Below are 57,671 nucleotides of genomic sequence, written 5' to 3'. Positions count from 1 at the left end.
TGCCAACATGCGTCACCGGCGGAAAGAAAGCCGCGATGCTCTCAAGGCCGTAGCGTCGCCAAGCCTGCATCACGAGCGGCAGGTGATGTTCAACGTAATAGCTTCGATCAAAACGGTCGCCTAATGCCCCCTTGTAGGTAACGTAGACGGTCGGCGATATAGCGTCCGACATGACAATCTCCTTTTTGCTAGTTTCTCCGCAGTTGTTCCTGACTCGAAATCTGGAACGCTATTTAGTTAGCCACGAGGGCGGCGCGATGTGGGACTGAGCGAAGTTTCGGGCAATCACTATTGTTCGGCAATCGAATATAATGAACTTCTGTCGTTCATTTTTGTGGGTGTGACGTATGGAGTGGAGCGATGTCCGGATCTTCCTTGCAATAGCGCGCACTGGAACGCTCGGTGCTGCTGCGCGGCTCTTGAACCTCAGTCACCCGACAATTGGGCGACGGCTTCGCGCGCTTGAAGATGCCACGGGACAGGTGCTCTTTCAGCGAACGGCGGAAGGCTTCGTGCTGACGGAGGAAGGCACAGGGATTCTGCCGCTCGCCGAGCAGATGGAGGACAGTGCGCTGACCATGGAGCGGCGGTTGGCTGGCGAACAGCAAAAGCTGGAAGGAACGCTCAGGGTGTCATCGGCCGACTGGTTTGGCGCCTATGTTCTGCCGGCTGTGATCACTGAATACTCGCGCGAGTATCCGCATGTTGAGATCGAGATTCTTACGGGCACGCGTCTATTCAACCTCGCGCAGCGTGAAGCGGACGTTGCCTTTCGTATTGTTCCATTCGAAGGGCCGGATATCGTGCAAAGACGGTTGACCCAAATGCAATATGGCGCCTACGTGACTCACGCAAGCGCCGATCCAATTGAAGGCGACGGCACGGGGAATCGTTTGATCGCAATGGATACGTCGACCGGTAGCTTTCCTGATATCGACTGGCTACAAAATCGTTTTCCAAACGCTGACGTCGTATTGCGTTCGAACAACCGCAACGTCCACGCCCAGATGTGTGGGAAAGGTTTGGGCATTGCTGTACTGCCGCGACCGGTTGGGGATCAGATTGATAGTATTCGTCGGCTCGACCTGAGTGAAGATCCACCGCCTCGCGAGATCTGGGTGGGCTACCACCGTGATCTCCGGCGGTTAAATCGTCTACGGGCGTTCGTGGATCTTGTAATCAAACATTTGGCCAGCTAGTCGATGAGATACAAGATCTCTGGCGCGCGAATTCACTCATTACCAACACAGGCGACAGTGCAGCATCCAGCGTGGGAGACGCTGATCCCGATTGCCCCTCGACCTGAAATACAGCCCATAGGCTTATGTTTGTTGACGCCGAACTCTTTGGACTTCGGTTTTCCGGTCGAGTAATAATTCGACGACGCGCCTGGAGTGTTCCGAATTCGTATCCAACCCAATTTTCTCGGTCGCAACCTTGTCGAGATAAGCCGCGATTAGCGCTGTATCCGTTCCCCCCTGCAACATTGCAAAGACCTCGGGCAAGTACCCCTGATATTCGTCACGTGCTGCCGGGCTGGTTGCGACACCAATCGGTTCTCGTCAAAAAAAGTGATTTCCAGAAGTGCCGTTACTAAGGACCCTAAGCGCAACTTCGCCACTGTAGGCCACAGCAGCATGGTGGCCATAACAATCGAGCAGGAAAGCGAGATTGTCCGCGACAGACTCACTGTCGTCAGGTTTTGATCGGATTCAGCTTGAGAGATCAACACGGGATACGTAAGCAGGCCGCAAGTGTCGCGATCTAGCCAACAGCGCCAGGCGGAGAGTTGGATCCGACCCACCGATCGCAGCGCGCAAATCTACCTACCGACTCGCGCTTATCGCCATTAAAAATCCAATATTTTCAGTGAGTTGTGTAATCGATTTCCGCAGCGGCACCGCTTGGCAAGCACTTTGCTTTGATCCTCATCGAGGAGTGGCCACACCCTCAAAACAAGCTCTGACATTCCTGACCGACTAATTACCTTTGGAGACTCGAAATGAACACGCTCGTAATCAAAGACCTCGCCGTAGCCGTTGAGATGGATCGTACTGCAATGAACGCCGTCAGCGGCGGCAGGTTGCCGCAGCAGATCGTCAACATCATCCAGGCAGTCTCCGACTATGCAAATGACGCTCCTACTCAGCACAGCTTTACTGGCAGTGGGACTTCTGTGACGTACTAACGGAAGTGCGGGGATTTCGTCGCTCACGGCCCCGCCAACGAGGGGCCTCTTTGAATTCGCTTCGGGTGACGCAGGCGTATAGCAACTAATCTCTCTGACTCAAAACCAATGGAGAAACCACTACTTCATCCATCGCCAGATTTTCTCATTCCAGCCGTTATGCTTGCCCAGGTCTCGCATCGCTTCCGCGACTCTAGACCCATCATTTAAACCTTGGGTTCAGCGCTCTGCGGGGATGACTTGCAGAAGCGGTTCGGGCGTCAGGGCGACCTCCCCTGTAAAGGGCCGGTCGTGAGCAAGGATGAGCAAGATGGTCGTTGCGAATACAGCGGAAAACAGACCGATTGCTACGGCAGATGCCAGGCGGTTTCCACAATGAACCAACGCGATCGCGAACAACAGGCAGATGCCGAGAAATATCAGGCATGCCCACTTGACACCGTTTACCTCGGTGCGGCTAATCAGAATCCGCTCGCGACGAGCTTCGAGTGCCTGTCGCAAGGATGCCACCACCTCGCGCTGCGCTGTCTGCTGTCCGGGTGTATTCACGGTTAGAGAAAGTGTGGACTGAAGTGCCTTGTTTAACGACGGAGGACTGATGTTGAGCGTGACGGCTCCCTTCGCCATCAGCGGCCATTCGGTAGTTGCCGTGTACTGGATATAGTCTCGTAGCAGCTTGCGTAATTCGACTTGTGATTCTTGCGGCAGAACGGCAGACATGACAACGATCGTGCGTAGCGCACCGGCTTCCGTGTTTACCGCGGCATTAGCGCGAGCCGTATCGTTCCAGACTTGTGCGGCAGTAAATGCGATGAAGAGACCAAAGATAATGCCGATTGGAGAAAGCAAGGCTGGGGAAATGGCCCCGTATGACCGGCCATGCTTGCTGCCAGCGAGCTTGGCGGTGATGACATGAAGCGCAGCGCCCGCGAGAAATGTCGCACCGAAGGCGATGAGAGTCATTAGCCATATTGGCAGGTTGTGCAACCATGTGCTCATCATTGGCTTGCTCCACGCGCGGCTTGAATTGACGGCTATACCCATTGGATGCAGATGAATCCACGCGGTCAACCAAACCACAGGAGTCAATCGACAGTCTGTACGCGCGACCACGCTCGGCCGCAAGAACCGGCTGGGCAGACATGTGCGCAATTTGAAGCGGTGGCCACTGCAAACGAAATGCAAGACGCAAAGATAGGTCAATTATGTCGAACCAAATTCAGCCTAATTTAAGACGTTCGACAAGGTGAATTGGATCGCCGACAATTCGCTAGCTTTTTGATCCGAGACCATTGAAATAATCTATAAAATGCATAAAAAATTTATTTCACGACCCTATGCGTGACGTTGTTCGCGGTCGCGACGTCTGCGGATGCCGGGTGAAATAAAATCAGAAACTACGTCGGCACGATCGGTAGCGTGCCGGTCCATTTGTCGTTACAAACCTACGATGACATAAATTGAAACGAGTCTGGTCAAAGGCGATTCGATGGCAGTTACTATTACGATGCCCATCGAGTTCCCATTCCATTACAAGGGAAACGCGAATCGAATGGAGAGATGCAGTTATGCGAAGCAGTAGAGCCGGTTTCGTTTGGTGATTCGCCTAAGCTATCTGGCGCTTCGCCTTCGCACCCTGCTCCTTGTCCTATTGCGTTAAAAATTAACGATAGAGGGGTATAGGGGAATGGCGGGACGGTAAGAACGTTTTACTAATAAAGTCCGCGCTGGCGTCATGTGTCGTCAACCGCGCAGTCCGATGCAGTTCCCCCAAGGGTCGCGCACCATACACATTTGCTTAGCTTCCTCAATACGGCCAGGTCCTCGATATAACGTACCGCCGACAGCGAGCAAATGCGCTAACGTTTCGTCGAAGTCCTCCACCGTCCAATAGACAACAGTGCCAGCTGCACCCGACGACAACTTTTCATCGGAAGGGACGATCTCAAGACTGACGCCGTTGAAGTCCAGACAGATAAAATCAAATTCGCCTAGCAGCCTCCTTTCCGAACCGCGAAAAGCTGACTGATACCAATCGAGTGCGGCCGGTACGTCCGGAACATAAATTAGCACTGCGCATATAGCTGAATTCATAAAAAACCGTCCCAGTGGTGAGGTCCACGACGACACCGAGATTGACCCAAAAGTAGGGGGGCGCTATCCCGCCAACAAGAGTCATTCCACGGACACGTCAAATTCGACAACAATCTGCGATCGAGCGAGTGTGCCGGTCGATGACCGCTTTGAACTTGCTCCCATCAATAGCGCCGAACGCACGTCGCCTCGATCTTCTTCAATGCCTCATCCTGCCCCCATCTAGTCTCTGCCTTGCCGGCTGAGTGAGACGAAGAGTGGATGGGTGGAAAAATCTATCTCAACATGAACGCGTGATCTCCGCTTCTCGATGGAATAGCCTGAACGCTTTTACAGGAAAAAAGCTGCACAACCGCTGACACAATATCAAGGCGAGTGCTGCGCAAAAAATAGACCCGAATTTCTTGACTTTTTCCGGATTGAACATATCTTTCATGTGTACCGTCTGAGTTCGCAATTCGACGCCGATCAGGTCAAAAGCCTGGCCTCGACTCCCACCGAATCCTGCGGAATGCACCCCCCCATTGCAGCAGGCTTTGTTGTACATTCGTACCTGTCCGCAGTTCTTGATAAAAGCCGCGTATAAAGTTTCCATTCAAAATTCGGGTGGAGGCGATGATTTTGCCAATTTTATTTATTGCACTTCATTTTAGCCATTAATGGCTAATGGTCCGCAATTGTAGTGCCAGAAATCTAAATAAAAAATAAAGTTATTATTCCGCTATCGTATTATTTTTCTGATCGAATAATTTATTCCGGAAAGTAAGTTTCGGAATAGGGATAGTTGTGTGCGTTAGGGTTGCAATCTAAGTAAATTATCCGTTACACGACCGTCTATTCTGGAATGCAAATGGACAAGCAGACGTTTCGGCGAGCCGCTGGTCTGTCGGAGGAGCTTGCCAGCCGCTGGTTCGATCTTCTGGTGGCCACCACGGATGAATTCGGCATCAGCACGCCCCAAAGGCAAGCGGCATTTATCGCGCAGATTCGTCACGAATCGGGTGGCTTCAGATATCTCTCCGAGTCATTTAACTACAAGCCCTCGGCGCTCGCGATTTTTTCTCGTGTGCCGGTGCATGAGCGCGGAAAGCTTGGACGCCAGCAGAGCGAGGCAGAAGTACCGCTTGTTCGCCAGCAGCAGATTGCCAACCTGGCTTACGGAGGACGGTACGGCAACGGCGACCCCGCGTCCGGAGATGGTTGGCGATACCGAGGACGTGGACTAAAGCAGATTACGTTTCGGGACAATTACGCCGCCTGTGGCAAAGCTCTCGGATTGGACCTCGTTGCTGAGCCTGACTTGCTGGCGACTGTCGACAAGCTCGCCGTCCGTTCCGCGGGCTGGTTCTGGAAAACGAACGGATGCAACGGCCCGGCAGATCGGGATGATTTCGCGGCTACAACGCGAATCATCAACGGCCCTGCTATGGACGGGCAGGAAAAGCGCGTCGCCTTCTGGAACGCTGCAAGGTCGGCGTTGCAGTTGGCGTGAGTCAAGGAGGGCCGTCACAGCCGATGGTCGTTGACCATCTGTTTGAGCAGACGACTCATCCTTGTCGTAAAAACGACATAAATAGTTCGTATACCGAAATAATAAATTAAGTCCCGCTTGACTTTGAAGTCAATGACAGGCGGCGCGAATTGGCCAGATATCAATACGAGAATCATGACTGCGCTACTTGACCAGACCACGGGTGCCGGGGCTGCTTCCGCTGAAAGCGTGCGCTTCACGGCCGACGACCGCGACAAGATCCAGGATTACGTGACCTATGCATCGAGCCTGCCAACCGTTCTGCAGCTCGTAAAGGTGTACGTAGGGTCTGAGACGGTAGGGGTCGCAGGGCTCGAACCGGCCGATTTGCGCAGCCTTTTTGAGCGCATTCACAGCAATGCCGATGAGTGGGAACCCGCGAAAGAGGCCATCCATCGGCAGACGACAGCACTAATGTTGATTGCCGACAGGATCGTCCCTTCGGGCGAATCGCTCATCAGAGCGATTCAGGCGATGCCAGCTTACGTCAGGGCCCGCACTACGATCGGAGATGCGTCGGGCGCACTACCACACATCGATATACCGGATGAGCGCTTCGGACCGGACGACCTCCAGAAGAGGGGCCTACTCGCCGGGCAGATGGCAAGCCTGCAGGCGATCAATCGCGAAAAGGTGGGCGACACCGAGCAGGCCATGCATCTATTGGCGAGCTTTCGTGCAGGCATCGAGGTCCTCGAACCGGTTGTGGCCGGGAAGCGACTCGCCGTCAAGCATTTGAATCCGGAAAGGATCGGCAACGAAATCACGGTAGAGCCGATGATCGCGGCCCTGCAGCGGGAGTATGAGCGCGCCGTGCAGACCGACAGCCGTAACGCGGCGAGCATTGCGGCTAAGAAAAGAGCACTCGACACTGCAATTCAGACGCTAAAGAGTCAAATAGACGTCTATCGCGACAAGCAGCGGGTGACCTACACAATGGGCCGCCTCTTCGTACATCTCACCCAACTTGGCACGGTAATGCTCGACGCCGAAATGGCCACCGGGCATCTCTGGCTTGCGTGGAGGGAGGCTGGCGCGGCTCTCGAAAGCGCCGCCGAGCAATTCGAAAGTATCGATAGCAACAGGAAACTTTTGACGTTTGTTGTCGAATTTCAAGTCATCGTCAACAACTGGAAGTTTGTCCAGGACAGAGCCACGGAACTTAGTGGCATCTTTTGATCGCCTTTTTTTACATAGGTTGTGGCGCTGCGATATTAGGGCGCCACGACCGTATCGACTGTAAATAAGAGTATCCCGTTGTTTCACTAAGGAGAACGGATTATGTCTCAACCGATGGTGGCACCCGAGAAGAAAATTAAACTAACCGATGTCGCAGCGACGGCGTTGAAGCTACTCACTGGCACGGAACAGGGCGTGGCAAGACCGGGCGGAATTTTCACCAAAGAAGACCTGATCAACATCAGTCTGTACGTCAGAAAAGCTAAAGGTCTGCCGGTAAAGGCGGACGAGGTTGAGGGCTACGTCGGTTACAAGTCGAGTGGAATAGCGGGCCTTGAGCCAGCGGACATCACGGACCTTTTCCAGCAGATCTCAAAACATGGCCTCGGCTGGGAGGGCGTCCATGAAGCAGTGTTCAACCAGAGCATCGAGCTAAAGGGATTCTCGAGAAAGTTCGTGACGACAGGTGAAGGCATTATTGGCGACATAAAGGAAATGCCAGTGCTAGAGAGGGCGAAGGGGACGTTGGGCGGTATTTCCGGCAACAAACCCGCGGACATCACCTATGGACCGGACGACAGGGCGATTGCCCAGTCCATCGGCGAAATCCTCGAATTGATGCGCATAGACGCCGGGAAGCAGCAGACGAAAACGGCCGCGGTAAAGCAAACGGTTAGCGACTACCGTCTCATCCTGGTTGGCGGCAAGCTCTCGACGGGAACCGACACGCCCGGACTGGAGCCCCAGGTCGCCAGAAAGCGGAAGACGATGGCGGACAACAAACTGGCGGAGACGATCAAGGCGGATGAGGACTCCGTGACGGAAAAAGAAGGGCGGATCGAGCAACTGAAGAAAGACTATGACAAATACGTCGGGTTGGCGTTTACGGGTGCCGCAGGCGGCATCATTGGACTGGCCATCACCGGAGGAATCTTTGGAGCCAAGGCCGAAGCCGCCCGTAAAGAAAAGAATGAACTGATCGAGGAAGTGCGGGCCTTGAAGGACAAGGTGTCCGGATCGAAGAAGCTCCAGAAAGCGATTGATACCCTCGCACTCGATTTCAGCGACATCGGCACCCGGATGCTCGACGCAGAGACTGCGATGGGACACCTCGAATACATGTGGGCCTCGATACTCAGTCTGATCGTGAACTCGCAAGAGGAGTGGAAGAACATCGAGGATGGAATGAAATTGGGCACGTTCGTCTCTTCCTTTCGGAGTGTGATCGATCCGTGGAAGACAGTCGGCGATTTGTCCGGCGACCTCGTGAAGGTCTTCGACGAAGCCAGGGCGGAATATAAAAAGCGGAGCGGGCTGTAAGTCCCGGTTGCGCAAAGTGCTCGACGGCTATTCCTTATCGCATCAACGGCGAGGTGCTTCATCATGTCAAATGTCACACCACTCGTGTCACCGACTACAGGTTATTCAGAGCCGGACTTCCATCTGATTGCACAGTCGACAAAGGATATTTCACGGCTTGCCGTTTTCCAGACAGACAAGTTGATGATCATCATGGATAAGGCGAAAAGGGCATCAGGTTACGCGCTCGACCTCGATAAGGCCATGGCCGAAGCGTTGGTGTCCGTATCGACGCAAGCTCAGAGCCTCGACTTCCGGGAGATATTCGGCCAGTTGGCTGAGATTGACGCAGAGATCGCGAAGGGCAAGCTCAGCCCCGCGGACATCAAGGAGTTGGAGGCGGCTCGCGAGGAACAGTCTGGGCTATTCGGGACCCGGATCAGCGGCATGAAGTCCAAGTTGCGCAACGGCGCGGCCCAGGTGATAGAGAAGGCGAATGAGGTTCGCGGCGTCGTACTCGCTGAGCGCACGAAGGAGCTATTGGCGCAGCAAGAGCAACGCCAACCTGAACTGAGTAATGCCGTTGTCGCAAAGAGAGCTAGCTGGAAAGCCATTGACGCAGACCGGGCGAAGATCATTGAGGCTCAGGATGTGATTCGGGCGCGCGGCATTGTCGATATTTACAAGGATTTCATTCCGAAAGACCTTGAGAAAATCGACCTCAAAAAGCCGGAGGCGGAGGCGATCCGTCTAGGTGTAGAAGTGCTCAAGAAGATCATGGGTGAGATCTCAGAGGGTTTCAAGTATTCAGACCTCGCCAATCAGCGCAAGGTATTCGACGCCAGAATCGAGACCCTCGATGTTGAAATTCAGGAACTCATCGCTGAACAACGGGCGAATGACATATTGATCAGCGATCTCTCGGCCGTCATGGCCATCGACGGAAAAAGAGACGCTCTACTCGGCGAAGCCAACAAGCTGCCGCTGGCTTTCTCCGGATTCGCGGATGAACTGGACAGGCTCAACGGTCCCGCGGTAACGGAGGCAAGTGCCAGCAAGTTGCTGGGTGCGATTGGAAACTACACGGCGAAATGTCTGAGTGCACGCAACAGTGTAATCGTCACCTGAATACGCCCGGCCGCGATTAGCGTTCTTACCTCCTCATTGCCAGCAAAGGAAAACACATGACAGCAGATCAGGAAAAGAAAATTCTGGAGACCCTCTACGACCGGATCTATGACGCATTGACATATGTTCCGGGCGGAGGCAAAGCGGGTGACTTCGACGAGGAAACGACGGTACTTCAAATGACGAAGAACTACGTGCTTAATCCCGCTGATTACACCAACGCCAGAAGCTCGATCAAACCAAATGGGGATCTGCGAACCGCTTTCGCGTTCTCGGATATGATGGATGCGATGCCCAACATGGCCGCCGAATGGTCGGATTCCGGAAGAAAGGTCTCTATTACGTATCAAACGATCGTGAGAGGCGCAAACGCCGATAACAGCGAAGACCTGGCGCAGAGGGTGGTCTATGACAAAGCCTACGCGTTTCTCAACGCACAGACGAAGATTCCAAACTTCGATGGACCGGACACCGTGACTTTTGGACCGTCGCCCATCGCACTTAGTTACGATCAGAATCAGACGGCCTATGTCAACGCCATCGGTGGGTATCGTCTGGCCTACAACGGCTATGATCTGGACAAAATCGAAGATCAAAGAAAGTTCCAGGCAGTAGCGCCGGGCTTGCAGAACACAATCGAACAGGCCTGGAACAAATGGGTACGGGAAGGAAAGCAGAACGTCGAAAGAGCCGAAGATGCGCTCAAAACGAGCATCAATAACGCAGTTGCCGCCGCAATCAGTCAGGCTCAGAGAGCCATGAACGAGCAGAACATGACGGCTTCCCAGGTGTCCGACTTGCAGCTCTGGTTCGCCAGCTATGCGATGCCTACGAACTGGTGCGATCCGACCTGCCAGGGCTCGCAATTGACCCTATCGAGCAAGTCGCTGGCGACCAACACTAGCGAGAAAGCGTCAGAGTATTCAAGCCACTCGGGGGGTATTTTCTGGTGGGGGAGAAAATCGAACGACGGAACGACCAAGACCGAGTCCGCAAGTATGAGCGACACCGAGTTCGAGTTGAGCGCGGAGCTGATCGTCGTGCGAATTCGACGTCCCTGGCTAAACACCATGCTGTTCAGCATGTCGAACTGGTCAATGAAGGGCAACGAGCCCCATACGATCTCCAATGGAACGAAGAAAGGTAATGCGAGTGGGCTTCTTCCGTTGATCCCAACCGCCTTTGTCGTGGCGAAAAACGTGGCGATCAAAATCAAATTGACAGAACAGGAGACCGCTCGCTTCGAATCCGAAGACTCTTCCAAGGAATCAACGGGCTGGGGCTGGGGGCCATTTGGCGGGGGAGGTCAGTTCAAGAAAAATCAGTCGAAGGGTGACACGTTCAAATCGACTTACTCGAACGGCGTCCTCAAGCTTCCGGGGCTACAGGTGGTTGCCTGGGTGAGTACCATCACGCCGGCATCTCCGCCCAATAAGGCTGCCTGACCATCCAAAGCGAGGGCAGCAATCATGGAGATGCTCGACTCAATCGCAGCCGCGCTTGGTAGCGCCGTGGGAGAGGCCGTCGCCCGACCGGACGGCGCGGCCGTGCCGGGCAGCCACGCTGCGCGGCCCATTCTTCAGCTCAACCGGTTTCCCGTCTCGATCGATACCGCTACGTTTCGGAAAGCGCTATCAGCGCGCGATCCCGGCGGCGATCAGAGGCCGTTGTTCGCGTTTCGCCAGCTAGTCGATCCAGTGCCGACATTTACGCGAAGTTACTCGGCGTCTGCTGGATCGACAGAGCAGATTTACGCGGAACTGCTTGACGGCGCATCGGTGAATGGCGAATCCGCGTTTCCGGCAGGCGTCTTGAGTAAGGCGAGAGCCGTCTTTGAGTCCGAGAAGTTTGCGAATCTGGACGGGAGTCATGGCATGTGGCGGCCGGTTTATGCAGTCCCGGAAGACTGGAGTACGGCCGGCCCGGAACGTTTCCGGAGCATCGACATCGACCTCGATGCGCTCGGCACTCCGCAGAGTGCGTTTGCAATGATCGGCGACGCCGAGCATGCGGCACTACGCATCGGTTCCAATGATGCTGACGGCGACACCAACACGGCAGCAGACCGGGTGCATTCCGTGCGCGTCGAGTACCTGCTGGTGGGATTGCGCAGACCATGGCTGGACCCGATGTTGTTCGAAACAAGCGAATGGTTCCTCTCAGGGCAAGACGCCGGCTTTTGTTCGACAGGAAAGCTGAGCGGCAATCGCGGGGTGTTGCCGCTGATACCAACCGGCTTGCTCCTCGGCAGAACTGTCGACGTCACGGCGGACTGGAGCGCTGCCGAGAGGTTGATGCTGAGCAAGGCCAACTCGGGGGGGGACCCTGTTTCGCTAGGGCCGTTCCTGCTATCCGCGTCCGGCGATGCGGGCTCGACGCTGCAAATAATCGGCTGGACCAGCGTTCTGGTGCCGTTCTCTCCGAAGATGACGAAGAACACGGCTGGCTCCGTTCTGGTCGACAACCGTGGTGGCTTTCTTGCGCGGTTTTCGGTCGAGTGGAATGAAGGTGCTGAGCGCCGTGTCAAGAAGACCGACAATTTTCGGGTTCTGGCTTCCGCAGAAATCGCCATACCGGTCAATGCCTCGAAGATTGTCGTGAAGATCGAAATCATGACCTTCCCCACGCCCTTCGAGACCTGGAAGTCCTTCGACTCGCTCTCGTTTGATAAGCCAGTGGTGAAGAAGTACGTGTTGTCGGGCACCACGTTCGATCCGATTCTCAAGGAAGCATGATCCGCTCAATGCGCGATAGGAGCATCTTTCATGGCTGCGAAACCGCTACTCTTGCCCGCCTTCAATGCGAAAAGACTCAAGGAAGGTTGGAACCGCATCGCTGAACTGAGCGATTTCTCTGCGTTCACCAATTTCGTCAATTACTCGGCGAACGAAAACCACGCCCGGTTCGGTTCCTATGTGATGAAACAGGTGAAGGAAGTCTATCTCGAGGTTCAGAAGCAGGCCGGCCCAGACGCACCCAACCAGGGGAAGATCGTCATTTTTCTCGATGAGGGTGTCGATCAGAAGTTCGTGTCGCTGTTCAAGACGACCGAAGATATCGTCCTCGTCTGGTCCTTTAACACACCCGTCGTAAACTTTCGGCGTACCAAAGGGATCGTCACGACCGAGGGTAATCCGGAACAGGAGGCCGACGTCATCATGACAGCGGTGACCCTGGGGTTTGCCGGGTCGTATATTGCGGACTCCGGCAATCCGATCCAGTTCGACATGGACCCGCTGGAAGCGTCGAAAGAGCCGGCGAAAGTGAAGCACTTCGAATCGGTGGTCGGCAAGATGGACAGTGCCGTCGCCGCCTATCTGACGAAAACCGGAAAACGTTCCGGCGAGGTCAAACCAGGACTGAGTCCCGGCTATAGCGACGGCGCCATCATCATGGGCGTCTATGCGATGGCTGGAAAGGATGCACCGCAGACGGTGTCTGCTCCCATCTTGTCGGAGAAGGGTAAAGCGCTTTGGGAAAGAATCCGGACGCTTTCCGTTGCGCAATATACCGGGCGAGGCGCCTATACGGGGTTCGTCGACAACAAGAATACCGAGGGCGACTCCGACCCTGTCGGGCCCCGTTCGTCTGCGCGTTTTCGTGCGCCCAAGCCCGGCCAGGCCGATTACGGTTCTCACCCGCGTTGGCTACCGCCGGCGGACAGCCCGCTTTGGGAAAACCGCAAGCGCGCTGGAGGCGACACTTTCGTGCCGTGGGGCCTGATTGGGGGAGAAAAGGCAGGCGTGTCGCGCAACGAAACCGGTAGCGGCGCGCTGAATGAAGCAGACTTCACCACGATTTCGATCAGCAATGTCGGCATGGCCTATGTCGAGGACGTCGCCGCCGATGACATCGCCGCCTATACGCACGGCATGATTCAAGCCATCTACAAGGCCTACCATCTCGGGCCTGGCTGCGAACCCTATGAGATCGCAGTGGGTGACATGACCAAGAAAATGGCCTCATGCCTGACCTGTACGCTCTTCATGAATGCGGCCGGCTATCCTCCCACGTCGATCCATCTGGGGCGAGGCGAGTCGTGGGCACCCCTCTACCGGCCCTACAACCCGAACGGCTCCGCCGGCGATCAAGAGGCTGCGGTTATCCGCGACCTCAATAACGCCTGGTACGCGAAGTGCCTCGAGTGGCTGCAGACCGGCCTCGTCATTCTCGACGATACACGCATCGCGGGTGACCATCAGGCGAGCCGCGAGGCGGTGAGCCGTTATCTCAACGCTAACCGGGCGGACCCCACGGTCGGGGGCGTGTTGATTCTCGACGCGGTAACCATTCATGCGGGCGAGTTGGACAGACTTAGCCGGACGTTGAAATAGCCAGTACTCCCAGAAGTCATTCCAGCTCGGATAGGAGATCACTCATGCCTGCGAAGCCATACAGCATCGCCGACTTTAATCGGCGTCGGGACAACGAGGGATGGACTCGCATCGCTGCGTATCCAGACTTTCAGAAGTTGACTAACTTCGTTAATTACTCCAGCAATCCGGAACACGTGAAGTTCGGCGCGCACGCCATGGCGCAGGTGAAGAAGTTCTACCCTGAGATTGAGCGGGAAGGGGGGCCGGGCGCACAGAAGCCAGGTCCGATCGCAATCTGGCTGGACATGGGTGCGACCCAGAACTTCGTCTCGCTTTACAGGCAATCCGAAGACCTCGTGCAAACCTGGTCGTGCCAGAAGGCGCCGGACAAGCCGGACGCTCCCGTTCTCGACGGGGCAGGATGTCTCACCAGGCTCGGCCTCATCGCGCTCGGCGCCCGCCAGAATGTCCGGCTGCCGTATCCCGGGCAGGAGGACAAGGCGTTCATGTGGAAAGCGCCATCTTTCCACCCGCTTCAGGTATTGGAAAACGCCTACCAGCGAGTAGTGCGCAAAGCGGGACATGATGCCGTCTCTGACCAGGTGCAGGCGCAAACCGAGACGCTTTCAAGATACTTTATTCAGGATCCTGGCACTCCGGAGCCTTTCAGATTCAAACCACTCGACGCGTTCGACGGCGAGCACCTGGCCGCGGTCAAGATGAATCACCTGATCGATTCTTTCTATCTGTTCCGGCTGCTCGTCAACTATCGCGTGGAGGCGAGCGAGGAGATCGGCGAAGACCTGCGTGCGGAGCTCAGTGGAGACCTGACCAAACTGCTCCACAACGGAGACCGGGTCAAAATGAAATGGCTTTCCGCCTGGTTGACGAAAAAAATCGGCGAACTGGGCGCCATAACGAACGCACTAAACAAAGACGGCAAGCAACGGGTCATCTTCTTTCTGAAGGGCGGTCGTGCGCTCAACTATTTCCTCGGCACACCCGAGAAAGGCGAGAATGACTGGGACACGCAAGTGGTCATCAACCCTTATTTGCCGCCTGAGGAGTGGTATGGCTGTCTCGCCGAGGTGCACGACGCCCTATTGCTCGCCCTGAAGACCTTCAAGGTGGAATTCACACAACTCGTTCAGGAAAATGCGCCGCTATTTGCGGAGTACCTTCAAAGCGCTGCGCCGCAGGAAGTCGACGATGAAGAGATCGACGAGCATGATGCGGGCGATGTCGACAGCCTCAAGGAGCATGCGAACTGCAAGGCAGAACTGATCGACATCGGCATCCCACGACGTGACTCGCCATCCGCTCTCGAGGAATGGACGCACCTGAGCGCCGCCGGCGCACTTCTGCAGTCGGAGGGTGTGATTTATCCGTATCGCGAGTATTACCTGAGTGAATACCTTATGATGGTCCGCGACGCTTTCACAAGCGACGAAGTGAGGAAGGCGCCTAAACGGATCACGCGGCTGGGTTTGATCCTGCAGAGCGATCGGGGCAGGGAAGAACCGTCGGCGGCGCAATTGAAACGCCTGGCGGCCCTGCCCAACACGGCGCGCTTACTCGCCGGTCTCGAGGACAAGGGCAAGCGTGAACTGTTCACCCTGATCGTCGCTCAGTTCGTCGAGGCCTACAACCTGCACCAGGATACGGAGCTCGCTGCGCATTTCGACAACGAATGTCTGGCGATGATCTCGAAGCGCCCGTCACTTCCGGCGGCACTCGATGTCTTGCTCGATGCAAGCCAGAAAGAAATCGCCTCGATCGTGGCAGTCGCCCATCATCTCTCGGTGCTAATGGATGAGCACTGGGCCAGCCGCAATCAGTTCTTCGAAGAGCGGTTGCCGTTCTTCGCCGATCTCGTCCAGAACCTGTCGAGACTGACTAACGCCGGACTTCGAAAAGCCGGAGCTCAGTTCGCGATCGCCGGCAGCTACGCCTCCCGACTGCACGCCAACCACCTGCGCATTCAGGTGGACGGCCTTGAGCCCATCCGGCGCTTTCTCATCAAGCTGCAGTGCACCCAGGGGAGCAATCGTATCGCGGTGATGGACGCGGTCCGCGAGGATATCCGCAATGCTGCGGAAAGTACGGGCAAGCTTAGGGTCGTGGACGCATCGGAAGGTGACAAGCAGTCCCTGCTGATCTACTGGACTGAGAAGGTTTCAATCGGTCGGTTGACGTACGCGCCGCTGGTGATGAAGATCCGGGTTGCCGAGCAAAAGGGCTCGCAGCTTCCTGTGCTCTCGTCCATTGAGGCAATGCCTGTACTCGACCCGCGCTACCTGGTTGCAGACTATCTGAAGAAGACCTCGAAGATTGACGAACGAGGCGCCCGACGGGTTCTGGCTTCAGCGACCGCCGCGGTCTCTGAGATGCTCTCCAGGTTCGATTTCGATTCGGATGACCCGGATTGATTCGTGTGGGACTTTATAGAGTTTCAGCGAGCGGAAGAACGCTGGCGATCTTCGTGGCATAGGATCGCTGGCGCAGCGGCATCGGCGGTTCCGACTGTGTCGCGGACATCTTCGCGACTTCGGCAAGCTTCTCTCAGACCCCTACGGAAGCAGAGCCATAGCGCGAGGGATCCAGTCGAAACCGCCCCGAGTGCGACGAACGCAGCGGGATAGCCGAAGTGCTGGGCAAGTACGCCGCCGAGCGCCGGACTCAGCGCCGCGCCGACGCCCTGGACTGTCATGACGACACCTTGTCCGACATTCACGCGACCGGTTCCCTCCAGTAGCCGAACGACAAGTGCGGGGACGGCTACGCTTTGAAGTCCCGCGCCGATGCCATCAAGCGCCTGGACCGGCCAGACACCCCAGGCGTGAATGACGGACGCAGCGATCACGCCGCGAAGGGGCAATGCGAGGAACGTCAGAAGGATGACCCACCAGTAGCCGCGCCAGCGAATGAGCCGGTTGGCGAAGACTGCGGCGCCGACCATCACCAGTTGCGCCACCACGATTGTTTCGGCCGTGAACGCACTTGGATTGCCCTGATGTGCGGCGACGATTGCAAGACCATAAAGTGGCAACATGGCTGCGTTGCCCAAATGAAACATTGCAAGTGCCGCGGCGAGCAATAGCAGCGGACGACATTGCAGCAGAATGCGAAATCCGCTCGCGCCCGCCTGTGTGTCGCGGTCTTTCTTTGTCCGGTCGGTTTCATCCGCCGGGCGATCTGCGCTCAAGCCTCGCGCGATATCGTCGTCGATCGCGTCACGGCGGATCATCAGTACGCAGATGACGGACAGTCCCCCGAACGCAGCGCTAAGTGCAAACACTGCGCCCAATCCAAAACGCCAGCCTAGCCACCCCGACAGCGCGGCAGCAAGAACGTTTCCAGCATGATTGGCCACCTGATTTCGACCAAACTGATGGTCGAATCCGCGCTGGCGCACCATCCCTAAAGTGATGCCCGCCATGGCGGGCCCCAGCGCGGCCCCGGTGATCGCCGTCGCAACCTGCGAGGCAGCGACTGCCCAGTAGTGCTGCGAGATCCAGACGAGGCACGACGCCAGCACTGTCATGATGCCGGCTACCACGATCAGGCCGCGCTTGTGCCGTGTGGCGTCAACGAGCGCACCGGCTGGCGACGTAGCCAGCACACCTGCAATTCCGCCGATCGTCATCACGGTGCCGATCGCATCCGTATTCCACCCGCGCGCCTGGAGGAATACGCCCAGGAACGGACCGATGCCAGCCTGGACGTCGGCCATAAAGAAATTGAGCGCTTCGAGCGCACGGGTGGACTTCACCAGTGACGACCATTCTTGTTCGGGCCCAGCTGGGAACCCATCAGCCCGTGGTCAGCCCATTCGCCCACCGCGTGCGCATCCGTCCCGGACGTCGCATTGATGCCTGTGCGTCGGACAGCGCTCGAAGGCGTCATCACTCCTACAGCGTCCGATCCTGTCCGTCCGTCGGACGTGGTCGCCTTGACGTCGATCCTGTCGCCCCCCGCGCTGGAGGGGACTGGAATCTTCGTTTGCCAGAGACCTGAACTGCTATCGACCAGTTGCATCGAAACCTCCATTCCGTCCAGGCTTGCAGTTACAGCATCGATGCTCTTTCCGAATACCTTTGCCCGCATAACCCACTTACCTGTCGGTACCTGTCGCGGATCAAAGGTATCGGTGACCAGGCGACGATCCGCAGGCTCGGTTATCAATACAGGCGACCAACTGTCTTCGAGGCGCTGGAAACGCCAGTTAGCAACACCGCCATCGACAGTGGCAACTGAAAAGCCTGCGATGCCTTAAGAAGAGCCGACTCGTCGGCGGTGCTGGGCTTGAGCAAGTTGGATGCCATTCGGTCCGTGGTTACCGGACTGGCTCGGGCGGAACAGAGCGGCACGCGGGGCCGCCGCCAATTGTCGAATCGCGACTAGGCAAGAGGCTGGCTGGACGGCGAGCGGGACCTCATGAGCGAGGAGCATCAGATGTCCATTTCGCTGACATGGCGTGCCTGGTGTCTGGACAGCGTCAGACAGGCGGGCCAACCACACCAGCCTCGGGCCGGGATTTTGCTAAGCTCTAGCTCTACCCCTCCCGGCCTATTCATGACCGTAGCCCCTCGCCGCCTCTCGTTCGCCAGCCAGCTCGTCGTCTTCTGGCTAATGGTCGCGGTCATGTGCGCGGCACTGATTGGCCTCGTCTGGTTCATGGCTCAAGCCAATCTTGGACGGCAGATCGGACTTGCGAGACAGCAAGGACTTGCGGGCTGCGAGACGATTGGCTCGCGCTATGACCTGTCGATCGACCGCGCGCCCGACTCAAAACCATTCGTGCCGGGTTCCGCCAGTGTTCCTTCCAATCCGTCGACCGGAATGGCAGCGCATCCGCCGCCGTCTGGCGCGCCGAACACCGACCTGATGCACGCGATCCTCGATATCGTGCTCGCGCAAATGGACGGCGTCGAAGGCGGCTTCTGGCGCCCGGCGGAGGGCGGTCCGCGCGGCAGCTTCGATGCGTACGCCTTTCCGACCTATCAGGGCAGCGGCATCAAGCGCGACATCCCGGACGCGGAAACACCGCTGATTCTGCGCACGCTGCGTGCCGCTGTAGCCAGCCGCGCGGCGACATCGCAGTTCGTCGAGGGTCAGCAGGATGCCGTGATCGTCACCGCCTGTCCGGTGGCCCGACGCGAGGGGTTGTTCGCCTGGACGCTGTCCCGCGTGCACCCACCATTCGGACCGTCGGGCAAGGCGCTCGTCACTGGGCTTGCGGTGCTGCTGGCAGTAATCGTCGGCATTGCCATCGTGCTTGGCATCCTGCTGCGACGCTGGCGCGCCAATCTCGCGCGCGTCGAGGCAAGCCTCAGTCAGCCCACTGATCCGTTCGTACCGATCGCGCCGACCGGCGAACCGGACCTCGACAAGATCGTCCTCGCGTTCAACGCATACGGTACACGCGCGACATCGCTGCAGCAGGAGGCTGGCGAACTACACGTACAACTGTCGGCGGCGGAGCGCCTGGCCGCCATTGGTCGTTTCTCTGCGCAGATGGCGCACGAAATCCGAAATCCGATTGGCGCTATGCGGCTCAAAGCGGAAAACGCGCTGAACGGCGACGTGGATCGCAAACAGCGGGCCTTGGCCGTGATCCTCGAACAGATCCAGCGGGTCGAGCGCCAACTTTCGGGCCTTCTCGCACTGACACAGCCAATGCGGATTGACGTCGCTCCGATCGAACTGCGCCGCTGGCTGGCTGAACGCATTGAATGGCATCACGATGCAGCGGCACATGCCGGCATCGAACTCACACTCGACATTGCCGACCGGCTGCCCGACCTGGCCTCGTTCGACCCGGACCAGCTCGCGCGGGCGATCGACAATCTGATCATCAATGCGCTGCGTCACACGCTGTCTGACGGTCATGTGATGCTGCGTGCAAGTGACGCAAGCAGGACACTCCGGATCGAAGTCGTCGACGATGGCCCGGGCGTGCCGCCCGCCGAGCGTGAACGGGTCTTCGAACCGTTCGTGACGGGCCACGCCGGCGGCTCTGGGCTCGGCCTCGCGGTGGTCCGGGAAATCGCTGCTGCGCATGGCGGCAGCGCCTTTTACGAAGCGCGTGAGCGCGGAGCCTGTTTTGTGATCGAGATCCCATGGCGCACATCCTGATTGTCGACGACGACGATGCGTTTCGCGAGAGCCTCGCGGAAACGCTGGGCGACCTGGGGCACGACACCACCGAAGCGCGCAGCGGTCACGATGCGCTGACCCTGCTGGCAGGCACCGCGCGGTTCGACTGCATGTTTCTCGACTTCAGGATGCCGGACATGAGCGGCATCGACGTGCTCGAGCGCGTGCGCGCGTTGCCTGCGCGCCAGGCGCTGCCGGTGGTCGTACTGACCGCCTTCGCCACCAGCGAGAACACTATCCACGCCATGCGGCTCGGCGCTTTCGAGCATCTGACGAAGCCAGTCGGACGCGCTGCAATTGCGACGTTGCTCACGAAAATCGACGCGTCGAACGGCGCCGCATCAAGCGCGGAATCGTCGACTTCGAACGAGTCAGTCGCGGATGCCGAGACGCCGCGCCTGCTCGGCAATAGCGAGGCGTTGCGTGACGCGCAGAAGCAGATTGGCCGCGCCGCCGCCACCGATTCGACCGTGCTGGTTACAGGCGAAACCGGTACCGGCAAGGAGGTCGCCGCCCGGGTGTTGCACGATGCGTCCGGGCGTCGGCACGCCCCGTTCGTAGCGATCAATTGCGCGGCGATTCCTGCGGAGCTGATGGAAAGCGAATTATTCGGCCACGCGAAAGGCGCGTTCACCGGCGCGGTGGCGCATCGGGCCGGGCGCATCGTCGAGGCGAATGGCGGCACGCTGTTCCTCGACGAAATTGGCGATCTGCCGCTGCCTATGCAGGCCAAACTGCTGCGCGTGATTCAGGAGCGCACGCTGACGCCAGTCGGCAGCAATGCGAATATAGCCATCGACGTGAGAATCGTTGTTGCGACACACCGCGATCTCGTGGCGGAAGTGGCCGCGCGCACGTTTCGCGAAGACCTGTTCTATCGGCTTAACGTGATTCCGATTCATCTGCCGCCGCTTCGCAAGCGCCCTGAGGATATCCTGTCGCTTGCCTCGCACTTTCTCGGGGCCGCGGCGATGCTCGGCGGCCCGGCGCGGAGCCTGAGCAGCGAGGCAGAGCGGCGTCTGCTCGCCCATGCGTGGCCGGGCAACGTGCGCGAGTTGAAGAATGCGATGGAGCGCGTCGCGGCGCTCGCGCGCGGCCCGCTTGTGACCGACGACGACCTGGCTTTTCTAAGCGCGCCGCGCGAGTTGGCTAGAGAGATTTCAAGCGCGCTGCTTGACCTGCCGCTGCCGCAAGCGATTGAGCGGCTGGAGCGCGACGCCATCGAACGCGCGCTTCAGCAGACCGCGGGCAATCGCGCCGAAGCCGCACGCCGGCTCGGTATCAGCCGTCAATCGCTTTATACGAAGATGGCCGCGTACAAAATCGGTTAGGCATGCTTCGATCGCCCGCCATGGTGTCCAGCTAACTGACACCACTTGTCCAGCGGGTCGACAGCCAGTCCCTGCGTTTCAGCCGACAAGCCTCATCCAGCAAGGCATACCGCGGTGGCATAGCGATTGCAAAGACTCCTGCACGACATTGCAGCCCGAGGAGTCTGACAGTGAAACTTTTCAATCCGATCGCGCGCGCAGTGACTGCGGTCGTGGTAATCGCGGGCGCCGCGGCTTGCGCCGCACAGCCTGCGCCTCCACCGCAAAATGCCGCTCCGATGCCGCCGCCTCCACCGAGCGCCGGCGTGCCTGTACCACCGGCGCCGCCCGGCATGGCGCCGCCACCTCCGCCCAATGGTGCCTTGTCGCCGGCCCCACCGCCGCAGGGCGTTGCGCCTGCGCCCCCGCCGAATGGCGTCGCACCACCTGCGCCACCCGCGCCGGGTGCCGGCGCACCAGCGAATGTGAGCGGCGTCGTGCAGCGCTTTCTGATCAATCCGGAAGGCGATGTCGACGGCATGCTGCTCGCCGGTAACACGCTGGTGCGCTTTCCGCCGCATGTCGGCGCCCAGGTAACAGGTTCGATTTCGGCGGGCGATAAGGTCACCGCGAGCGGCTTCGCGCAACCGGGCGGCGCGCTGCAAGCGAGCCAGATCGTCGATACCAGAAACGGTCGCAGTATTGCCGATCAGCCGCCACCGGACGACGCGCAGCGCTTACCGAGATCGTTGGCAGGCATCGGACTGGTGAAGCTAAACGCGGCAGGACGAGTGCTCCGCGTCACCAGCGCGCCGCGCGGCGAACCCGATGGCGTCCTTCTGAACGACGGCACTGTCATCAAACTCACGCCGCCTGCCGCCATGCAGTTTGCGGATCTGCTGCAACCGGGCGTGACGATCGCCGCGCAAGGCTACGGTACGCGCAATCGGTATGGCGAATCGTTCCAGGCGACTGCCTTCGGCACGCCCGGCAAACTCACCGTTCTCTACGACAAATTGCCTCGATAAACCCGAAAAGGAGTGACAACATGCATTGGATCGATCCCGCTTGCCTACTCGAAACGCGCGGCAAGGTCGTGCTTTTCCTGTTGAATTCGCACGGCGAAGCCGACGGTTTCATTCTCGAACACGCCGACGGCACGCAGCAGCAAGTCCATTTCCCTCCGCATCTGGGCAAGTCGGTGACCCGCAACGTGACGGCAGGCGACACCGTGCGCGTGCGCGGTGTGAAGCCACGCGACGTCACGATGATCGCAGCGGTCGCGCTGACCACGAAGCAAGGTGTCGAGATCGCCGATGAAGGACCGCATCATCATGGACATGACGCGAAGCATGAGCATGGACACCACGGTGGCGCGCCGATGGAGGTGCAAGGCGAAGTGGTGATGGCGCTTTACGGGCCGAAGGGCGAATTGCGCGGCGCACTGCTGGAGGACGGCACGTCGTTGCGTATGCCGCCGCACGCGGCCGCCGAACTGATCGCCTACCTGAGCCCCGGCGCGCATGTGCAGGCGTGGGGACATGGCGTAAAAAACAAGCTCGGCTGCACGGTGGACGTACACGACATCGCCGAACTGGTCGATGCGGAAGAGGGTCTGGAGATATGACCCTGCGCGGTTAGCGCGACAATGACCTGTGTGTCTGCGGTGCCCGGACAGCACCAGAGAATTGAGCTGTAAACCGCTTCAAAAAAAGTCGATAGGCTTGTCTTGCGCCGGACTATATGTCCGGCTCTTTTTATAAGGACCTCCTATGTAGCGCTCCTCAACGAAGCGCCGCCGCCACCGCCTCCTCAATCTGCAACGCAAAGCGCGCTTCGACATCCGGCACCGCATAGCCAATCGACAGTTCCAGATACGCGTCGCCGAGCACCAACTGGACGAATGTCGCCGCTCGCAACGCAGCCGTCGATTGGTCAAATTTCTTTTGCAGAATTTTTGCGGCGAAGGCGCGCACGACCTTTGCCCCATTTTCGTAAAACACCTGACCGAGTTCCGGAAGACGTTCGGCCTCAGCAACGATCGTCCGGTAAAGCCGCAGATAATCCGGCGCGATAAGGATGGGTGCCAACACCCATCCCAGCTCGCGCAACTCGACTTCAGGCAATCCATCCGATTGCTTGTCCTGAGCGCCGGCAAGAAGTCCGCCCACCTGAGCGCACATCGAACTCACCAGACCCACGAAGAGCGCCTCTTTGGACTTGAAGTGACGGTAGACCGTCTGTTTGCCGACACCCGCAGCCGCGGCGACATCGTCCATCGTTGCCAGGCCGAAACCCTGGCTTAGAAAAACGGTTTTCGCGCCGTCGAGGATGGCGGTCCGCTTACGGCGTTGCAGCGGGCTCAGGTCGGGGAGAGAAGTCGTGTTCATTTCAGATAAATAACAGATCACCGAGTAGTTGACAAGACTGGTCAGTCTCGTTTAGATTTGACGAAACGAGACCGACAAGTCTCGTTCGTGTGACTTATCAACTTCGCAGGCCATCATCGAGGAGAGCGCTATGGACCTTTTCATCACAGGCGGTACGGGCTTTATCGGGCAAGCGGTGGCGTGCAAGGCAATCAGCCTCGGCCATCAGGTAACGGCGCTGGTACGCCAGGATAGCTCGGCGGCCGCAGGCGCACTGGCAGGTCTCGGGGTGAAGCTGCATGGCGGTGACTTGCGTGAGCCAGCGTCTTTCGCGGCGGCTGCCGGCGCCGCTGATGGCGTGGTGCACATGGCATCGACCAACGATGCTTCCGCCGCGGCTGTCGACGCGGCCGCCATTGAGGCGATGCTTTCGCATCTGCATCCAGGCGCAGCGTTTGTCTATACGTCGGGCACCTGGGTCTACGGCAATACGGAGGGGGCATCCGCAACTGAAGCATCGGCGCTGAACCCGACACCACTCGTCGCCTGGCGACCCGCCGTGGAGCAACATGTGCAGGCGCTGGCAGCGAGCCGCTCGATTGCCGCCGTGATCCTCAGGCCGGCGATGGTGCACGGCTATGGCGGCGGCGTTTTCGGCATGCTTGCCGGCATGGTTCGTCAGACTGGCAATGTGAGACTCGTCGGCGATGGTCGCAACCACTGGCCTGCCGTGCACGTCGATGATCTGGCTACGGCATATCTAAGCGCGGTTGAGCGGGCGGGAAGCGGGGACGGTCGGGTCACGGGACAGACCTTCAACGTGGTCGCGGAAGACGCCGTTGCCGTTGCGGAAATGGGCGAAGCGATTCGGGCCGCCGTCGACGCCGATCGCGTCGAATTCTGGCCGCTCGACGATGCTCGCAAATCGCTTGGACCGTTCGCCGACGCACTGGCGCTCGACCAGACGGTAAGCGGCCAGCATGCCCGGCGGGCTCTTGCGTGGGAACCTCGGAGCCCCGGCCTGATTGCGGACCTCTCGGTAAAGAACCACTTTCAGCAAGTCCGCGGATCATGACGATGGCGTGGAACAGTGCGTCTTTCGAATCGATTCTCGCGGCGATCGTAGCGGTTCTGTTCGCTATTGCCGGGGTGGTCAACCTCGCAGGACGCGGCGCGGTGAAGAGCGACTTCGCACGCTGGGGTTACCCGCCATGGTTGCGTTTGTTCTGTGGTGCTCTCGAGCTGTTCAGTGCGGCACTTCTTCTTGGACAACAAACCCGAGTTTTCGGTCTGACGCTAGCCGCTACGATCATGATCGCGGTGCTCTTCACGCTGCTACGAAACCGCGAGCCGTTCCGGCATCTCGCGCCGGCGCTAGTCTTTTCCGCGCTGATAGTGGTCACTTTCGCCGCCCGCGGATGAGGCTTGCGCGCCACCAAGGCGAGTGAGTAGGGCCGCTGACAGGCCGCGCGGGCAATCCGTTTCGGGGCGCAGCCGGTGCGCCAGGGCTCGCCGCGCTTTGTGGCCGGTTAGTGCCACAAAGTGTTGGCTGCCCAGAAAAAAGGCAGCCCTGGACGCCCGGTCGGCTATCATGCCACTCCTCTCCGAAGTAGCTCCTTATGATTTCCGTCCGTAATCTCACCCTGCGCCGCGGCGTCAATGTCGTACTCGACGGCGCGTCCGTCACCTTCACCCCTGGCGAAAAAATCGGTCTTGTCGGCCGCAATGGCGCCGGCAAGTCGTCCTTCTTCGGCCTTCTCAACGGCACGCTGCACGAAGATAGCGGCGAATTCTCGATTCCCGCTGCATGGAAGATGGGGCAGGTCGCGCAGGACATGCCGGAGACCGAGCAGGGCGCGACCGACTTCGTCGTCGAGGGTGACACTGTGCTGCTGGCCGCGCTGGCCGAAGTAGCCGCCGCCGAGGCCGACGACGACGGCATGCGTATGGCGCACGCCTACATGAACCTGCACGACGCCGGGGCACACGATGCCCCCGCACGTGCTCAGGCGCTGATCCTGGGACTTGGCTTCAGTGCCGAGCAGCTTAGCCAGCCGGTCAACAGTTTCTCCGGCGGCTGGCGCATGCGATTGCAGTTGGCGCGCGCACTCATGTGCCCGTCCGACCTGCTGCTGCTCGACGAGCCGACGAATCACCTCGACCTCGACGCGCTGGTCTGGCTGGAAGCGTGGCTCAAGCGCTATCAGGGAACCCTGGTGATGATCAGTCACGACCGCGAATTCCTCGACGCGGTGACACAGGTGACGGTGCACGTCGACAACGCCAAGCTCGTGCGTTATGGCGGCAACTACAGCAAGTTCGAAGAGATGCGCGCTGAGCAGCTCGTGTTGCAGCAGGCCGCGATGGCCAAGCAGGTGGACAAGATCGCCCACCTGCAGAAATTCATCGACCGTTTCAAGGCCACGGCCTCGAAGGCGAAACAGGCGCAGAGCCGGGTCAAGGCGCTCGAACGCATGGAGAAGATCGCACCGGTGCTTGCCGATGCGGAGTTCAACTTCGAGTTCAAGGAGCCCCTCAACGTCCCGAACCCGCTGTTGTCGATGCTGGACACGAGCTTCGGCTACCCCGCGCCGGCCGACGCACTGCCGGGCACGCCGCCCACGGTCATCGTGCGGGGCATCAACCGTTCCGTGCTGGCCGGGCAGCGCATCGGCATTCTCGGTGCCAACGGCCAGGGCAAGTCCACGCTGGTGAAGACGGTGGCGCACTCGCTGGCGCCGATTGCAGGCGAAATCAGCGAAGGCAAGGGCCTGAACATCGGCTACTTCGCCCAGCAGGAGCTCGACGTGCTGCGCCCGCTCGACACGCCGATGGAACACATGATCCGCCTTGCCAGGGACACGCCGCCGCAGATGCGCGCCCCCGGCCAGAGCAGCACCGAACAATCGCTTCGCACCTTCCTCGGCACCTTCAACTTCAGTGGCGACATGGTTCATCAGGCGGTCAGCACGATGAGCGGCGGCGAAAAGGCGCGGCTCGTGTTGTGCATGATCGTGTGGCAGCGTCCCAACCTGCTCCTGCTCGACGAACCGACCAACCACCTCGACCTGGCCACACGCGAAGCGCTAGCGATGGCGCTCAACGAATTCGAAGGCACGGTGATGCTGGTCAGTCACGACCGGGCTCTGTTGCGCGCGGTATGCGATGAGTTCTGGCTGGTCACCAAGGGCGGCGTCGAACCCTTCGACGGCGATCTGGACGATTACCAGCAGTTCCTGCGCGACGAAGCCCGTCGCATGCGCGAGCAGGTTGCCGCAGCGTAGAAGGCCATCGCCTGAGATACCCGCGCGCGTGCGCTCCGCGACAATCGTTGCAACGCGGGCGGGTGTATCGATTGAAATCGGCGTTGGGAACCCGGTGGTCGTCACCACGTTGCGTCGTGAGGGTTTGTCGACTTTCTTCTTACGGCTGTTTCGAAACTGGTTCGCCGCCGCCCGGCTTGTCGAACAGCGCGGTCAGCCCGCACGCAGATGCATACATCCGGCCGCTCGAGCGAGCGATGCACGCAGCGCCGCTCACGCTGGATCAATTCACCTGCAACTGGCCGCCGCGTCCCAACCCGCCTTTAACGTCCTGCGCCTTGTAACTGCGTAGCGCGACGACCATCTTGTTGTACGCATCGATAAATGCGGCGACAGTCGCCTTGCCTTCCGGTGTCTTCGAGAAACCGCCGAGACCGCCACCGCCCGTCCCGCCGATACCCGCCAATGCCGCGCCATAATTGGTCGCGGTCGAATTGCCTTCGGCCGCTGAAATCTGCACCGCTGAGCGCACGTCGAATAGCGTCAACGTGACAACCGACGCCTTCGTCTGCATGCCGCCCGCAATCTTGCCGAACGCACTGCTGCCGACGAGGCCGCCCAACACGCCGGTCACGCCGCCAATCGCCGAATCGTTGATGACGATCTGCGGTTCCATGTAGTAGTCCGCCGCGACACGCTGGCCTTTCTGCTGTTTCGAGCCGGCGCGATATTCGCCGGAATTGCGTTGCAGCGACGTGATGCGCGAGAGCCGCGCATCGGTTTTCTGATTGCCGATCGACGTAATGACGAAGCAGTTGGATTGCTGGACGGCGAGACGCAACAGCGGCTCAATCGTCGTGACCTGGGTGGCGCTGCCGAACGGGCCGAACCAGTCGGCGTTGCGCCCGTCATCGACCGCGATCGTGCCCAGCGGCGCCGTGCAACGCTCGAGCGTTTCGTCCGCGCCCGCGCTCACCGCGCCGCCAGCCGCGCCCGACACGCCCGCGCTTTGACCGCCGGTCGACACCATGCCCCCGCAGGCGCTCAGTGTGCCGACCAAGGATCCGACCAAAGCCAGCGCGAACGTGCGCCGAACACCCGTATGGTTTGAATTGAGAGTCATAGTTCTGTGCGTGATGTTTTGACGAAGGGTTGACTGGGCACTGCCAGCGGATCGATTGACATGAAGCGCACGCGCTTCAATACCAGTGCCACGTGCGTTCCTGCCACTGGCCCCGATATGCGTAGCCCGAATTCCAGTAGCTGTAATAAAGCGCGCGCGATTCATTCAGCCAGCGATAGTCGTCTTCATCGGCTCTTTTAGCGGCTCGCGCCTGTTCGAGCAGTTTCGTCGACTCCTGATCGCCACGGCCGGACGCGAGCAACAGCCACTTTTCTGCTTCGCGCGGATCGGGGCCCATCTCCTCAAGGCCGAAAAGATAGAAACTCCCCAGTGCTTTTTGTGCTGGCAGGTCTCCACGTTCAGCAGCTTTGCGCATCCAGACCAGCGCCTGGTAGCTGTCTTGTGGCACACCATCGCCTCGAAAATATCGAAGGCCCAGATCGTAGGCCGCGCGTGGGTTGGTCTCCCCGGCCTGTTTGAGCGCTGCCATGCGCCCGTCCGTGTCCGCTTGTGGCTCTGTATCCGATGCTCTCAGGTTCGTCTGATTCTTCGGTCGGTCGGCACATCCCCGGTCGTCGCAAATCCGCACCATCTGACTCGTCGACGGATTCTGCGCACACGCTGTCAAGGCCAGTACGGCCCATGCCGCGAGTTGGCGGTACGTCATTCTCGATCCCCGATCCCCGTTGCGAATGCGCGCCGACCGTTCAAGCTGTTTTCTGGGTGAGGCGCTTGTCGACGCGTTGCCATGCCCGATCCGCGCAGGCTCGAGCGGCTGCTCATATCGGCCGACGATCGACCCTCGAAGCGTCAATCGGCCGATGAATCAGGCGAAAGGATCGTAGCAAATAGGCGCGACGCGTTTTTGCCCCGGCGTCTCCAAAACTTGACTGTGCGTCTCAATGCACACTCACGGGGTCATCCGATCGAGTACGTCGCGCAATGATCCGGCTTGACCGGCTGTGTGACGCGATGCCGACGCGCGAGAATCGCGCGCTGTAGCGCGCTCACGCGCCTCACTCGGCGAGCAGCCGAATACCTGCCTGAAGCTGCGGCTGAAATGGGATTCGCTCTTGAAGCCGTATTGAAACGCCAGCGTCGACAAGCGCTGTTTGCGCGCACCGCCTGCTTCGAGAACCTCGCGAATTTTCTCGAGACGGCACCGCTGGATGTAGGCGGAAACACCTGTTTCGCGAGAGAACAGACGGTATAGCTGCGCCCGCGAAATGCCAACGTCGCGGCAAATCTGCAATGGCGTCAGGTCCGCCGACTTCAGATGCGCGTCAATGTACGCGCGCACGCGCAGCATCACAGTCCGATCGATTTCGACTTCGGCTTCTGCGAGTGTTTGCACGCTCGGCGCGAGCGCTGCCGACACCATGGCAAGCGTCGCCTGCTCGGCGTGGGGCATGTCGGTGGGCGACAGGTGGGGCAATTGGCGCTGCAGGGCCAGCAGATAATCGCCTAGCAACGTGGCCAACGGACCTTGCAGGATCGCGCCGTGCAGATCGGCGGATCTCACCTGCGGGCTTAGCAGATCACGCGCGATCGTCAGGATCATGGTGTCGCCAGCAACGATCTCCGAATCAAGTTCGCGCGCAAGATCGAGCACGTAGATTTTCGACGCTTCGGCATGAATCGGCGTGCGCGCCGCGTAGCCCGACAATGAATGAGTGATACCGAGGCACAGATAAAAATGATCGAGACCGTCCCGGCGAATCATGGGCGCCGATCGTTTCACGCCGTAGGCGACCGGTTCCCTCTGGCCGGCCCATTTGCCACAGCCCACCAGAAGCGAGCCTACATAACCCGTGGATAGATCGTAATTGAAGCGCGGTGCTAACGACTTTTCGATATCGACATCGAAAATCGCATTGATCTCGTCTCGCCAAACTTCAAATCGCTGTTCAGCTGGATATAAATCAGTGCAAAAGCGATAGAAATATGGATTCAACTGAAATACTCCGTTTGCTGGCCAGATGCACGACACTCGATTTTCATTTGAGGAAATAATTTACTGGGATTCTGCTTTTCTTTAAACTAACCGTTTGTCATATTACTATATTATTTCAATCGGATTTTTGAAAAGAAATTCAGATGCGACGGTAATCACCAAAGCCCCATTTGTAATCGCGATTCAAGCGCGTTGCGGGCCGCTGTGCGCCTATGCGTACTGCACCGGCCTGAAGCGCGATGCAAAATCGACGTGGTGGCAAAGGTCACTACGATTTTGCGTGCATCCCATCTAATTTGCTTATCGGCAGTCATGCGGCGAAAGCTTGCGGACACCGCTCCCCACACCTGGAAAAAATCGGTTGGACGCTTTGCGGTCGGGCCTCCACGCGCGCTCGTGGTCTTCCTGAACTGTTGGCGGAATGGGGGAAAGCCGGACACCGAGCGGATAGCTTGTGGTTAACCCGATATTCTTGGCCGAATCCCTCTTCGCTAACGTGCGAACCAGGGCTTGGTTCGAAATCGGCCACAGCATCGAGAGCGGTCTCACTGTATCGGAGAGGAGAAAAATGCGTCTAGGTTGGTACTCTGATCTCACGCCTGTTGAGCGGCGTACATATTGGGCGTGTTTCGCCGGGCTTGGCCTTGATTCGATGGACGCGACTATCTTCTCGCTGGTGATCCCGGCCCTGATTGCAACACTCGGGTTGACTCACCCGCAGGTGGGTTATCTGGCCACCGCAGCGCTCCTGGGGGTTGCCATCGGCGGCTGGGGCGCGGGCATTCTTGCTGACAGAATCGGGCGCGTCCGGGTGTTGCAGTTCACCATCTTGTGGGTCGGTATCTTCACCGTTGCAGCGGCGTTTGCTAATTCGTTTCCGATGCTGTTCGGCATCCGTGTCATGCAGGGTCTGGGTTATGGAGGCGAAGCGGCCGTGGGTGGCGTGCTAATCAGCGAAGTCATCCGGCCGGCGTTGCGTGGCCGTGTCGCTGCTTCTGTTCAAAGCGGCTATGCCCTTGGCTATGCCATGTCGGTTGCGCTATTGCCGGTCATAGCCTCGCTGTTCCCCGAGCAGATTGGCTGGCGTGTGTTCTTCGCTATCGGTATCTTGCCGGCCGGGTTGATTTTATTTATCCGTCGACTGGTGCCCGAGTCGGGCGCGTACGCCGACGCGAAGGCGGCGCTTGAGCGCGGGGTACTGCCGACGCCGTTCTGGGAAATATTTGCCCGGGCTCACTTGCGCCGCACGATGGCCGCAGTGGTCATGGCGACAGGAATCTACGGGGGCGCGTATGTGATGATCACCTGGTTGCCGACCTATCTGCGCATCGCTTTACATCTTTCGGTCGGGACGAGTGCCGGCTATCTTGCCTTGAATATCCTGGGTTCCCTTGTCGGGCCGTTTTTCTACGGATGGATGTCAGACCGTGTGGGCCGGCGACCGGCGTTCATGACTTTCCTGGTGCTGCAAGCGGCCAATGTCGCGCTCTATCTGCTCGCACCGATAGGTGCCACCCTTACCATCGTGCTCAGTTTCTTTCTGGGCGCTTTTCAGGCCGCTTTGGCGTCGGGCATGCTGCCAACCTTCGCCGAATTATTCCCGACCCACATTCGGGCCAGTGGCCAGGGTTTTTGCCTCGGCGGTGGCCGCGGCTTCGGCTCGATCGTTCCTGCGACGGTGGGGCTCCTTGCTGCTTCCTTGTCACTCGGCACGGCGATGGGTGCATGCGCTCTTTGCGCCTATGCCATTGCGTTCTGTGCTGCCGTCTTCTTGCCGGAGACTAGTGGGACCGATTTGCTCAAGACATCGCCCGATTCCGAACAACAGGGCGATGCCCAACGTCCGTGTGTAGGGAATGCAGTGCGTACCTGATAGTGGACATGTTGTGTGGAAAGAAGGCCACCGACGCATCAGCGGCCGGCCCGTCGAACGCTACGGGTTGGCTGCGTTTTTGGCGCTAGCTTCTTCTGACATGGGTCGTCTTCGGCCGATCAATCGCTGGCTGAAATCAAGCGCGTTTGCATAGCGTATCAGGCAGTGCGCGGCCGGATACGAACGTTGCGAAACGCTGCCTGGATCACCCTATCGAGGCAGAAATTTTCGACCATCGATCTGCGCGGCGCAATCAGGCGGTAACCGCTAGAATTGCGGCTTTAGCCCGGAATACGCCAATGTCTTTTGCCTCGCTGGGCCTGATCGATCCCTTGCTGCGCAATCTGCAGGACCTCAATTACCAGACACCGACGCCAGTGCAGGCCAAGGCGATTCCTGCTGTGCTCAGCGGCAAGGACGTGATGGCTGCGGCACAGACCGGCACCGGTAAAACGGCGGGTTTTGCGCTGCCGCTGCTGCAACGGCTAGTGCAACACGGTCCGGCGGTGTCGAGCAACCGCACGCGTGTTCTGGTGCTGGTGCCTACGCGTGAACTGGCCGAACAAGTCCTGCAAAGCTTTGTCGATTACGGCAAAGGCCTCGACTTGCGCTTTCTGGCCGCCTACGGCGGCGTGAGTATCAATCCGCAGATGATGAAGTTGCGCAAAGGCGTGGATGTGCTCGTTGCCACGCCGGGCCGTTTGCTGGATCTCCATCGCCAGAACGCAGTGCAGTTCGATCAGGTACAAACGCTGGTGCTGGATGAAGCCGACCGCATGCTGGATCTTGGCTTTGAGCGCGAACTGAACGCCGTCTTTGCTGCCTTGCCCGCTCAGCGCCAGACCCTGCTGTTCTCTGCCACGTTCACCGATGATATCCGCGTGATGGCGGCGGGCATTTTGCACAGCCCGGTCAATATCAGCGTCAGCCCGCCCAATGCCACGGCCAGCAAGATCAAGCAGTGGGTGATACCGGTGGATAAAAAGAACAAGCCCGACCTCTTCATGCACCTTGTGGCTGAGAACCACTGGGAGCATGCGCTGGTGTTCGTCAAGACCCGTAACGGCGTGGATTACCTCGCGGCCGTGCTGGATGAAGCGGGCTATTCGGTCGACACCATCCACGGCGACAAACCGCAACCCGCCCGCCTGCGTGCGCTGGAGCGCTTCAAGACGGGCGAAGTCCGCATGCTGGTAGCCACCGATGTGGCGGCGCGCGGGCTCGATATCGACGACCTGCCGCTGGTGATCAACGTCGATCTGCCGATCGTCGCGCAAGACTATGTGCACCGTATTGGCCGTACCGGCCGCGCGGGCGCCAGCGGCGTGGCAGTGTCCCTCGTGTGTGCCGATGAAGCGCCGCAACTGGCCGCGATCGAAGCGCTGATCCGGCAAACGCTGCCTCGTGAAGAAGAGCCGGGTTTCGAAGCCGAACACCGCGTGCCGCAAACTAGCGCGACGGGCGAGATCATCAAGAAACCCAAAAAGCCCAAGAAGCCCAAAGTGCCGCAAGCTGCGCCGGGTGGCACGCACGTGCCCGGCAAAAAACCTCGCCCGCAGACTGGCGAAAACAAACGCAAGCCTGCGGCGCAGCGCAGTGCGGCCGAGGCGAGAGGCACAAGCTTGTCCAGCGGTAGCCCATTCAGCGCGCAAAAGCCACGCAGCAAACCCGCCAGCAAATCAGTTGCAGGTTCACCGAAGCCGGCCGGCAAACCCGCTGGCGGCCGCGGTAAGCGCTAACCCTGATCCGTGGATGAGCAACGCCAGCCTTGAAACAGGCTGGCGGTTCGCGGCCCGCTGGCAGACAGCGGCGTGGGTTCGACGTACATCAGATCGGCGGTAACGGCGCACTGAATCCAGGCCCCATAACCACTCCGCGTGCGCTCTTAACTACGAAATCACGTTGCCATCCGCCCGTGAAGAGGGCCGCGTCTGCAAAGCCACGCTGTGTCACATCCGGCCTGAGCGATCCCTGTTTGAGTGCCTAAAGTTTTCTAGAAATGGTCCGTTATCTGATTGTCGGCTCGCCGTAAAAAAAAGGCGGCCTGTACTCACTCAGAAGTTCAGGATAACAAAAACGCACTCATGAAACTGCTCCCGAAGCTCATGCTGTTGACCCTGCCCGTACTTGCCGCTTGCGGCGGTGGTGGCGACGGCAAGTCCTGCACGACCGACCTCAACAATCTGTCCAAGTCGTGTGTCCCCAACACCTCGTACGCACTGCCGGAAGGGATTTGGTACGGTTCGGCAAATTCGGGGCAGTCTTTCGCGGCGCAAACGATCGTCCTCGAATCGGGACAGTATTACAGCGTCTACACGCAGGGCGGATCGTTCATCTGGATGATCGAGGGCTTCATGTCGTCGGCAAACGGTGCGTTTACCGATTCTGCATCGGTCGGCTTCGGTCTTTCGGGCGCGATTCGCGCCGGGACGCTGACGGGCAACTTCACCAGCAAGAGTGCGTTCACCGCGACGACGAGCCTCTACGTCCTTCCCGATACGACAGCAACGGGCTTCAACGGCAACTACAACTCAACGTATGACACGTCGATTGCTCTCGGCGACGTAGCGCGAACGTGGAGCAGCGCTTCGGGCGTCGCGCCGAGCTCGACGATCACGTTTGCTGCGGACGGCACGGCGACGGGCACACAAGGCGCCTGCACGTTCACCGGCAGCTTCAAGCCGCGCTCGACCGGCAAGCATCTGCTCGACGGTACGCTGAACTTCACGGGCACCTCGTGCTCTCTCAACAACGTGTCGGTGCCTGTCGAAGCGACGGTCGTCAACAGCCAGCTCACCATCGTCGGCGTGACGCCGCAACGCGACCAGGCATTCTATTTGTCGGGTCAGTAAAGCGACCGGACATTGGCACGCGAGGCGTGCGGGGAAAATCGGAGCGCCTCGCCCGGCTGAAGGCCTGACCCATCGGGGTCGTCAGAAAGCCCGTCAGCCAACCGTCTGGCGGGATGCCTCGACATCGGTAAACACGACACCGTGGCGTTCGCGAGCGGCGTCGCGCGTCGCATCGATCTCCTGCCGCGTCCGGTTTGCGTCCCACCGCAGCGTCTGCGCTGCTATTTGAGCGACTTCCAGCAGCAGGGCATTCGTCAAATGCCCGGAGATTGCCAGGGTCGTGCGCCGGAACAGCAGATCCGCGAGGCGGGTCACCATGTCGTTCGCGCACAGATAACGAATCTCACCCGTCGTATAGCTCGCTTCGTTGGCGAGCGGCAGGTCAGGGTGCGCGTCGTGCGCATGCGCACAGAACGCCCCGATCTCGAACCCCGTCGTCCCGTAGCGTGAAAGCAGAGTCTCGGCTCGCGCAGCCGAAACATTGAAACGCCTGACGACATCGTCGATCCACTGGGCGCGCGCCTTTGCATCGCCTGGAAATTCGCGACCACCTCCAATCGCTACGTGGCGTGTGTCGATCGTGCGCGAACGTCCAAGGCGGGCGAGCGTATCGTCGGCGGCAGATTCGGCGAAGCCGCGAAATGTCGTCCACTTGCCGCCCACCAGCGAGAGCACGGGAGTGAGCGTGCCCGGCAGACTGTCGACGTGCATCACGTGATCGCGGCTGACATCGCCCGGACTGGCGGCGTCGGAATGAGGAAGCGGGCGCACGCCGCTGTATCGGAAGGCGATATCCGAGTCTTTCAGTACCACACGAGGGAACACCTCGCGCAATACGCCGAGCATGTAGGCAACTTCATCGTCTTCGCATCGCACCCGGTCGGGGTCGCTGACGCGGATATCGGTCGATCCGATCAGCAGTTTGCCCATGAAGGGATAAACGAGCGAGATGCGCCCGTCCTTCGAGCCGTAGTACACCATGCGGTTTTGCAATTGCGCGTGGAGTTCGGGATGCTCGACGATCAGATGGGATCCCTTGGCACCGCCGATATATGTCCGGTCGATGCCGAGCGACGCATTCACGCTGTCGATCCACGCGCCACCCGCGTTGACCACGACACCAGGCTCCACGGCGTAGAGCGACTCCGTCACGAGGTCGCGCAGCCAGACGACGTTGCCTTCCGCATGATCGATGCTCACGTAATTGGCCGCTGCGGATTGTTCACACGCTGCAAGCCCGTCGGTGACGAGTTCGAAATCCAGACGTTCGGCGTGCGTCACCTTGGCGTCGTAATACGTGGCCGTCGCTTTGATGGCGGGATCGAGCAGCGGCATCGACGCAAGGGAGCGCCTTCTGAGTGCGAAACGATGCTTCGGCATGGTGCGGTCGTGCCGCCCGAGAAAATCGTATAACGCGAGCCCGATCTTCGAGATGATCGCACCACGATCGGCAAGCTTTGTCTTCATGCCGAAGAATCGACACGTGGACGCGATCAATCCGCCGAAGTACGAATAAATCGGCAAGACGGTTTCGAGCGGCAACACGAAATGCGGAGCGTTTTTGAGTAACAGGTTTCGCTCGAGAGTGGACTCGGCGACCAATCGGAATTCGCCGGTCTCGAGATACTTCACGCCGCCGTGAATGAGCCGCGACGGCGCGCAACTTGCGCCGGAGGCGAAGTCGGTCTTGTCGATCAGCAGACAGTCCACGCCTTGCAACGACAGGTCGCGAAACAGGCCCGCTCCATTGATGCCGCCGCCAACGATCAACACGCTGACTTTGGGGTGCTGCCGCAGCCGGTCCAGAAAGAAATCGCGGCGTCGTTCGGTCATCGATTTTCTCCGGTTTCAGTGCGCGGTGGTCGAGCGGTCGAGCGCCGGCCACAGGGGTTCAATGGCGGCGGCGAGTTGCGTCCAGAGCCGATACGCCTTGTCGAGCCGGGCGTGCTGCTGTGCGCCCGGCGTGTGCGTGCGCTGCACCCGGCAGGCACGCGCGGTGGCGTCGGCGAGCGACGAGAAGACACCTGCGCTGACGCCGGCGCAGAGCGCTGCCCCGAGCGCGCTGGCTTCCTGATTCTCGGGAATATCGATCTCGAGGCCGAGCACATCGGCAAACAATTGCGCGAGCAACGGGCTCGACGACCCTCCGCCTGTCAGTCCCGCCTTTTGCGCGGGAAAGGTCTTCGTCAATGCTTCGATATGCCAACGATGATTGAACACCATGCCTTCGAGCACGGCGCGCGCGAGGTGGCCACGACGATGCCATGAGCGCATGCCGAAGAACGAGGCGCTGGCCGGTTGCTCGAACGGCGAGCCGAACAGGAACGGGTGAAACATCACGGAACTGGGCTCATCAAAAGCCGCTTGCACTTCGTCGCCGATCAGATCGAACAGCGACCTGCCGCTTCGGGCGGCTTCCTGTGCTTCGTGATGAAAGAGCTCGCGCAATGCCCAGTCCACGTTGCTGGACGATGCCGGTGATATCGACATGTTCATCCACTGGCCGGGGCGCGTGCCGTTGCGGCACGACCATCGCGGATCGAGCCGTGGACGATCGGAAAGTATCTCGTTGATGCTGAACGTGCCCGCCGTGACCGACAGCACACCCGGCTCGGTATGGCTCATGCCGACCGCGCTCGACGTGACGTCGTGCATGCCGCAGGCGACGGGCGTGCCTTCCTTCAGACCGGTCAGCGCAGCGGCGAGGGCGGTGACGCGACCCGCCTGCGCAGCAGACGGAACGATGTCCGGCAACGCGCGCCGGATCGGCGTGAGGCCGTAAAGCGCCATGACATCGTCGCTGTAGGCCTGCGTATTGACGTCGGTGAAAGACGAACTCGCTTCGGTCGGATCGGTGGCAAACACGCCGGTCAGGCATGAGCGCAGCCAGTCCTTGCAGAAAAGCACGTGACCGATTCTCGCGAACCGCTCCGGTTCGTTGAGTTCGATCCATTTCAGCAGGCTGACGGCGGCGTAGGCATAAGGTCGTTGCCCCGTCAGTTCCAAAGCCTTGTCCAGCACGCCTTCCTCACGCCATCGCTCGTGCACGTCGAACGCGCGGCTGTCGAGGGACAGGATGCCTGGCCCGAGCGGCGCACCGGCGCGGTCGACGAGATAGAGCCCGTCACCGTGTCCGGTCACGCCGACGGCTTCGATCGAGCCGTCGGGAACCTGGCCGACGGCGTCGCGGATGGCGGCGCACGCCGCGTCCCAGGTCGCCTGCATGTCGCGCTCGACATGGCGCGCGCGCGGCTGCAACTGCTCGACGCGTCGGCTTCCGACCGCCACGGTGCGTCCGGACGTGTCGAAAACGACGGCCTTCGTGGCCGTCGAGCCGCTGTCGATACCCAGCAGATACGTCTCCATCGTGTCTCCATTTTTTATTGCGCTGCAGCAGGGCCGGTCCGGTCTCTCTCGCCGCAGTGCTTAGCCCAGGGTTATAGCGGATGGTAATCGACGATCGGGATGCCTATCGTGGTTGAACTGAAAAAAATTTCAGCACGTTAAAAAAATATCACTTTTAACGTGTTCACGGAGACGACATGACGAAATCCGCCGACAGGCGCGATGCCGAGGACAGCCTTGCGATCCGCGCGGCGTGGCTGCATTACGTGGCCGGGCAGACGCAGGCCGACGTTGCCTCTCGTCTCGGGGTGACCAGCCTGAAGGCGCATCGGCTGATCATGCGCGCCAACCAGAGCGGCGCGGTGAAGTTCACCATCGACGGCGATGTGGCCGAGTGCGCCGTACTCGAAGCCCGCCTGGCGCAACGCTATGGTTTGAGCTATTGCGAAGTCGTTCCCGAACTCAACGAGGGCGAATTGCCGTTGCGTGCCTTGGGTTTCGCGGGTTCGCAGTTTCTGCAGCGAGAAATTCTGACGCTGCAGGACGGTGTGATCGGCATCGGGCATGGCCGCACACTGGCCGCCGCCGTCGCAAACATTCCGCGCATGGACGCCGGCACGGTGCGATTCGTTTCACTGCTCGGCGGCGTGACGCGCAAGTACACGGCCAATCCTTACGACGTGATTCATCGCCTCGCCGAACAGACCGGCGCGGTGTCCTACGTAATGCCGCTGCCGTTTTTCGCCAATACCGCCGAGGATCGCGAAGTTCTGCTGTCGCAGCGCGGCGCGCGGGAAGTGTTCGAGCTGGCGGCGCACGCAGATCTGATGGTCGTCGGGATCGGGTCGGTCAATGCCGACGCGCAGCTGGTCGCCTCGCAGATGATCGAGCCGGCGGAGATCCAGGAAGTGCACGACATGGGCGGCCAGGGCGAAGTGCTGGGGCATTTCTTCAGCGCCGATGGTGAGTCCGTCGAAACGTCGCTGGCGGCGCGCACCGTGGCACCCAACCTCGAAGATCTCAAAGGTCGTCGCATCGTTGCCATTGCGGGCGGCGCGTCGAAGATCGCGGCGATCCGCGCCGTGCTGAAGAGCGGCCTCCTGAGCGGCCTCATCACCGACGAAGCGTCGGCGCTGGCGCTGAACGACGAAGCCTCCGCTTCGGAGGCCGAGTGATGGCTGGCGAAACACGCGACCTGCTGATCGGCGTCGACGCCGGCACATCGGTCATCAAGGCCGTGGCTTTCGATTTGTCGGGACGGCAGATCGCCGTCGCCTCGGTGCCGAACCGCTACTTCACGAATGCCGACGGCGCGGCGACCCAGTCGCTCGATCAAACCTGGCTGGACTGCGCACAGACCTTGCGCGATCTCGGCGCGAAGGTCGAAGGGCTCGCGCAGCGCACGCGCGCACTGGCCGTCACGGGCCAAGGCGACGGCACGTGGCTGGTCGGTGCGGGCAACCGGCCCGCAAGCGACGCGTGGCTATGGCTCGACGCCCGCGCTGCGAGCACGGTGCGGCGATTGCAGGAAGGCCCGGCGAGCTGGGCACGCTTCGAAGCCACCGGCACCGGGCTTGCCGCGTGCAGCCAGGCGGCGCAGATCGCTCATATGGCAGCGACGACGCCGGACGTGCTGGAACGCGCCGAAGTCGCGATGCATTGCAAGGATTGGCTGTATCTGAACCTCACCGGCGTGCGCGCGACCGATCCCTCGGAAGCGAGCTTCACCTTCGGCAACTTCCGCACGCGCCGCTATGACGACACGGTGATCGAAGCGCTCGGTCTGAGCGGCTGGCGCGGCTTGTTGCCCGAGATCGTCGACGGCACCCAGACGACGCATCCGCTATCCGCTGAAGCGGCAGCGGCGACGGGTTTGCTGCACGGCACCCCCGTATGTCTCGGCTTTGTCGATATCGTGCTGACCGCGTTAGGCGCGGGCATTCACACCGAAGGCGCGGCGGGCGCCAGTTGCTCCATCGTCGGTTCGACGGGCATGCACATGCGCGCGACCCGCAACGAAGACGTGCATCTGAACGCGGAAGGCACGGGTTATGTGATCGCGTTGCCGCTGCCGGGCATGTCGGCGCAGGTGCAATCGAACATGGCCGCCACGCTGAACGTCGATTGGGTCCTGAATCTCGCCAGCGATCTGCTCAAGCAGTTCGGCACGAGCCTTTCGCACGCCGACAGGATGAAATGCATCGACGGATGGCTGCAATCCGGGCGTCCGGGTGCGCTGCTCTATCACCCCTATATCTCCGATGCGGGCGAACGCGGGCCGTTCGTCGACCCCAATGCGCGTGCCGATTTCATCGGTCTGACGAGCGAAAGCCGCTACCCGGATCTGTTCCGGGCAGTGGTCGAAGGACTCGGCATGGCCGCGCGCGACTGCTACACGTCGATGGGCTTGCCGATGCCGGACGAGTTGCGTCTGACGGGCGGCGCGACGCGTTCGCGTTCATTGCGCGGCGTGCTCGGTGCGGTAGTCGGCGCACCCACGCGCATTTCCGCGCGCGAGGAAGCGGGCGCGGCCGGCGCGGCGATGATGGCGGCGGTCGCGCTCGGTATCTATCCCGACATGGAGACGTGCATCGCCGAATGGGTGACGCCGCTTCTGGGCCAGGCCGAAACGCCCGATTCCGAACTGGTCCAACTCTACGCAAGGCTTTTCCCCGCCTATCGGCAGGCGCGTCAGGCGCTCGGACCGACATGGGACGAAACGGCGCGGTTGCTGAAGTCACGGCATCGGCCGGAAGCAGTTTCCGCAACTCTTGATTAACGTCGCTAACGTCTATACGGAACGCTGAAATGAGCGAGAAGGACATGGTTGACCTGTGTGTCATCGGCGGCGGCATCAACGGCGCGGGCATCGCGCGCGATGCGGCAGGCCGCGGCCTGTCGGTGATCCTTTGCGAGAAGGACGATCTGGCACAAGGCACGTCGTCGCGCTCCGGCAAACTCGTACACGGCGGGCTGCGATATCTCGAGTACTACGAGTTCCGGCTCGTGCGTGAAGCTTTGATCGAGCGCGAAGTGCTGCTCAATGCCGCGCCGCACATCATCTGGCCGCTGCGTTTCGTATTGCCGCATAGTCCCGGCGACCGCCCCGCGTGGCTGGTGCGCACGGGCCTGTTCCTGTACGACCACCTCGGCGGCCGCGAGAAGCTGCCCGGCACGCGCTCCCTCGATCTGTGGCGCAATCCCGAAGGCGCACCGATCAAGGACGAGTATCGACGCGGCTTCGAGTATTCCGACTGCTGGGTCGACGACGCGCGTCTCGTCGTGCTCAATGCACTCGACGCCGCGCAGCGCGGCGCGGAAGTGCTGACGCACACCGCTTGCGTATCGGCGCGACGCGAGGGCGGCGCGTGGCGCGTCGAGTTGCGCGATGCGCGTAACGGCTCGACCCGGGTGGTCAAGGCGCGCGCGCTCGTGAATGCGGCGGGGCCGTGGGTAACGGAAGTCATCGGACGTGCGGGCGCGACATCGACCCGCAAGGTGCGGCTGGTCAAGGGGAGCCACCTCGTCACGCCGAAGTTCTGGGACGGCCCGCATTCCTATCTGGTGCAGAACCACGACAAGCGTGTGATCTTCATCAACGCCTACGAAGGCGATAAGGCGCTCATCGGAACGACCGATGTTCCTTGGGACGGTGCGCCCGAAACCGTGCAGATTTCGAACGAGGAAATCGACTATCTGTTGTCGGCGGTGAATCGTTACTTCAAGCATCCGTTGCGCAAGCAGGACATTCTGCAAACCTTCTCGGGCGTGCGGCCGCTTTACGATGACGGCAAGGGCAATCCCTCCGCAGTCACGCGCGACTACGTGTTCGATCTCGACGACAGCGCGGGCGTGCCTTTGCTGAATGTCTTCGGCGGCAAGATCACGACCTTCCGCAAGCTCGCGGAACACGCGTTGCAAAAGCTGAAACCGACTTTCCCGAAGATGGGCGCCGACTGGACTGCAACTGCAAAACTTCCGGGCGGCGATATCGAGGGAGCCGATGTGGCGCGTTTCAGGGCAGGCCTGCAAGCTCAGTACGACTGGCTGCCGCGCGACCTGTTGCGTTACTACACACAGACCTACGGCACGCTCACGGCGAAGGTCATCGACGGTGCGACGTCGCTTGCCGGTCTCGGGCGGCAATTCGGGCCGAATCTGTACGAGGCCGAGGCGCGCTATCTGATGGCCCACGAATGGGCCGCGACGGCGGAAGACATGCTCACGCGACGCACCAAGCACGGGCTGCACATGAACGAAGCGCAGCACGCGGCCTTCGAAGCGTGGCTCGACGGCCTCGTCAGGAAATCCGCGTAAGCCGGCCGCGTCTGGCCCAACACGATACGAGATGAACATGGCATTCACGCTTGCACTTAATACGAATCCGCTGGTGAACCGCTTCGCCGAGCCTGGCGATCTCATCGACACCATCGCGCACGACATGAAGATTCGTGATGTGCAGTTGACGCATGAGTTCATCAACCCGTCGTGGCCGGCAGCGACCACGCGCCGTCTCACGCGCGAGATGCGCGCCGCGATGACGCGCACGGGCGTGCGGATCACCTCGGGCATGACCGGGCCGTACGGGCGTCTCAATCACTTCGGCCATCCTGACGCTGATGTGCGCCGCTATTACATCGACTGGTTCAAGACTTTCGCGGATATCACGGCCGATCTCGGCGGCGACTCCATCGGCACGCAGTTCGCCATCTTCACGTACAAGGATTTCGACGATCCCGCGCGCCGCGATGCGCTGATTCAAACCGCCATCGATTGCTGGGCCGAAGTCGCGGAACACGCGAAGGCGGCGGGACTGAAGTATGTGTTCTGGGAACCGATGTCGATCGGTCGAGAGTTCGGCGAAACCATCGCCGCCTGCATGGCGCTGCAAGACAAGCTGAGCGCCGCGAAAATGGCCATCCCGATGTGGATGATGGCCGACATCGATCACGGCGACGTCACCAGCCCGAACCCCGACGATTTCGATCCGTATGCGTGGGCGCGCGCCGTGCCGCGTGTGTCGCCGATCATCCATATCAAGCAGTCGCTGATGGACAAGGGCGGTCATCGTCCCTTCATCGCCGAGTACAACGAACGCGGTCGCATCCAGCCCAAACCGTTGATCGAAGCGTTGAAGGAGGGCGGCGGGCGCGACAACGAGATCTGTCTGGAACTGTCGTTCAAGGAGCGCGAACCGATCGACCGGCAGGTCGTCGACCAGATTGCCGAATCAGTGGCCTTCTGGGCTCCGCATTTCGACACCGGCATTGCCGATCTGAATATCTGAGGACGCGGACATGCCAGACACGATGACACAGAAGCTGATCAACGACGGCGACGCCGCCGTCGACGAGATGCTCGAAGGCGTCATGGCCGCACACGGCGATCTGCTAATGCGAAGCGAGTCCGCGCCGCGCGCGATCATTGCGCGCCACGGTCCGCGCGAAGGCAAGGTTGCGCTGGTAATCGGCGGCGGCTCGGGTCACGAGCCGACCTTTCTCGGTTTCGTCGGCAAGGGTCTCGCCGATGCGGCGGTGATCGGCAACGTGTTCGCCTCGCCGCCGCCGCAACCCGTGGTCGACGCGGCGCTGGCCGCAAACGGCGGCGCGGGCGTGCTGTTGATGTACGGCAACTACGCCGGCGACGTGATGAATTTCGACATGGCTACCGAAATGCTCGAACTCGAGGGCATCGAGGCGCGCACCGTGCTGACGACCGACGACGTCGCATCCGCTCCACGTGAGAAACGCGAGACACGGCGCGGCGTGGCGGGCAACACGTTCATCTTCAAGGCGGCGGGCGCCGCCGCCGATCTGATGATGCCGCTGGCTGAAGTCGAACGTGTCGCGCGTCACGCCAATGCACGCACTTACACCTTGGGCGTGGGGCTTGCGCCGTGTTCGCTGCCGCAGACACGTCGCGCGAACTTCGAGATCGCGGCCGGAGAAATGGAAATCGGCATGGGCATTCACGGCGAGCCGGGCATGCGCCGCGAAGCGCTGCGCCCAGCCGACGCAGTCACCGACGAGATCATGGACGTGATCCTTGCCGAGATGGCCGCGGCCCGCGGCGATCGCGTTGCCGTGCTGGTGAACTCGCTCGGTTCCACACCGTTGATGGAGCTTTACATTCTGAACCGCCGCGTTGCCCAGCGGCTGCAGGAAGCGGGTCTGGTCGTGCATCGGACGTTGGTCGGGCCGCTGTGTACCTCGCTCGAAATGGCGGGTGCGTCCATCACGGTCATGCATCTCGACGACGAGCTTCAACGGCTCATCGATCACCCGTGCGAGTGCGCGATGTTCCAGCAAGGGGCCGGACAATGCGCGCGCTGACCACCGCGCACATGGCGCAGCTCTTTCGCGAACTGGCGAGCACGATCGCCGCATCGCGTGACGAACTGTGCCGCCTCGATGGTGTGATCGGCGACGCAGATCACGGCATTGCGATGGAGCAGGGGTTCGCCGCCGCCTCGAAAGCGATCGACGCGCTGGCCGCCGAGATCACGCTTGCGGACCAGTTGAACGCGGCGGCGAAAGGTTTTCTGAATGCGGTCGGCGCCTCGTCGGGACCGCTCTACGCGACCGCGTTCATGCGCGCAGCAAAGACGGCCGGCGCACGGACGGAGATGCCGCTGAACGAAGCGCCGGGTCTGATTGTCGCGATGGCCGAAGGTATTCGTTCGCGCGGCAAAGCGGAGGTGGGCGAAAAGACGATGGTGGACGTGTGGACGCCGGCTTCAGTGGCAGCCGAACGAGGCATGGCGGACCAACTGCCGATAGCTGAAATCATGGCCCGGATTCGCGAGGCCGCGATGTCGGGCGCCGAGTCCACCAAATCGATGATCGCCACAAAGGGGCGCTCGGCGCGTCTTGGGGAACGCAGTCTCGGACATGTCGATCCGGGTGCGGTGTCCGCAGCGATGGTGCTCGACGTAATGGCAGAGGAGTGGGGGAGAGATGGCACTAACTGAACGGGGCGAATGCCCGACACGTTGCAATTGTTGCAATTCGTTCGCGATGGAGGTGAATCAATGAGCACGGCCACATCAATGAAAGCGCAGCCTAACCACCGCGTTCGCGCGACGATCGAAATTGTCCTGTTGCTGGCCCTTCTGGTCGCGATGGCGCTGAGCACGAAAATCGTGAAAATCGGCTCCGGCGCCGATACGCAAACCAAGGAGTTCGAGCCGGGTGCATACGGCCAGAAGCAGTTTCCGAAGACACAGGCGGCGATCGACAAGCGCGCGGTGGATGCCGCCACGCTGGCCGCGGCCATTGCCAAAGATCCGGACGCGGCGGGTAAGCAGTATGGCGTGGCGGGCGGCGGGGTCGGCCCGGAAATGTCGGTGAAGTTCACCGGCGTCGCGGGTAAGGAGGACTCCGGCGTGTACGAAGTGAAGGTGCCGGGATTGCCGGATTCGCTGGTCGTGCGCGTACAGACGGGGCTGGCGATCAACGGCACCGATCTGCGCGACGCGACGGGCGACATCAGCTTCGGCCAGTTCACGAATCAGATCGACTATCAGAACGCGGGCTACGCGATCAACACCGAAATGAAGAAGCAGGTTCTGTCGAAAGTCGATACGGCCAGGCTGACGGGCAAGACCGTCTCGGTCGTCGGCGTCTTCCAGCTGATCAATCCGAACGGCTGGCTCATCACACCTGTGAAGCTGGACGTGAAATGAGCACCCTGACTGAAACCACTGCACCGACGCCGATGAAGGACGGCGTCCTGCTCTCGGCGCGCGACGTCTTCAAGTCGTATGGCGGCGTGCATGCGCTCAAAGGCGTGAACTTCGAGATTCATCGCGGCAAGGTCACGACCCTGTTCGGCGAGAACGGCGCGGGCAAGTCGACCCTGATGAAAATCCTCTCCGGCGTGGAGAAGCCGACGTCCGGCGAGATCGAACTCGACGGGCAGCGAGTCGCCTTCACTTCGTCGAGCGATGCGCGCGATCACGGCATCTCCATCATTCACCAGGAGCTGAGTCTCGCGCCCAACTTGAGCGTACGCGACAACATTTTCATGGGCCGCGAGTTGCGCACGCGCACCGGTGTGAATTTCGCCGAAGAGGCACGGCAAACGCGCGCGCTCATGGAAGAGCTCGAAGAAGAGGTCGATCCGATGACGCTGGTTCGCGACTTGCGCCTCGGGCAGCAACAGGTCGTCGAAATTGCGCGGGCGCTCTCCGTCGATTCGCGCATCCTCATCATGGACGAACCGACGTCGGCGCTGAGCGCGTCGGAGGTCGAAGTGCTCTTCAAGGTGATCCGCGATCTGACGAGCCGTGGCGTGTCGATCGTCTATATCTCTCACCATCTCGAAGAGGCGTTGCAGGTCACCGACTACGCCGTGGTGCTGCGCGACGGACGTATCACTGCGTCGGCGGAACGCAAGGACATCGATCTCGGCTGGATCGTGCGCAATATGGTCGGCGAAAACTTCGACCTCGGCTCGCCGCCGACGGGCTACGAATTCGGCAACGTCGCGCTCGATATCGACGACGTCAGCGTTGCGGACGAATCCGGCTCGGGCGCGTCGGTCGTCGATCATCTGTCGCTCAAGGTGCGTGCGGGCGAGATCGTTTGTATCTATGGACTGATGGGCGCGGGCCGTACCGAATTGCTGGAATCGGTGGCCGGGCGCACGCGCTTGTCGATGACAAGCGGCAAGGTTCTGCTCGAAGGCGAAGACATCGCGGGATTGAGCATTGCCCGGCGCATCGGCAAGGGTCTCGTGCTCGTGCCGGAGGATCGACAGCGCGACGGCCTCGTCCCGACGATGAGCGTGGGCTCGAACCTGTCGCTCGCGAGCATCAACACCTTCGTGAAAGGGCTGTTGATGTCGCCGCCGGCCGAACGCGAACTCGTCGGTGAATCGATCCGCAACGTCCATGTGAAAACCTCGGGCGCGGGCGCTTCCATCCGCTCGCTGTCGGGCGGCAATCAGCAAAAGGTTGTGATCGGGAAAATGCTTGCGACGGACCCGAAGGTGATCCTGCTCGACGAACCCAGCCGCGGCATCGATATCGGCGCGAAGGCCGAAGTGTTCCGCCTGCTCGCCGAAAACGCAAAAAAGGGTTTGGCCGTTGTGTATTCCACCTCTGAAGTGGGCGAATGCCTGAGTGTCGCGCATCGCATCATCGTGATGCGGCGCGGCAAGATTTCAGCGGAATTCGGCCCTGGTGCCAACAAGGACGACATCATGGCCGCCTCCGGCGAAGCCGTGGTTGCCTGATAGCAGAAATATCTGGAGACACTGAACATGAACAACGCCGCCAAGACTTCAAGATCGACTCACGCCGGCTCGTCCAGCGAAGGGTTCGACCTCGGCAAAATGCTGCTCGAAGGACGTGCTTTCTTCGCACTCGTCGTCATCATCGCCATATTTTCGTTCCTGTCACCCAATTATTTCGCACTAGAAAATTTTCTTACAATGGCCTCACACGTGGCCATTTACGGGATTCTCGCGATTGGCATGCTGCTGGTGATCATCAACGGCGGCATCGACCTGTCGGTCGGCTCCACGTTGGGGCTATCCGGCGTAGTTGCGGGATTCTTCATGCAAGGCGTCACGTTGAACGTGTTCGGCGTGGTGCTGTATCCGTCGGTCTGGGTCGTCGTCATCCTGTGCTGTCTGCTCGGTGCCTTCATCGGCCTCGTGAACGGCGTTCTCATCGCACGCTTCAGAGTGCCGGCGTTCGTTGCCACGCTCGGTGTGATGTACGTGGTACGCGGCTTCGCCCTGCTGATGACCAATGGCCTCACCTACAACAATCTCGGTGGGCAGGCCGACCTGGGTAACACTGGCTTCGACTACCTCGGCTTCGACCGGCTGTTTCATGTGCCGGTGGGCGTGCTGATTCTCGCGGCCATCGCGATTCTGGGCAGTATCGCACTCAATCGCTCCGCATTCGGCCGCTGGCTCTATGCCTCGGGCGGCAACGAACGCGCGGCCGAACTGTCCGGCGTGCCGGTCAAACGCGTACTGATCAGCGTGTACATGCTATCGGGCGTTTGCGCCGCCATTGCCGGCCTGATCCTCTCTTCACAACTGACGTCTGCCGGTCCGACGGCCGGCACGACGTACGAACTGACGGCCATCGCAGCCGTGGTAATCGGCGGGGCGTCGCTGATGGGCGGCACCGGCAATATCCGCGGCACCTTGCTCGGTGCGTTCGTGATCGGCTTTCTATCCGATGGTCTCGTGATCATCGGCATCTCGTCTTACTGGCAGACGGTATTCACCGGCGCGGTCATTGTCCTCGCGGTGTTGCTGAACGCCATTCAATATCGCCGCCGGCCGAAGCGTCCCACGCCCACCGGTGGCCAACTGGCTTCCCCGCAAGGCGGCGGTAAGGCATGACCGGACCATCCGGCACGCGAGAAGTACATGAAGTCCTGCGCCAACACTAACCTTAGAAAGAGACCTGCCATGACCATGAAAAGAAACACCTTGATCCTCGCTGCTGTCGCCTTGTCTGCCCCCTTGTTCGCAGGGCAAGCTCAGGCAGCCGGCGGGCTGATCAGCATCATCGTGAACGATCCGGCGAATCCGTACTGGCTCGCCGAGGGCAACATCGCGGCGGCCGAAGCCAAGAAGCTCGGCTATACCGCCAACGTCTCGGCATCGAAAGGCGATACGAACACGGAAAGCCAGCAGATCGATACCGCCATCACCAACAAGTCGGTCGCGATCATTCTCGACCCGGCCAACGCGAGCGGCTCGGTTGGCGCCGTGAAGAAGGCGGTGGCCGCAAATATTCCGGTATTCCTCGTCAATGCGGAAATCAATCAGCCGGGCTTGGCGAAGGCGCAACTGGTGTCGAACAACGCGCAGGGCGCGGCGCTCGGTGCGCAGCAATGGGTCAAGGATGTCGGCTCGAAGGGCAATTACGTCGAGTTGCTTGGCGCGCCGTCCGACAACAATGCAGCTACCCGTTCCAATGGCTACAAGTCGGTCCTGAGCCAGTATCCGGATCTGAAGATGGTGGGTTCGCAAGTGGCCAACTGGGATCGCACGCAAGGCTTTAACGCGGCGCAAAGTTTGATGCAGGCGCATCCGGATGTGATCGGCGTGATCAGCGGCAACGATGAAATGGCGCTCGGCGCAATCGCCGCGCTCAAGCAGTCCGGCAAGCTCAAGGGCGTGAAGGTCGGCGGCTTCGATGGTTCGCCGGCGGCGGTCGAGGCGGTCAAGGCCGGTGAGCTGCAATACACCGTGCTTCAACCGGTCGCCGTGTTCTCCGCCAAAGCCGTACAGGAAGCCGATCAGTTTCTGAAGTCCGGCAAAACGGGCGCGACAAGTGAGAAGCAACTCTTTGACTGCGTGCTGATCACGAAGGCGAATGTGTCGAAATACACCTCGCCGTTCGTGCTGTCGAAGTGATGTGACGGCCGGGGCCCGCGGGAGGCGACGTAAGTCGCGTCGTTCACCCGCGGGACTGCCACACCCGTGCGGGTGCATCAGCAACCCGAATCGTATGACTTTCTATTCGACAACGTAGCTATGTCTGATTCCCTTTTCTGGGTCGGCACCAGCTGGAAGATGAACAAGACGCTGGCGGAAGCGATCGCTTTCGCCGAGGGCTTGCTCGCCAGCCACGACGACCCGCGTATCCAATGCTTCGTGATCCCGCCGTTCACTGCGATTCGCGAAGTCAAGTCGATCCTCGCAGAGACCAACGTCAAGGTCGGCGCGCAAAACATGCACTGGGCCGGATGCGGTGCGTGGACGGGTGAGATTTCCCCGTCGATGCTGGTCGATTGCGGCATGAATCTCGTCGAGCTGGGTCATTCAGAACGTCGGGAACATTTCGGCGAGACCGATGACACGGTGGGTCTCAAAGTCGAGGCCGCCGTGCGTCATGGGCTGACGCCGTTGATCTGTATCGGCGAGACGCTGGCCGATAAGCAGAGCGGCCGCGCGCCTGACGTGCTGGCTGCTGAAGTTCGGGGCGCGTTGGCTCGCCTGAGCCCTGAGCAGAAGTCCGCGCCGATCCTGCTCGCGTACGAGCCAGTGTGGGCTATCGGCGAAAAAGGTATTCCTGCGAGCCCCGATTATGCCGATGCCCGTCAGGCGGAAATCATCGCGGTCGCGCAGGAGATGCTGGATCGTCGCGTCCCTTGCCTCTATGGCGGCTCCGTCAATCCGGACAACTGCGCCGAACTTGCCCGTTGCCCAAATATCGACGGCTTGTTCATTGGACGTTCCGCGTGGGACGTCAACGGTTATCTCGACATATTGAAGCGCGTGGGCGACGTACTTTGACCCGCCGCGTTGATTTGCAAACCCCTATAGCAAGGAGATCGTCATGAAGGTTGCCATCGGAGGAGATAGTGCCGGTGTGGGATTGGCCCATGTGCTGGCCGAGTACCTCAAGGATCGCTTCGAAGTGTTCGAAGTGTCGAGTAATGACTTGAACCCGAGCGAGTTCTACGCAGATCTTTCCGATCGCGTGGCTTCCCGGGTAATCAGTGGCGAATACGACCGGGCAATTCTCGTCTGCGGCACGGGCATCGGTGTCAGTATCTCGGCGAACAAGGTGCCGGGTATCCGCGCGGCCTTATGCCACGATACGTATTCCGCCGAGCGCGCAGCGTTGTCGAATAATGCGCAGATCATCACGATGGGGTCGCGCGTCATTGGCCCGGAAGTGGCGAAGGCGATCGCCGATGCGTTCCTGATGAATACCTTCGACGAGGGCGGGCGCAGCGCGGGCAATGTTCAGGCGATCAACGAGGTCGATGCCAAGTATCATCGATAGGGATTTGACGATTGCCAGCGGGACGGGTTTAGGTGATCGCGAGCGAATGGGGCGTGCCTTGTCTCTCGCGATCAGCACTACGCTGCAGGCAATTCATGGAGCAAAGCTAGTCCCATCCTTCAAGCACGATCTTGCCTCGCGTCGACGCGCTCTCGACCATGGCATGCGCGCGCTTCAGATTCGCTGCGTTGATGGGCGACAGGCGTTTTGTCAGTGTGGTCTGGATGAGCCCTTGATCGGCCAGGTCTGCCAGACGATTCAGAATGCGTCCCTGCTGCCCCATGTCGAGCGTGTCGAAAAGCGAGCGCGTGTACATCAGTTCCCAATGGATCGATACCGATTTTTGTTTGAACGGCACGACGTCCAGCGTTACCGGATTGTCGATTAACGCAAAGCGGCCTTCCGGTGCGATCAGATCGGCAATTGCGAGAACGTGACGGTCGGTGTGCGTGGTCGAAAACACGAACCCTGGCTCGCCGAGGCCGAGCCCATTGAGTTGCGGCTTGAGCGGCTGGCTATGGTCAATCACGTGATGCGCACCTAATGCTTCGACCCAGGCGCGTGTTTCGGGGCGCGAGGCAGTGGCGATCACAGTCATCTCCGTCAATTGCCGCGCCAGTTGAACCGCCATCGAGCCTACGCCGCCGGCACCGCCGATGATCAGAATCGATGGTTTGCAGCCCGCCACCGGGCGCGCCACGTCCAGCCGATCGAACAGCACTTCCCAAGCCGTCACGCCGGTCAGCGGCAGCGCGGCGGCTTCTGCCCAACCGAGCGAACGCGGCTTGCGGCCAACCAGGCGTTCATCGATCAGATGAAATTCCTGGTTGGTCCCCGGGCGGGTGATCGTGCCGGAATAGGCGACCTCGTCGCCGGGCCGGAACAGCGTCGCATCGGGGCCCACTGCACGCACGATGCCGGTTGCGTCCCATCCGAGCACCCGGAATCTCTCGCTCGGGGGTTCGGTCCTGGCGCGAATCAACACGTCGACAGGATTCACCGATACTGCTTTGACTTCGACCAGAAGGTCGCGCCCGTCGGCAATCGGGTCCGGCAAGTCAAGATCGATCAACGCTTCTTCCCGGTCGATGGGGCCGGCATGTTCGTAGCCAACAGCACGCATGGCTTTCTCCTGATTGCGTGGCAAATCATCCACGGCCGTGATGCGTTGCGGTCGTGTTCGTGATGGCGCGTCTTCCGTGCGCATCAAAGCCGCAGCAAGACTTTTCCTCGCCGGGACGGTGCGGCATTTTTTTTGATTGCATCCGCTACGTCGTCGAGGTCGAAGGTCGAGTCGACCTGCAAGCGGATGACATCGTTCGCGACCAGCACAAGAAGCTCGCCGATCGCCGCACCGATTTCCTCTCGTGGCGCGGTTTGAAACAGCTTGGTGAACCAGAAACCCTTTACGAGCGCCTGCCTGAAAATAAGCTCACCCGGCGGAATTTCCATTGGTTTGCCGGACATCGCGCCGAAAGACACCAGTACACCCCTCTCGGCAATCAGCGACAAAAGATCAGTAGAGGCAGAGCCGCCGACACCATCGATTGCGGACACAATCGGACTTCCGCCAACGATCTTCTGCACTTCCTGCCGCCAGTCGCTACGGGCCGTAGAGACACCGTTGCGGATGCCGATATTGGAAAGACCCACGACGGCGTCGTCCTGCCGGACCAGATTGATGACGTTGATTCCTTTTTCCTGTGCGGCCATTGCCAGCGCCGTGGCGACCGCACCGGTTGCCGCATTCTGAACGATCCATTGCGCGGGTTGTGCCTCGACGAACTTCAGAAGGAACAAAGCACTTAGCGGCATGCCGATAAGCTGCGCAGCGCTTTCGTCGGAGATCTTGTCCGGAACCGGAACGACGGTGTGTGCGTCGGCAATAAAAAATTCCGCCCAGGTTCCGTGGGCGCCCGCTACCGAAATGCGCTGCCCAACGAAAAGTCCGTCTACGCCCGGACCCAAAGCGTCGATCGTCCCAACGGCTTCGCTGCCGGCAATGGCGGGAAAATCAGGTTTGAATCCGTACTGACCAGCGATTGTCATCAGATCGTGGTTATGGACGGCTGACAGAATGGTCTTGACTCTCACTTGACCAAGGCCAGGCTTAGGCACCGGACTGGACCCGATCTTGAGCACCTGGAGCGGATCGCCGAACGAGTCGAAAACTGCGCTGCGCATTTGATCACCTTTCAGATAATCTGAAAATTTGAAGTTCCGCGTATGCCGCGGGTCTACCTAGGTAAACAAAATATAGCTTTGCAATCGTGCCGCTGTGGTTAAACGTAGTAAGGCGTGGTCAGTGGCTGAAACGTGCTACACGCATCGAAGCGTTACGTCAGCCACTCAGATTTCGGCTTAAGAGGCAGCGTTCTTGCCTCTGCTGCGGGGCTTGAATCAGTCCGCCGTGGAGCCTGCGCGCGCCCCAGATCGCGTCCTGTTCAACCGGTCGAGACGCGCGCGCGCTTTAATAAGATCGGCGTACTCGGGGTCGTCGTCGAATCTTTCGACAATGGAGTTCAGAAGGCTGCGGGCCTCTTCACTGCGTTCTTCTGCTGCCCATTTGTCGCATAGTGTGAGGGCGGCACGAAGCTCCAGGGCGATTGCTCCGATCTGCCGCGCTTCGGACAGAGCATCCGTCAATGAAAGTTCCGCTGCAGCCGGATTGTTCTGGTGCAGGTCGATTAGCCCGCGTACACGCATAATTTCCGGCAGGCACCATCGTTCGCCTTGCGCCTCGGCGGCAGTGCGAGCTTCGTTCAAGGTCGCGTCGGCCTCCTCGACCTTTCCGGATGAAAGCAGCGCTTCGGACAACATGCTTCGATACATGGGCGTGCGGCCGACAAAATTGCCTTCGACGAGTACAGTCAATGCCTCGCGCATCTCCACGATGCCAAGCTCTTCGCCTCGAGCGAACTGTATTGCGCCGTGAAAGAAGCGGCTTACCGGTCCCCAGATTTCGATATTCTCGATCTGGTTATTTTCGTCGAGCGTCGCCTGAAAAGCTGCTGCGCGGTCGTAGTTCCCCGACCAGAACGTCACCGGCAATATCCACAGTGCAAGCGCCGTCGAATGCGATGTGATGTGGCCGATGGCGCGCGCGCCTTCGACGGCCTCCTGCGCTGCCTGGGCAGCCCGTCCTGGCGAGCCGGTAAGCCAGAAAGCGAGTGACAGCGTGCCGCGAATGGCCACATAGCGCTCCACCTGAAAGCGCGAGAGACGTGAGCGCTGCTCGAATCGGTCGTATCGGGCGGCAAGTGCCTCGAGTCGCCTGACTGCAGTGTCCAGTCGGCCCACGTATATTTCGCCGTTTGCCAGCAGGCGTTCGCCGTCGGGGGTCGCCGACTCTTCAGTCTGCCTGGCGGCGATTGTCTGAAATTGCTCCAGTTGCGCGATCGCACGATGGTGGCGTCCGGTGTACATCAGATAGACTGCGAAACCCCACAGTCCGCGTAGCTGATATTCCGTGCTTTGTGCCTCCGATGCGAACTGCACACAGTCGAGCCAGGCGGTCTCGGTCCCGGGCACGAGATGCTGGGAGTGGGTCATGCTCCAGGCGTGCGCCGTGGCCAGCTTCATCTTGAGAACGCTTGCGTAGCCGTCCATCTCCTGCAAGGCCGCAAGCGCGTAGTCGACACGCGCGCGTGCTTCTTCCACTTGCGACAACTCATCCCATAGAGGAATTGCTGCCGTGGTCAACTTCACGCCGAGCTCCCGATTCCCCATCGGATCGAAAGCCCAGGTGATCGCTTTTCGGAGGTCGTCGATTCGGCCGGCATGCTCGGAGGTCCAGTCTTTACTCGCGCGCCAGAACCACTCGTTCTCGGCGCGCTCGAATCGCGCGAGGATAATCAGCGCATAACGGTGCAGCGCGCGACTGTCTTCGGCCTCTGCGCTGAGCCTTTCCGCGGCGTATGCGCGCGTGCTTTCGAGTAAGCGGTAGCGAACGGCATTGTCACGATATTCCACAGCGACGAGAGATTTCGCAACCAGTTGGCCGAGTCCATCGATCGTGTCGGAAGGCGCGAGGTTGGCCCATTCGGACATCGCAATCGCGTCGTCCTGGCTGAAGTAGCCAGCGAAGACGCTAAGAAGCCGAAGGATCGTTGCCTCTCGATCCGATAGCAGCCGATAGCTCCAATCCAGTGTCGCGAACAAAGTTTGCTGGCGCATCGGGGCGTTCCGAGGACCGCAATTGAGCACACGAAATTGTTGCTCGAGCATATCCAGTAGCCGGGTGGGATCACAACCAACTATTTTCCCTGCGGCCAGTTCGACCGCCAGTGCAATGCCATCCAGGCGGCGGCAGATTGCGGCGACGATGGGGGCATCGGCATCCGTGAAGACATAATCGCCTCGCTGCGCAGCGCGGGTAACGAACAGTTCAACGGCTGGAAACTCTAAAGCCCGTGAAGCCGACAGGCCTTTCTGGTCGTCGGGAACGCCGAGAGTCGACAGCCGATAGACCTGCTCCTGCGCGGTTCGCAGCGGCTCGCGGCTGGTGGCGATTACGCTGACTCTAGCTGCAGCGTCGAGGATCTGCTCCGTGACCGACGCCACCGCGGACGATAGATGCTCGCAATTGTCGAGCAACAGTAGCAATTGCCGATCGCGAAGGGCCGCAATCACGCCGGAGAGCATATCTCTTGCACGCGATTGTGTGCCCAGTGCAGTCGCGATCGCCGCTGCGACATATTGTGGAGCGCCGACCGTAGACAGGTCGACAAAGCAGACTCCGTCGAAGTAGCGGCACTTGACCTGGTGAGCCACGGCGAGGGCGACGGTCGTTTTGCCGCCGCCGCCGACGCCGACGATCGTGACACACCGTGCAGTCGTCAGTTGCCCGGCCAGCAAGCTGATCTCATGGGCGCGCCCGATGATCTGATGCGGCTCAGGCAGGTTGTTGAAGAAAGTGGAATGGCCTGGGTGGGGCGAACTGGAAATGGCGGGCTGCCTGACCTGAACCGGCATGACGAAGCGATAACCGCGGCCGGGATTTGTCGCTATGTGCGCGACACCCGGCGATCCTTCGGAAAGCACGCGACGCAGCGCGGCAATGTTCACCTTGAGGTTGCCCTCGGAAACAAAGGTGTCGGGCCAGACAAATTTCGTTAAATCTTCCTTGGAAACCAGTTCGCCAGCACGGCGTACGAGCAGTGTGAGGATGTCGAGCGCTCTCGCTCCGATCGAAACCGGCGCGCCATCGCGAAGCAGAAGCTGCCTGCCGGGGAGAAACTCAAATGCCCCGAACACGTACGTCCGATCGTCTAAATCGCTTGCGCTCAATTCCATGTATGTCGTACGACGAAAAGTTAAAACGAAGGGCACGCTAACGTGGTCATTCGATCATACCGGGTCTGGCGCAAACCCATCCGACCTTGAACGAGGTTCGCAAAGCGACCCATCGCGCTGGGTGCGTCTGGTCAATGGAGGTGGTGATCGCAGGGGACCGAATCGGCGCAGAAATCGCAGGGTTTTTAAATAGGGCGGGAGATTGTCGAGAAGTGTCGGTTACCGCGCGGGGAGAGTGATATTGACGAAGAGACTGTGGATGAGTTCGGCACAGAACTCGAGCTGTGACTCGTCAGCACGCGGCGAAATGTACGCACTGCGTGCCAACGAAAAGAGGATCAGGTTTACTTGCACGAGCCCGCGCTGGAAACGCACTGGCAATGAGTCAAACCGCCGTCCTCGCACGCTCCAGGGCGTTGACCAATGCCGCTCCCACCAGGTGGTCGGAGCGCGGATTCTGGCCGGTGATGAGTTCGCGATCTTCAACTACGTGCGCATCGAAGTCCACGACACCGATACTCAATTGACCGCCGGCCATTTGCAACGCATCTGCCACGTGGAAAAGCATCTTGGCGTGAAACAGCTGCTCTTCAACTGGCTTCGACTCGCTATTCGAATAGATTGTCATTTTGTAGCCGGCATACTGCCATCCCTTCGCCAATTCAACTGCCTTCGCCCTGTCACCGGTAACCAGTGCGGCACGGAATTCGTGTGCGGCCGGCAATACGGCGATGAGAGCAATGGGGCCATGGCAAATCAGTGCGGTAGGCTTGCGATGCGCGTGGAAATGACTCAGGATTCTGCCTACGTCGGGGTCTTGCATAAGGTCGACAACCGGCGCGTGTCCGCCGGGTACGAAAACACCCACATAGTTTTCCAACCCTTTGTCGATTACTGCGCCCAGGGTTCGTACTTGCGTCATCGAGGGATCGTTGGCGAAGAACGTCGCCGCTCGACGAAAGACCGCCTCATCGCCTCCGAAATGCTGCGCGGATAAGGCCGTTTCGTCGAGATGGGGTTGAGCACCGCTCGGTGTAGCCAGCACGGTCTCGTAGTCTGCATGCTGAAGCGCCCAGATCGGTATCACGGTCTCGTTCAGATACTGTCCGATCTTTCGTGTACCACCTTGCACCTCGATCTCGGTTGCGTTCGAACCGATCACCAGAACCTTTCCCTTACTCATCACGATCTCCAGTCTGCTGCAAAAAGTTAGCGGAAGGTCTGCGCTAGCGAAACAATTGAATCAGGAGATTTTGTTCGCGCGCAGCGCATTCGGCAGTCGGTCGAATTAAACGGTCCGAACCGTTTGAAGCAGATTACTAGCGGAGAAGTCGGGTAGCCCGTCAAAAAACGTAAATTCTGGTTGGTGAAGGTTAGGGAAAGCGGATGGCCGCGTTTGGTACGGTCCTCATTGGGGTCGACCGTTCACCGATAAGCAAAGTCAAGCGACCCTCGCGAAGCGCGCGTGCGTGGCGGCCACGTCGTTCGACATCGATTCGCGCACGTAGCGCGCGAATTCTTCTGCCGCTGGCTGTACCGTTGGCGGTAATCGCAGACAGATAGCGAATGGCGGCAGTGCAGGCAAGCCCACGACTGGCGGCGCAATCGTTTCGAGGTCGGCGGGCAC

48 protein-coding genes (2 of these 48 cut by a window edge) are annotated in these 57,671 nt (G+C 60.1%); 32 read left to right on the top strand and 16 right to left on the bottom strand.

The window, feature by feature from the left end; genetic code table 11:
• Positions 1–172 carry the 5' portion of an EthD family reductase gene (locus FQ705_RS05090; RefSeq protein WP_144138323.1) on the bottom strand. 143 nt of this gene lie to the left of the window's left edge, so 172 of the gene's 315 nt are visible here — the first part of the coding sequence; its start codon is at positions 170–172; its stop codon lies off the left edge, out of view.
• A gap of 175 nt (positions 173–347) precedes the next feature.
• On the opposite strand from FQ705_RS05090, the gene FQ705_RS05085 reads away from it, so the two are divergent.
• Both FQ705_RS05085 and FQ705_RS05080 read left to right on the top strand, forming a co-directional pair.
• Positions 348–1,199, top strand: a complete 852-nt coding sequence (locus FQ705_RS05085) for a LysR family transcriptional regulator (protein WP_144138322.1) — start codon at positions 348–350, stop codon at positions 1,197–1,199.
• 803 nt (positions 1,200–2,002) lie between these two features.
• Positions 2,003–2,188, top strand: a complete 186-nt coding sequence (locus tag FQ705_RS05080; RefSeq protein ID WP_144138321.1) for a hypothetical protein — start codon at positions 2,003–2,005, stop codon at positions 2,186–2,188.
• 219 nt (positions 2,189–2,407) lie between these two features.
• Here FQ705_RS05080 and FQ705_RS05075 read toward each other — a convergent pair whose 3' ends face one another.
• The 3 genes from FQ705_RS05075 to FQ705_RS05060 all read right to left on the bottom strand — a co-directional run bounded on the left by FQ705_RS05075 (position 2,408) and on the right by FQ705_RS05060 (position 4,877).
• Positions 2,408–3,190: a DUF4239 domain-containing protein gene (locus FQ705_RS05075; RefSeq protein WP_144138320.1), complete on the bottom strand. Its 783-nt coding sequence runs from the start codon at positions 3,188–3,190 to the stop codon at positions 2,408–2,410.
• A gap of 741 nt (positions 3,191–3,931) precedes the next feature.
• Positions 3,932–4,282 carry a VOC family protein gene (locus FQ705_RS05065; protein WP_144138319.1) on the bottom strand — a complete coding sequence of 117 codons (351 nt, stop codon included), beginning with the start codon at positions 4,280–4,282 and terminating at the stop codon, positions 3,932–3,934.
• A gap of 280 nt (positions 4,283–4,562) precedes the next feature.
• Positions 4,563–4,877 (bottom strand): hypothetical protein, encoded by a 315-nt coding sequence (locus tag FQ705_RS05060; RefSeq protein ID WP_144138318.1) that lies wholly within the window; start codon positions 4,875–4,877, stop codon positions 4,563–4,565.
• Positions 4,878–5,132: 255 nt separating this feature from the next.
• On the opposite strand from FQ705_RS05060, the gene FQ705_RS05055 reads away from it, so the two are divergent.
• The 8 genes from FQ705_RS05055 to FQ705_RS05020 all read left to right on the top strand — a co-directional run bounded on the left by FQ705_RS05055 (position 5,133) and on the right by FQ705_RS05020 (position 16,164).
• Entirely contained in the window at positions 5,133–5,774 is a 642-nt protein-coding gene (locus tag FQ705_RS05055) for a glycoside hydrolase family 19 protein (RefSeq protein WP_144138317.1), read from the top strand.
• 174 nt (positions 5,775–5,948) lie between these two features.
• The gene (locus FQ705_RS05050; RefSeq protein WP_144138316.1) at positions 5,949–6,992 is read left to right on the top strand and encodes a hypothetical protein; all 1,044 of its coding nucleotides are present in this window, start codon (positions 5,949–5,951) and stop codon (positions 6,990–6,992) included.
• Between the two features lie 102 nt (positions 6,993–7,094).
• On the top strand, positions 7,095–8,312 hold the full coding sequence (locus FQ705_RS05045; protein WP_144138315.1) for an alpha-xenorhabdolysin family binary toxin subunit A: 1,218 nt from the start codon (positions 7,095–7,097) through the stop codon (positions 8,310–8,312).
• 63 nt (positions 8,313–8,375) lie between these two features.
• Complete coding sequence (locus FQ705_RS05040; RefSeq protein ID WP_144138314.1) at positions 8,376–9,419, top strand: alpha-xenorhabdolysin family binary toxin subunit B; 1,044 nt, start codon at positions 8,376–8,378, stop codon at positions 9,417–9,419.
• Between the two features lie 56 nt (positions 9,420–9,475).
• Positions 9,476–10,864, top strand: a complete 1,389-nt coding sequence (locus tag FQ705_RS05035; RefSeq protein ID WP_144138313.1) for a hypothetical protein — start codon at positions 9,476–9,478, stop codon at positions 10,862–10,864.
• Positions 10,865–10,888: 24 nt separating this feature from the next.
• A complete protein-coding gene (locus FQ705_RS05030) occupies positions 10,889–12,154 on the top strand; it encodes a hypothetical protein (protein ID WP_144138312.1) in 1,266 nt (421 codons plus the stop codon).
• 30 nt (positions 12,155–12,184) lie between these two features.
• The gene (locus tag FQ705_RS05025; RefSeq protein ID WP_144138311.1) at positions 12,185–13,753 is read left to right on the top strand and encodes a hypothetical protein; all 1,569 of its coding nucleotides are present in this window, start codon (positions 12,185–12,187) and stop codon (positions 13,751–13,753) included.
• 44 nt (positions 13,754–13,797) lie between these two features.
• Positions 13,798–16,164 (top strand): hypothetical protein, encoded by a 2,367-nt coding sequence (locus FQ705_RS05020; RefSeq protein ID WP_144138310.1) that lies wholly within the window; start codon positions 13,798–13,800, stop codon positions 16,162–16,164.
• A 23-nt stretch (positions 16,165–16,187) separates the two neighbouring features.
• Here FQ705_RS05020 and FQ705_RS05015 read toward each other — a convergent pair whose 3' ends face one another.
• Complete coding sequence (locus tag FQ705_RS05015; protein ID WP_144138309.1) at positions 16,188–17,507, bottom strand: MFS transporter; 1,320 nt, start codon at positions 17,505–17,507, stop codon at positions 16,188–16,190.
• A gap of 803 nt (positions 17,508–18,310) precedes the next feature.
• On the opposite strand from FQ705_RS05015, the gene FQ705_RS05010 reads away from it, so the two are divergent.
• The 4 genes from FQ705_RS05010 to FQ705_RS04995 all read left to right on the top strand — a co-directional run bounded on the left by FQ705_RS05010 (position 18,311) and on the right by FQ705_RS04995 (position 22,831).
• Entirely contained in the window at positions 18,311–19,873 is a 1,563-nt protein-coding gene (locus tag FQ705_RS05010) for a sensor histidine kinase (protein ID WP_144138342.1), read from the top strand.
• Positions 19,858–21,225, top strand: coding sequence for a sigma-54-dependent transcriptional regulator (locus FQ705_RS05005; protein WP_144138308.1), 1,368 nt, complete (start codon positions 19,858–19,860; stop codon positions 21,223–21,225). Before FQ705_RS05010 ends, FQ705_RS05005 begins: the two co-directional genes overlap by 16 nt.
• A 464-nt stretch (positions 21,226–21,689) precedes the next feature.
• Positions 21,690–22,232: a hypothetical protein gene (locus tag FQ705_RS34400; protein ID WP_260854394.1), complete on the top strand. Its 543-nt coding sequence runs from the start codon at positions 21,690–21,692 to the stop codon at positions 22,230–22,232.
• Between the two features lie 20 nt (positions 22,233–22,252).
• Positions 22,253–22,831: a hypothetical protein gene (locus FQ705_RS04995; RefSeq protein ID WP_144138306.1), complete on the top strand. Its 579-nt coding sequence runs from the start codon at positions 22,253–22,255 to the stop codon at positions 22,829–22,831.
• Positions 22,832–22,988: 157 nt separating this feature from the next.
• Here FQ705_RS04995 and FQ705_RS04990 read toward each other — a convergent pair whose 3' ends face one another.
• A complete protein-coding gene (locus FQ705_RS04990) occupies positions 22,989–23,594 on the bottom strand; it encodes a TetR/AcrR family transcriptional regulator (protein ID WP_144138305.1) in 606 nt (201 codons plus the stop codon).
• Positions 23,595–23,724: 130 nt separating this feature from the next.
• Between FQ705_RS04990 and FQ705_RS04985 the strand changes: the two genes are divergently transcribed.
• The 3 genes from FQ705_RS04985 to FQ705_RS04975 all read left to right on the top strand — a co-directional run bounded on the left by FQ705_RS04985 (position 23,725) and on the right by FQ705_RS04975 (position 26,857).
• A complete protein-coding gene (locus tag FQ705_RS04985) occupies positions 23,725–24,648 on the top strand; it encodes an NAD-dependent epimerase/dehydratase family protein (protein WP_144138304.1) in 924 nt (307 codons plus the stop codon).
• Positions 24,645–24,995: a DoxX family protein gene (locus FQ705_RS04980; protein WP_260854393.1), complete on the top strand. Its 351-nt coding sequence runs from the start codon at positions 24,645–24,647 to the stop codon at positions 24,993–24,995. The genes FQ705_RS04985 and FQ705_RS04980 overlap by 4 nt, the downstream gene beginning before the upstream one ends.
• Positions 24,996–25,192: 197 nt before the next feature.
• Positions 25,193–26,857, top strand: coding sequence for an ABC-F family ATP-binding cassette domain-containing protein (locus FQ705_RS04975; RefSeq protein WP_144138303.1), 1,665 nt, complete (start codon positions 25,193–25,195; stop codon positions 26,855–26,857).
• Positions 26,858–27,119: 262 nt separating this feature from the next.
• Here the strand turns inward: FQ705_RS04975 and FQ705_RS04970 are convergent, their stop codons facing one another.
• From FQ705_RS04970 to FQ705_RS04960, 3 genes are all read right to left on the bottom strand, one after another.
• Entirely contained in the window at positions 27,120–27,959 is an 840-nt protein-coding gene (locus tag FQ705_RS04970) for a hypothetical protein (RefSeq protein ID WP_144138302.1), read from the bottom strand.
• 76 nt (positions 27,960–28,035) lie between these two features.
• Entirely contained in the window at positions 28,036–28,626 is a 591-nt protein-coding gene (locus tag FQ705_RS04965) for a tetratricopeptide repeat protein (RefSeq protein ID WP_144138301.1), read from the bottom strand.
• A 243-nt stretch (positions 28,627–28,869) separates the two neighbouring features.
• Positions 28,870–29,682, bottom strand: coding sequence for a helix-turn-helix domain-containing protein (locus tag FQ705_RS04960; RefSeq protein WP_260854392.1), 813 nt, complete (start codon positions 29,680–29,682; stop codon positions 28,870–28,872).
• Positions 29,683–30,385: 703 nt separating this feature from the next.
• Between FQ705_RS04960 and FQ705_RS04955 the strand changes: the two genes are divergently transcribed.
• The 3 genes from FQ705_RS04955 (at position 30,386) to FQ705_RS04945 (ending at position 34,638) form a co-directional block, all read left to right on the top strand.
• Entirely contained in the window at positions 30,386–31,786 is a 1,401-nt protein-coding gene (locus FQ705_RS04955) for an MFS transporter (protein ID WP_260854391.1), read from the top strand.
• A gap of 299 nt (positions 31,787–32,085) precedes the next feature.
• Positions 32,086–33,525 (top strand): DEAD/DEAH box helicase, encoded by a 1,440-nt coding sequence (locus FQ705_RS04950; protein ID WP_144138299.1) that lies wholly within the window; start codon positions 32,086–32,088, stop codon positions 33,523–33,525.
• 345 nt (positions 33,526–33,870) lie between these two features.
• On the top strand, positions 33,871–34,638 hold the full coding sequence (locus FQ705_RS04945) for a hypothetical protein (RefSeq protein ID WP_144138298.1): 768 nt from the start codon (positions 33,871–33,873) through the stop codon (positions 34,636–34,638).
• A 93-nt stretch (positions 34,639–34,731) separates the two neighbouring features.
• Here FQ705_RS04945 and FQ705_RS04940 read toward each other — a convergent pair whose 3' ends face one another.
• Positions 34,732–36,471, bottom strand: a complete 1,740-nt coding sequence (locus FQ705_RS04940) for a glycerol-3-phosphate dehydrogenase/oxidase (protein ID WP_144138297.1) — start codon at positions 36,469–36,471, stop codon at positions 34,732–34,734.
• 15 nt (positions 36,472–36,486) lie between these two features.
• Positions 36,487–38,004 (bottom strand): FGGY-family carbohydrate kinase, encoded by a 1,518-nt coding sequence (locus FQ705_RS04935; RefSeq protein ID WP_144138296.1) that lies wholly within the window; start codon positions 38,002–38,004, stop codon positions 36,487–36,489.
• Positions 38,005–38,180: 176 nt separating this feature from the next.
• Here FQ705_RS04935 and FQ705_RS04930 point away from each other — a divergent pair, with 176 nt between their 5' ends.
• From FQ705_RS04930 to FQ705_RS04875, 12 genes are all read left to right on the top strand, one after another.
• The gene (locus FQ705_RS04930; RefSeq protein ID WP_144138295.1) at positions 38,181–39,158 is read left to right on the top strand and encodes a sugar-binding transcriptional regulator; all 978 of its coding nucleotides are present in this window, start codon (positions 38,181–38,183) and stop codon (positions 39,156–39,158) included.
• On the top strand, positions 39,158–40,762 hold the full coding sequence (locus FQ705_RS04925; protein ID WP_144138294.1) for an FGGY-family carbohydrate kinase: 1,605 nt from the start codon (positions 39,158–39,160) through the stop codon (positions 40,760–40,762). The genes FQ705_RS04930 and FQ705_RS04925 overlap by 1 nt, the downstream gene beginning before the upstream one ends.
• Positions 40,763–40,791: 29 nt before the next feature.
• The gene (locus FQ705_RS04920; protein ID WP_144138293.1) at positions 40,792–42,300 is read left to right on the top strand and encodes a glycerol-3-phosphate dehydrogenase; all 1,509 of its coding nucleotides are present in this window, start codon (positions 40,792–40,794) and stop codon (positions 42,298–42,300) included.
• Between the two features lie 37 nt (positions 42,301–42,337).
• Complete coding sequence (locus FQ705_RS04915; protein WP_144138292.1) at positions 42,338–43,270, top strand: sugar phosphate isomerase/epimerase family protein; 933 nt, start codon at positions 42,338–42,340, stop codon at positions 43,268–43,270.
• Between the two features lie 10 nt (positions 43,271–43,280).
• Complete coding sequence (locus tag FQ705_RS04910) at positions 43,281–44,315, top strand: dihydroxyacetone kinase subunit DhaK (protein WP_260854390.1); 1,035 nt, start codon at positions 43,281–43,283, stop codon at positions 44,313–44,315.
• Complete coding sequence (dhaL, locus tag FQ705_RS04905) at positions 44,303–44,953, top strand: dihydroxyacetone kinase subunit DhaL (protein WP_144138291.1); 651 nt, start codon at positions 44,303–44,305, stop codon at positions 44,951–44,953. The genes FQ705_RS04910 and dhaL overlap by 13 nt, the downstream gene beginning before the upstream one ends.
• Positions 44,954–45,013: 60 nt before the next feature.
• The gene (locus FQ705_RS04900; protein ID WP_144138290.1) at positions 45,014–45,667 is read left to right on the top strand and encodes a DUF2291 family protein; all 654 of its coding nucleotides are present in this window, start codon (positions 45,014–45,016) and stop codon (positions 45,665–45,667) included.
• Positions 45,664–47,220: a sugar ABC transporter ATP-binding protein gene (locus FQ705_RS04895; protein ID WP_260854389.1), complete on the top strand. Its 1,557-nt coding sequence runs from the start codon at positions 45,664–45,666 to the stop codon at positions 47,218–47,220. Before FQ705_RS04900 ends, FQ705_RS04895 begins: the two co-directional genes overlap by 4 nt.
• A 27-nt stretch (positions 47,221–47,247) precedes the next feature.
• Positions 47,248–48,348 carry an ABC transporter permease gene (locus FQ705_RS04890; RefSeq protein WP_144138289.1) on the top strand — a complete coding sequence of 367 codons (1,101 nt, stop codon included), beginning with the start codon at positions 47,248–47,250 and terminating at the stop codon, positions 48,346–48,348.
• Positions 48,349–48,417: 69 nt separating this feature from the next.
• Positions 48,418–49,371, top strand: coding sequence for a D-ribose ABC transporter substrate-binding protein (locus tag FQ705_RS04885; RefSeq protein ID WP_186307792.1), 954 nt, complete (start codon positions 48,418–48,420; stop codon positions 49,369–49,371).
• Between the two features lie 120 nt (positions 49,372–49,491).
• The gene (locus FQ705_RS04880) at positions 49,492–50,253 is read left to right on the top strand and encodes a triose-phosphate isomerase (protein WP_144138288.1); all 762 of its coding nucleotides are present in this window, start codon (positions 49,492–49,494) and stop codon (positions 50,251–50,253) included.
• 43 nt (positions 50,254–50,296) lie between these two features.
• A complete protein-coding gene (locus tag FQ705_RS04875; RefSeq protein WP_144138287.1) occupies positions 50,297–50,749 on the top strand; it encodes an RpiB/LacA/LacB family sugar-phosphate isomerase in 453 nt (150 codons plus the stop codon).
• A 106-nt stretch (positions 50,750–50,855) separates the two neighbouring features.
• Here the strand turns inward: FQ705_RS04875 and FQ705_RS04870 are convergent, their stop codons facing one another.
• The 5 genes from FQ705_RS04870 to FQ705_RS04850 form a co-directional block, all read right to left on the bottom strand.
• Positions 50,856–51,872, bottom strand: coding sequence for a zinc-binding alcohol dehydrogenase family protein (locus FQ705_RS04870; RefSeq protein WP_144138286.1), 1,017 nt, complete (start codon positions 51,870–51,872; stop codon positions 50,856–50,858).
• An 83-nt stretch (positions 51,873–51,955) separates the two neighbouring features.
• Positions 51,956–52,933 (bottom strand): zinc-binding dehydrogenase, encoded by a 978-nt coding sequence (locus FQ705_RS04865; protein ID WP_144138285.1) that lies wholly within the window; start codon positions 52,931–52,933, stop codon positions 51,956–51,958.
• A gap of 216 nt (positions 52,934–53,149) precedes the next feature.
• A complete protein-coding gene (locus FQ705_RS04860) occupies positions 53,150–56,044 on the bottom strand; it encodes a winged helix-turn-helix domain-containing protein (protein ID WP_144138284.1) in 2,895 nt (964 codons plus the stop codon).
• A 385-nt stretch (positions 56,045–56,429) separates the two neighbouring features.
• Complete coding sequence (locus FQ705_RS04855) at positions 56,430–57,227, bottom strand: type 1 glutamine amidotransferase domain-containing protein (protein WP_144138283.1); 798 nt, start codon at positions 57,225–57,227, stop codon at positions 56,430–56,432.
• 258 nt (positions 57,228–57,485) lie between these two features.
• Positions 57,486–57,671, bottom strand: partial view of a LysR substrate-binding domain-containing protein gene (locus tag FQ705_RS04850; RefSeq protein ID WP_144138282.1) — the final stretch only. Its footprint extends 705 nt past the window's final position; the window shows 186 of its 891 coding nt (coding positions 706–891); the start codon falls outside the window, past its right edge — the gene reads right to left on this strand; it ends in the stop codon at positions 57,486–57,488.

The organism is Paraburkholderia sp. BCC1884 (assembly GCF_900996225.1).
Taxonomy (GTDB): domain Bacteria; phylum Pseudomonadota; class Gammaproteobacteria; order Burkholderiales; family Burkholderiaceae; genus Paraburkholderia.
The sequence above is the reverse complement of the archived record's forward strand: the minus strand, read 5'-3'. Positions and strand labels throughout refer to the sequence as shown.

What these genes read in the sequence shown, in the direction of transcription:
- FQ705_RS05085 (WP_144138322.1), top strand. Translation starts at nt 348, where the DNA reads ATGGAGTGGAGCGATGTCCGGATCTTCCTTGCAATAGCGCGCACTGGA.
- FQ705_RS05080 (WP_144138321.1), top strand. Translation starts at nt 2,003, where the DNA reads ATGAACACGCTCGTAATCAAAGACCTCGCCGTAGCCGTTGAGATGGAT.
- FQ705_RS05075 (WP_144138320.1), bottom strand. Translation starts at nt 3,190, where the DNA reads ATGATGAGCACATGGTTGCACAACCTGCCAATATGGCTAATGACTCTC.
- FQ705_RS05065 (WP_144138319.1), bottom strand. Translation starts at nt 4,282, where the DNA reads ATGAATTCAGCTATATGCGCAGTGCTAATTTATGTTCCGGACGTACCG.
- FQ705_RS05060 (WP_144138318.1), bottom strand. Translation starts at nt 4,877, where the DNA reads ATGGAAACTTTATACGCGGCTTTTATCAAGAACTGCGGACAGGTACGA.
- FQ705_RS05055 (WP_144138317.1), top strand. Translation starts at nt 5,133, where the DNA reads ATGGACAAGCAGACGTTTCGGCGAGCCGCTGGTCTGTCGGAGGAGCTT.
- FQ705_RS05050 (WP_144138316.1), top strand. Translation starts at nt 5,949, where the DNA reads ATGACTGCGCTACTTGACCAGACCACGGGTGCCGGGGCTGCTTCCGCT.
- FQ705_RS05045 (WP_144138315.1), top strand. Translation starts at nt 7,095, where the DNA reads ATGTCTCAACCGATGGTGGCACCCGAGAAGAAAATTAAACTAACCGAT.
- FQ705_RS05040 (WP_144138314.1), top strand. Translation starts at nt 8,376, where the DNA reads ATGTCAAATGTCACACCACTCGTGTCACCGACTACAGGTTATTCAGAG.
- FQ705_RS05035 (WP_144138313.1), top strand. Translation starts at nt 9,476, where the DNA reads ATGACAGCAGATCAGGAAAAGAAAATTCTGGAGACCCTCTACGACCGG.
- FQ705_RS05030 (WP_144138312.1), top strand. Translation starts at nt 10,889, where the DNA reads ATGGAGATGCTCGACTCAATCGCAGCCGCGCTTGGTAGCGCCGTGGGA.
- FQ705_RS05025 (WP_144138311.1), top strand. Translation starts at nt 12,185, where the DNA reads ATGGCTGCGAAACCGCTACTCTTGCCCGCCTTCAATGCGAAAAGACTC.
- FQ705_RS05020 (WP_144138310.1), top strand. Translation starts at nt 13,798, where the DNA reads ATGCCTGCGAAGCCATACAGCATCGCCGACTTTAATCGGCGTCGGGAC.
- FQ705_RS05010 (WP_144138342.1), top strand. Translation starts at nt 18,311, where the DNA reads ATGACCGTAGCCCCTCGCCGCCTCTCGTTCGCCAGCCAGCTCGTCGTC.
- FQ705_RS05005 (WP_144138308.1), top strand. Translation starts at nt 19,858, where the DNA reads ATGGCGCACATCCTGATTGTCGACGACGACGATGCGTTTCGCGAGAGC.
- FQ705_RS04995 (WP_144138306.1), top strand. Translation starts at nt 22,253, where the DNA reads ATGCATTGGATCGATCCCGCTTGCCTACTCGAAACGCGCGGCAAGGTC.
- FQ705_RS04990 (WP_144138305.1), bottom strand. Translation starts at nt 23,594, where the DNA reads ATGAACACGACTTCTCTCCCCGACCTGAGCCCGCTGCAACGCCGTAAG.
- FQ705_RS04985 (WP_144138304.1), top strand. Translation starts at nt 23,725, where the DNA reads ATGGACCTTTTCATCACAGGCGGTACGGGCTTTATCGGGCAAGCGGTG.
- FQ705_RS04980 (WP_260854393.1), top strand. Translation starts at nt 24,645, where the DNA reads ATGACGATGGCGTGGAACAGTGCGTCTTTCGAATCGATTCTCGCGGCG.
- FQ705_RS04975 (WP_144138303.1), top strand. Translation starts at nt 25,193, where the DNA reads ATGATTTCCGTCCGTAATCTCACCCTGCGCCGCGGCGTCAATGTCGTA.
- FQ705_RS04970 (WP_144138302.1), bottom strand. Translation starts at nt 27,959, where the DNA reads ATGACTCTCAATTCAAACCATACGGGTGTTCGGCGCACGTTCGCGCTG.
- FQ705_RS04965 (WP_144138301.1), bottom strand. Translation starts at nt 28,626, where the DNA reads ATGACGTACCGCCAACTCGCGGCATGGGCCGTACTGGCCTTGACAGCG.
- FQ705_RS04960 (WP_260854392.1), bottom strand. Translation starts at nt 29,682, where the DNA reads ATGATTCGCCGGGACGGTCTCGATCATTTTTATCTGTGCCTCGGTATC.
- FQ705_RS04950 (WP_144138299.1), top strand. Translation starts at nt 32,086, where the DNA reads ATGTCTTTTGCCTCGCTGGGCCTGATCGATCCCTTGCTGCGCAATCTG.
- FQ705_RS04945 (WP_144138298.1), top strand. Translation starts at nt 33,871, where the DNA reads ATGAAACTGCTCCCGAAGCTCATGCTGTTGACCCTGCCCGTACTTGCC.
- FQ705_RS04940 (WP_144138297.1), bottom strand. Translation starts at nt 36,471, where the DNA reads ATGACCGAACGACGCCGCGATTTCTTTCTGGACCGGCTGCGGCAGCAC.
- FQ705_RS04935 (WP_144138296.1), bottom strand. Translation starts at nt 38,004, where the DNA reads ATGGAGACGTATCTGCTGGGTATCGACAGCGGCTCGACGGCCACGAAG.
- FQ705_RS04930 (WP_144138295.1), top strand. Translation starts at nt 38,181, where the DNA reads ATGACGAAATCCGCCGACAGGCGCGATGCCGAGGACAGCCTTGCGATC.
- FQ705_RS04925 (WP_144138294.1), top strand. Translation starts at nt 39,158, where the DNA reads ATGGCTGGCGAAACACGCGACCTGCTGATCGGCGTCGACGCCGGCACA.
- FQ705_RS04920 (WP_144138293.1), top strand. Translation starts at nt 40,792, where the DNA reads ATGAGCGAGAAGGACATGGTTGACCTGTGTGTCATCGGCGGCGGCATC.
- FQ705_RS04915 (WP_144138292.1), top strand. Translation starts at nt 42,338, where the DNA reads ATGGCATTCACGCTTGCACTTAATACGAATCCGCTGGTGAACCGCTTC.
- FQ705_RS04910 (WP_260854390.1), top strand. Translation starts at nt 43,281, where the DNA reads ATGCCAGACACGATGACACAGAAGCTGATCAACGACGGCGACGCCGCC.
- dhaL (WP_144138291.1), top strand. Translation starts at nt 44,303, where the DNA reads ATGCGCGCGCTGACCACCGCGCACATGGCGCAGCTCTTTCGCGAACTG.
- FQ705_RS04900 (WP_144138290.1), top strand. Translation starts at nt 45,014, where the DNA reads ATGAGCACGGCCACATCAATGAAAGCGCAGCCTAACCACCGCGTTCGC.
- FQ705_RS04895 (WP_260854389.1), top strand. Translation starts at nt 45,664, where the DNA reads ATGAGCACCCTGACTGAAACCACTGCACCGACGCCGATGAAGGACGGC.
- FQ705_RS04890 (WP_144138289.1), top strand. Translation starts at nt 47,248, where the DNA reads ATGAACAACGCCGCCAAGACTTCAAGATCGACTCACGCCGGCTCGTCC.
- FQ705_RS04885 (WP_186307792.1), top strand. Translation starts at nt 48,418, where the DNA reads ATGACCATGAAAAGAAACACCTTGATCCTCGCTGCTGTCGCCTTGTCT.
- FQ705_RS04880 (WP_144138288.1), top strand. Translation starts at nt 49,492, where the DNA reads ATGTCTGATTCCCTTTTCTGGGTCGGCACCAGCTGGAAGATGAACAAG.
- FQ705_RS04875 (WP_144138287.1), top strand. Translation starts at nt 50,297, where the DNA reads ATGAAGGTTGCCATCGGAGGAGATAGTGCCGGTGTGGGATTGGCCCAT.
- FQ705_RS04870 (WP_144138286.1), bottom strand. Translation starts at nt 51,872, where the DNA reads ATGCGTGCTGTTGGCTACGAACATGCCGGCCCCATCGACCGGGAAGAA.
- FQ705_RS04865 (WP_144138285.1), bottom strand. Translation starts at nt 52,933, where the DNA reads ATGCGCAGCGCAGTTTTCGACTCGTTCGGCGATCCGCTCCAGGTGCTC.
- FQ705_RS04860 (WP_144138284.1), bottom strand. Translation starts at nt 56,044, where the DNA reads ATGGAATTGAGCGCAAGCGATTTAGACGATCGGACGTACGTGTTCGGG.
- FQ705_RS04855 (WP_144138283.1), bottom strand. Translation starts at nt 57,227, where the DNA reads ATGAGTAAGGGAAAGGTTCTGGTGATCGGTTCGAACGCAACCGAGATC.